This is a genomic window from Reichenbachiella carrageenanivorans (assembly GCF_025639805.1).
GTDB classification, from domain to species: domain Bacteria; phylum Bacteroidota; class Bacteroidia; order Cytophagales; family Cyclobacteriaceae; genus Reichenbachiella; species Reichenbachiella carrageenanivorans.
Map to the genome: position 1 here is coordinate 4,057,646 of NZ_CP106735.1, position 57,671 is coordinate 4,115,316.

Here is a 57,671-nt window from a genome sequence, read left to right on the forward strand (position 1 = left end):
CCATCCAGCAAAATAGCGATGGGGTGAATTGTGGATCAATTCAACTCACCGATGTCGTAGACATCACGATCGTTGGTCCCATTGTGTTCAACGTTCAGCCGACTGATCAAACCCTTTGTAGTGCTACGGACACCGAATTTGTGGCAGCTGTAGAAAACACAGGCGACGGCGGATCACCCGATTTGCAATGGCAAGTAGACACTGGAAGTGGGTATGGAGACATCACCGACGATGCCATCTACACAGGTAGCCAAACCGAGACACTTGTGATAGACAACACAGCAGGACTCGATGGCAACAGCTATCAGCTAGTTGCCTCGATCGATGCTTGTCAGGTCACATCTGCCCCAGCAGTATTAAATATCTCCGCCCTACCTAATGAAACTGGTATGTCAGTCTCTGCGGACGACATCTGTCTGGGTGAAGATGTGTTGGTGACTGTCTCAGGACCAAACATCGCCGATGGCGACTATACACTACATTATCAAGTCAGTCAAGACAATACCATCCCGACCACTACGGTAGCTGTCACTTTCACGGGCAACGTAGCCAGCTTCACCATAGCAGGAGCAGACTTACCCAATCCAGGCGACATTTCTATCTTCATCAGCGAAATTGATTTCACCACGGGCCAATCATGCGGTGTGAGCTTACTGATTGAAACAAACGTCATCATCTATCCTCTACCAGATGCTACTGCCCTAGGACTGACGATGGAGAGTGTATGCCTTGGCAATGACCCTACCGTGAATATCGATGGAAGCCTAATCACAGGCGAATATATATTCACCTATGACTTGAATGGTGACAATACAGCAACTGGTGTCAATTCTAGTGCCGTAGCCATCGTAAATGGTGTAGGCTCATTTGGTATTGCTGGCGGTACACTACTGAGCGGCACGACTACACTCACCATCACAGACATCGCCTTTACTACCGATGAATTGTGTGCGATCGGTGAGGTCAACACCTCCACCACATTCGATATCATAGATGCACCCGACAAGACTACCCCTACTTTTGATCCTACACCACTTTATGTATGCGAAGGTGATGCTGGAGAAATCACCATGCATGATTCAGAGCTAGGTGTCAAATATCAATTGAGAGACGGTACGACCAATATTGGACTTCCTATACCAGGCAATGATGGCGACATCGTATTCAGTGTATCTCCTACTGCAGACGTGACCTACAACGTAGTAGCCACTTCTACAAAAGTAAGCGGTACCTGTAATGGTGTCACCTTAGACAACGCACCGAGTGCCGTAGTGATACTCACTCCGGCTTCCACACTCGCCGTCACCAGCGATATAGACAAAACCTGCTACGGTGAGCCAGCTACCATCTCGGTGGCCAACACCCAAGTGGGCGTGACCTATCAGCTACAAGTGAATGGTACGGATGTACCAGGTTTTACCTTCGCAGGTACAGGTAGCGACGAATCTTTTGCTGGCACACCATCCAAGTCTGGCACCTACACCGTCTCAGCTACTCCTACTCAATCCAACAGCGACGGAGCTACTTGTCCGAGTGTAGGGCTATTTGACGTAGTGACCATCGAGGTAGAAGGACCTATCGAGATTACTAAGCAGCCAGAAAGCATCACCCTTTGTACTAGCGAAACTACCAATACTTTCTCTGCAGACGTAGTGAATAATGGAGCAGGGGGCACACCGTCGTTCCAATGGCAATCGAGCCCAGACAATGTCACTTACAGTGACCTCTCTAACGATGCCGTATATGCCAATACCAACACAGAGACCTTATCGATATTGGACAATACTGGACTCAGCGGCACGTATTACCAATTGGAAATCACCACCTCAGAGTGTTCTCTGGTATCAGACGCAGCTTTGCTAACACTGACCAGTATTCCTGACGTGACGGATTTGATCATCAGCACAGACAATATCTGTATCGGAAGTGACCTGCTCGTGTCTATAGCTGGCAACTTAGTAGACGCTACTTATCTGATGACGTATACCGTGACAGGTAGCAATTTGGTATCCCCTACGCAAAAAATCGTCACCATCAACTCTGGCGACGGCTCGGGCAGCTTCAGCATAGCATCGGATAAATTCACCAATACAGGTGCGGGCGTAGTGTCGATCACCAAAATCGACTATACCGGAGGTGAGCACTGCAGCGTACTCAATGTATTCGCCAACAGCTCCTTTGAAGTAGAACCAGTTCCTGACGTAGGCGGCGTGGATGTCAGCATTCCAGATATCTGTCTTGGCGCTGACGCTAATATCACGGTCAACGGAAGTCTTACCGATGGTGTATATCAGTTCGTTTATGATCTGTCTGGAGACAATGTGGCTACAGACCAAACCGAAGATCTCATCGTATCTGCAGGTACTGGTACTGCCATTATCCCGGCGGCACAGTTGACCAATGCAGGCACTACTACAGTTGTATTCAAAGACATTTATTACAATACAGGTGAAAAATGCAACACGATCATTACCAGCATGTATGCGCAAGATTTTGCAGTAGTAGCAGATCCTACTTTGACTACCGAAACACTAAACGATCCTACCATATGTGTGGGTGAAGCCCTAAGCATCGAATTGAGCAACTATCAAACAGGTGTGGATTATTACATCACTCGAAATAGCGACGATGTACAAGTCAGTGAGATACGCAATGCCTCAGACGACATGGGTGGTTTATTGGTATTTGCGATATCACCTACGCCTACGGTTTCTACTACTTACAACCTGGTTGGCTATGCCAATACCACTGGTGAAACTTGCACCCCAGTAGAACTAACCACTACTGATGCGACTGTAGTACCAATACCTGACACTGGACTGACAGTAGACGCCTCTGACAACGATATTTGCGAAAGCGAAGGCGTGACAATCACAGTCAATGGTACAGATCCTGAGGTGATTTACCAACTGCAGGCAGACAAGGTGAATGTACCTGGTGCTACCATTCAGGAGGCTACACCTGGCAACTATGATTTCCCAGAGCAATTCCCTACGAGCACCACTACCTATAGAGTGACTGCGACACCATTCGTAGGAGGAGCAGCCACTTGCGATACACAACTGCTTGCCGATACCGAAGAAGTAACAGTTGACGGCCCGATCACCATCAACACGCAGCCGATTGATGTAGTCGCTTGTACAGGTGAGACAGTCGCATTTACTTCAAATATTTCCGTTCCTTCTGGCTCTATAGCCTACCAGTGGCAAGAAAACGATGGTGGTACTTTCCAAGACGTGAGTGACGATGCCTTTTATAGCGGAGCCACTACACCTACTTTGACCATCTCAAATATCAGTGCACAAAACGGATACAAATACAGACTGTCGATTACCACGGCAGCATGTAGTGCTGTACTGACTGATGAAGCGACACTACAGATTACACCTACTCCACCAAATCCTGTAGATTTTGCACCATTCACAATCGCCGATGTCTGCGAAGGCACCGATGCCACGGTAGATTTTGGCAGCAACTTGACTGAAGGGTCTTATCAATTCACTTACAGTCTAACCAACAATACCAATCAAGACGTAATAGTAGCTGTGGATGGCAGTGGAAATGGTCAATTCATCATCTCCAACACCTTGCTTACTGACATCACCAACTATACTGTCACGGTACTCAATGTCGGGGCAAGCGTTGGTACCTGTGAGCAGACCAACATCAACACGCCAGTTACCAACTCTTTCGATGTGTTGGCAATCCCAGTAACAAGCAACTTGCAGGTCACCATAGACAATATCTGCAACTACACCACCGATGCTACGGTAGCTATCACAGGTGAACTTGAGGCAGGCATCTATGACATCACCTACGATTTGGCTGGAGCCAATATAGCTACAGATCAAATAGCCAACGACGTAAGCATCAACGCTTCAGGCGAGGGCACCTTCCTGATCTCATCAGGCGACCTTCCCAATACAGGCAATACAATCGTGACCCTCACGGAGGTAGCACAAAGCGATGGCAGTTGTCCAGTCATTGGTTTGGATGTTTCTGATAACTTCCATCGAACACCCGCGCCAAACACGACCAATCAAGTACTGTCTCAGCCTGTATTCTGTGAAGGTGAAAACTTCGACATCACCATGACCAACAGTCAGTTGCAGGTAAACTACCAATTGAGAGATGCTGCCGTATCCAATGTAGGTGCACTGGTACCAGGTACAGGTGGCAAAATCACATTTGCAGGTGTCACTACTGGAGCAGGCGTCTATACTGTAGAGGCGATCCCTAACCCTGTAGCTACTGTTACACCCGTTTGTACTTCTTCTATACTTACCGCCACCAGTACAGCAACCGAAATACCTGCGCCTGACAACAGTTTGGTAGTAACCACTGATGATGCAGACAATATCGTTTGCGACGGCGACGCAGTCCTACTCACTGTAGAGTCTTCCCAAGCAGAGATATGGTACGATTTGTACGACAATACCAATCCTGAAGATCCTCAGTTGATTGGAGGTTTGCTAGGTACTAATGGTAACATCACTGCCACAGTCACTCCTACTACCGATCCTACGATCTACTTGATCCAAGCCACTCCAAATGTACTCAACTCCAATGGTGTACAATGTACCACGCTAGACTTGACAACGGAGCCTTCGATCCAGGTACGTGGCCCACTAACGATCAACAATCAACCTGCAGACTACATCGTGTGTGGTGAAACCGCTGAGTTCAGCATCGACGTGGACAACACAGGCTTTGGTACAGTTACCTATCAGTGGTACAGGCTAGATGATGCCGACTTGATGACGCCTATCTTGCTTTCAGACGCTGGCGACTTCAACAATACCACCACCGCAACATTGAATATCATCACCAATGCCTCTACTTATAGCGCAGATCAGTTCTATGTAGAAATGCAGATTGATGGTGAGTGTCCTCAAAACTCTGAAACGGCTACCTTATCCGCCACCTCATTGCCAGTTACAACTGGTATGACTGCTACGGTAGCAGACATCTGTTTGGGCAGCCGCGCGACGGTCAACCTCACCAGTTCTTTGGTAGCAGGCAGCTACAACTTCACCTACAACCTAGGTGGTGCCAACAGCGCAACAGATCAAGTGGCCACCAACATCGTAATCAATGCGACTGGCACAGGTCTATTTAGAATCCCTGAGGCTAGCCTTGCACTAGATGGCACTACAGCGATCACGATCACAGCCGTGAGCTATGCTGGCGGAGCAGGTTGTGTATCTTCTGGTCTATCAGTCCTCGACTTATTCGATGTAGAGCCGCTTCCTGAAACCAGCACCTTAGCTGTGACAGTAGAAAACACATGCTTGAAAGAAGATGCCACAGCTACTATCGCTAGCAACCTCATCGATGGTGCTTACACGATCTCTTATACACTCAGCGGAGCGAATACAGGCAACTACGACGTAGTAGCAAACCTTACCAATAGTGACGGGTCTGGTAGTTTCACCATTCCGAAAATTAGAGTAAGCCAAGCGGGTACAACTACCCTCACAGTGACTGACATCCAATTCAACAATGGACAAGCCTGTAGCACCAGTGGTACACTATCTACAGATGATTTCGACATGGAAGCGCTACCCAACGTATCTGCCATGACATTGGCTGTAGCCAATGTCTGTGAAAGCGAAGATGCTACCGTAATGCTGAATAGCAGCCTAGACATGGGAGATTATACCATGAGCTATATCTTGTATGGATCTAATGCTTACGCTAATACTGAAGTCGTGAGTATTGACGCAAGTGGAAATGGAACAATCATCATCCCTACAGCCGAACTGACTACAGCTGGGGACATGACCATTTCCATACAAAGCATTGCTACTACACAAGGCAACCTTTGCTCTCAGTCTGGATTAGCCATCAATGCCAACTTCACTGTAGAAGACCTGCCAAACACCGCAGGACTCACCCTCTTAATCGATGATACTTGCCAAGGAGAATCCACTACGGTGATCCTTACAAGCAACTTGGTAGATGGAGACTACGAGCTGACCTACCGTCTGTTTGGAGCCAATTCGACTATTGTCAAAACTATCGTAGCGAAGGTAGTATCGGGCAATGGCAACATCAGCTTTACACTACCGGGCACTTGGCTACCCCATGCAGGACTGACCAATATTGGTATCTCAGCCATCGAATTTACTGACGGACAGCAGTGCAGCGTGAGCGAAGACTTCCAAGGCAGCTTCAATGTAGAAGCCTTGCCTGCTACAGATGATCTGACGCTTGCAGCAGACAATACTTGCCTAGGCGACCCTACACAAGTACAGGGCACAAGTACGAGCTTGGTAGATGATACTTATCTATTGACTTATAATCTGTCTGGTGCCAATGTATCCTCTGATCATACCATAGCCGTAGCAGTGACTAGTGGTGATTTCAATTTTGAAATTCCCGCTTCTCAGCTTACACTCCCTGGCGCTAATGTGATACGGATCACCAACATCGAATTACAATCTGGCTTAAACTGCGGCAGCAGTGCTGCCACAATCTCAGCCGCATTCGACGTGAACGAAGCGCCAGATGTATCTGGTGTCACTTGGACAGTAGAAAGCCCTATGTGTCGAAACAACGCCCCACTACTCACTATAGGAGGACTGGAAGCATCTACCTACTACAGTATTACCTTCGATAAAAATGGTACCGAAACTACTGAAATGATCACAACTGATGGAAGTGGGTCGTCAGACCTGACGACCGACGTATTGATCGCAGATGGTACTTACGAACTGATCAGCGTGAGCTTCGACGACGGAGACACGCAATGTAACAGCAGCCTCACTCGATCAGCTACCTCGGATGTAGGTTGTGCACCTATCAGCCAAGACGCTACCGTGGAGGGCATCGAAGACAACCTGACGGTTTTCTTCAACCATGACTTTTATTTCGAAGACCCTGACAATGACGCCTTGAAAGGAGTGGTGATAACTACCCTACCAAGCAAGGGCTTGCTCTTCTACTCCGGTGTGGTCGTGACTATGGCAGACGTAGTCACCAAGACGACCTACCCACAGCGCAACCTGTTTAGGTACTTTCCGAGCTTCGATGGCAACGGTGCGCCATTCGATAGTTTCACCTTCAAGGTGAGAGATGTATCAGGTGATGTAGACACAGAATACAGTGTAGCGGATTATACGATGTCTATAAACATCATAAGTCAGGAAGATGCACCTACCGTAAGCGATGTCTTGAAAACGACACAAGAAGAAACAACGCTCACTTTTGCTGCATCAGACTTTACGGCTAGCTATTCAGACACAGAAGGTGATCCTTTGCTAGAAATCAAGTTTAATGACTTACCAACAGTAGAAGGTACTTTGAAATTGAACGGATCATCCATCGTTGCTGATCAATCTATCCCATTGGCTCAAGCCAACTTAATCACCTTCGACCCTGCTACCAATATCATTGGCGAAGTCAGGTTCAAATGGTGGGGATCTGATGGCTCTTCATATTCGCAGGAACCTGCCGATGTCATCATCACTGTAGAACCAGTAAACGATGCACCAATTGCCATCGACGATTTCAACAATGTGAATGGCACCAATGCCGTATCGGGCGATGTATCGCTCAATGATTACGACCCTGAAGGCAATGACTTGGCTTTTATGCTAGTGACACCTCCAGAAAATGGTATACTAACATTCAATACCAATGGAACCTATACCTATGTAGCCAATTCAGGATATAATGGCAACGATACCTTTACCTATCAAGTATGTGACCTACCTCCTGCTCCACAAGCGTCATTGTGCGACGAAGGGCTAGTCACCATAGCAGTCACAGCCATTCTACTAGATACAGATCATGACGGTATCCTCGATATCATAGAAGTAGGCCCAGACCCTAGCAATCCTATTGATACGGATGGTGACGGCTCCCCTGACTACAATGACAAGGATGCGGACAATGATGGTATAGCAGATTTCTTCGAATACAAAACAGATAACTTCGGCATCGGTGGTCGGGTGAATGCCCCTGCCAATGTGTTGATTCCGAGGGATTCGGATGGTGATGGCACGCCAGATTACCTAGACTCCGACTCCGACAACGATGGTGCACTGGATATGGAGGAAAGTGGAAATGGACTACCTGTAGGTACCGACTCCGATGGAGATGGCATAGACGATGCTTTTGAGGACCCTAGCGGTAGCTCAAACAATCTGTCTCGAAACCCAAGAGATACAGATGGAGACGGCATTCCTGATTATACTGACGATGACGACGACAATGACAGTATTCTGACCATCAATGAAGATCTAGACAAAAATGGAAGTCCTATCGGGGAAGATACCGATGGAGATGGCATTGAAAACTACAGAGACAATGATGATGATAATGACCTGGTTCTAACCATCAATGAAGACATAGATGGAGATGGCAATCCGCTCGATGACGACACCGATGGAGATGGTATTGTCAACTATCTTGACGATGACGATGATGGAGATACCGTGCTTACACGAGATGAAGACATCAATGTCAACGGGCTACTCGTCCTAGAGACTTATCCTTGGTTCAACGATGATGGCACTTGGGCTGCAGCAGATGGAGACCCTAGAAACGACGATACCGACCTAGATGGCATCCCTAACTACCTAGATGAAGACGATGATGCCGATGGTATACTTACAAAAGATGAAGATGTGAATGGCAACGGAGATCCAAAAGATGACGATGAAGATGGAGACACTAAGCCAAACTACCTTGATAACTCTGACGATGAAGACGGAGATGGACTCCCTGATATCGAGGAATGCAGTCAGGGCGACAGTCCCACTGGATGCGACTGCGATAACGATGGTATTCCAAACTTCATAGATGCCTATGACGATTGTGGTGGTGCGTCGCTCCAGATTCCGAATGTATTCACACCAAATGGAGATGGATCTAACGACACCTGGCGAATACCGCTGATAGACGATCCGCTCTATGCGAACAATACCGTACAGATATTCAATCGCTGGGGTAGTAAAGTATATGAAGCCGACAACTATGAAAATGCCAATGTAGTATTTGATGGAACGGCCAACTCTGGCTTAGTTCCAGGAGGAGAAGAGCTGCCTGATGGCACCTACTTCTACATTGTAACCTTGAAGGATCAAGGGGAAAGTTTATCAGGTTATGTTGTAATTAAGAGATAAGAGGAGAGATGAAAGCATTTAAAAACACGATACAAGCCGCCTTCCTTTTAGCAATAACATTGCTAAGTACCGTCTCTTTGGCACAGCAGCAAGGCATGTTTACCCAGTATATGTTCAACGGTCTGGCGATCAACCCTGCCTATGCAGGCAGCCACGAAACGCTAAGTTTGACAGCTCTCACCCGATATCAATGGGTGGGAATCGATGGAGCTCCCAACACACAATCTTTCTCGGCACATGCGCCGATCAAGAAAGAGCAAATAGCACTTGGGCTACAGCTATTCAATGATGATATTGGTGTGTCCAAAACTTTCAACATGTTTGCCGCCGCAGCTTACCGCATCAACTTCGACAAGACTACTTTATCATTGGGTTTACAGTTGGGCTTTAGTAGTTACAAATCGAACGTATCTACGCTAAATCCAATTTGGGACAACAATGACATTGCGCTAAGCGAAGATGTACGAGAGCCTTTCAAACCCAATATGGGAACTGGAGCATACTACTACGGTGACCGTTTCTACCTGGGGCTGTCTCTGCCTACCCTCTTCAATGCTACCATTAATAGTTTTGAAATAGAAGATACTGGCTTGACATATGAAAGCGGTACTTCCCGACGTCACGTATTTTTGACGGGCGGATATGTATTCGATCTAGGTCACCATTTCAAACTAAAGCCAAGTGGATTGATCAAATACGTAGCAGGTGCGCCCATCCAAATGGACATCAACTTAAACTTACTCATAGACGAAGTGATCTGGGTAGGTACTTCGTATCGTTCAGGAGAAAGTTTGGACTTCTTGCTTGAACTTCAACTGACAAGTAGCCTGCGGTTCGGTTATGCCTACGACTACATACTCAACGACATCAACATGATCAGCTCTGGCTCTCACGAGCTCATGCTCAACTACCGAATCGAATTCAAAAAAGACAGAGTAACCTCACCACGATACTTTTAACCTAAGGGTACATCGCTATTATTATGAAAGAATATATACTTGTTTGTTGCCTAATCATCGCATCGCTCACCGCACAAGGACAATATGCCGATATCAAATACATTGGGAAATCTAGTCTAGCCAAAGGAGATGCAGAAGTGGCCAATGGCTCTTATGCTGCCTCAATCAAATACTATAAAATGGCTACCGAAGAGGAACCCACCAATGCCGATGCACAATTGAAATTAGCCAAAAGCTATTGGAAGATCAATGATATGCTCAATGCAGAAAAAGCACTGGCAGCCTATATCAAACTGCAAGACGAATTTGACCCTGAAATTATACGAGAGTATATAGAAGCGCTGGCGAGCAATAAAAACTATGACAAAATCAAACCTTGGGTAGCAAAGTATCAGGCCAAAGCCAAAGAAAGTGGTATCCGCATAGATCGACTTGATGCCTTCAGCAATGTAGAGCAGTTCAACAAAGACAGCAAGTACTACACCGTCTCTCACCTGACCGTAGCCAACGACTGGTCAGACATGGCACCTACCTACTACAAAGAAGGCTATTTGTTTATCTCCGATCGCCATGAAAAGGTAGTGATTCGGAGCAAAACGAAGAAGACTCAATCGAACTACTTAGACATCTATTACACAAAAAAAAGACCTGACGGTGGCTATATGAAGCCTAACCGGTTACAAAAGAAAATAAATACCAAGTATCATGAAGGGCCACTCTGCACTTATCAAAACAACTCCAAAGTAGTATTGACACGCAACAACCTAAACGATAAAAAGAAAGCGCAACGCAGTCGTACGGACGATCAAAACAAGCTCAACTTATACTTTGCAGAAATTGAAAATGACAACATCAAAAATATCAGCCAGTTTCAATACAACAGCCCAGAATACAACAATGCACACCCTGCCGTAGCCGAAGATGGTTCGTATATGATCTACGCTTCTGATCAGCCTGGAGGACTGGGAGGTGCAGACTTATACATCACCTACGCTACAGCCGATGGCGGCTGGTCTGAACCAGAAAACCTAGGATCAAAAGTAAACACCAAAGGCAGCGAACTATACCCTTCCCTGACGGGTAATGTACTCTATTTCGCATCAAACGGTCAGCCTGGGCTTGGTGGCATGGATGTCTACAAAACGGTACTCACTGGCAAGGAACCTGGTAAGGTGACCAACCTCGGTAGTCCGGTCAATTCAAGTAAAGACGACTTTGGTTTGATTACCAAAACTGGGCGTGAAGGGTACTTCGTCTCTAATAGAAGAAATGAGCTCTATGACGTGATCTATAGCTATACCTATACCAAGAAAACCGACGACAAACTCATTGCTCATGTATACGCGATCGACACTATTTCCAATCAAGTGCTATCCAATACCGCTATCAATGTAGTAGATACCAGAAACAATCAATTTCTAGCTCCCTTCGAAGTGCGTAGCGATACTTTCACTTATGTATTGGATACTGGGGTAGAATATTCGGTGATAGCCGCCAGACAGCAGTATTTTACAAACCAAAAAGTATTCTTCTCAGGTAGTGAAATCAATGACGAATTAGACTGGCCTGTACCATTGGACTCCATGGCTGTTGGCAAATCAATCAGACTCGATGACATCTACTATGATTTCGACAAAGCAACTCTTCGAGATTCTTCGAAATATCAGCTCAATTACCTGATAGTGATGCTACAAGACAACCCAACTATGAAAGCAGAGCTACACTCACATACGGATACTCGAGGTTCTGAAAGCTACAATATGAAACTCTCAAAGAAAAGAGCAAAATCAGTAGTAGACTACATGGTCACGGCTGGCATCAACAAAGATCGTTTGGTTCCTGTGGGTTTTGGAGAATCTAAACCTTTGGTAGACTGCGCCCCAGGTGAATGCACCGAAGAGGACCACCAACTCAACAGAAGAACGGAACTATTAGTCACTGACTTGTAGTCTAGTCTACCCCTTATTAGTTTGTCTTAACGTTTAAAACTAGATCTTATAATTACTACGAGCTGAAATAGTACAACTTGACACAAAAAAGGCGCTCTCAATATTGATTATTGAGAGCGCCTTTTTTTACGCATAAGCTGTTTTAATTATTCAATACCCTGACAGCTCATCGCCCACTCAATGTATTGTTCTTGGTTTTCTTCAAAGCTCTCTGGTTTTGCTTGTGCAAAAAACAGATAGTGCACAGGATTAAACTTGTTTTTGGCCACTACAGCATAGATCATTTCTTCTCCAGCTTGCGCTTCATAAGTATCCCACCAAGCAAAGCCATTTTCATCTTCGCCGTCTACTACTTTTTCCCAGTTTTTTTCAGGAATACCTGTTTCGTTTACAGCAAAGTTCACAATGTTTGCTCTAGTGTACTGCTCTCCAGTAAAAGCATAGGCATTGATTTTAGTCTTGGTTTCACCATTGAAGCCTTCTATTTTTGCATACCCTTCAGTTTCTAATAATTTGAACCCAAAACCTTGAGGAATCGACATGTCAAATTTATAATCCTTAGTATTGATGTTGCTTTGTGCAAAAGCAAACAAAGCATAAAAAACAAGGGCAAGAGATAATACGGTCTTTTTCATAATTTAAGTTTAATTGATTTTCCAGTTAGGTGCTTTACCCAGACAATAAAGCTATTCATTTTTCTTATGGTACAAAAACAATTTTCCCTTTCACTTTTTTCAGTTTAAGCTCGTGCATCGCTTCGGCTACTTTCTCTAATGGGTATTGCTGATACACTTGTGCATGTACCTTTCCTTCTTCCAGCCACTGGACAATAGTCTTAAAATTATCAGCATTCTCCTGTGGCTCGTTCCTAAAAAAACCACCCCAAAACACACCCACAATCGAGCAACCCTTCAGTAAGGGCAAGTTCATCGGGATTTTGGGTATCTCCCCTGCGGCAAAACCAACCACCAGATAGCGACCTTTCCACGCAATAGCACGCAAGGCTGGCTCGGCAAATCGATCGCCCACAGGATCATATATCACATCTACTCCTTTGCCGTTGGTCAATGCCTTGGCCTGTTCCTTTAGATCCTCTTTCGAGTAATTGATCGTCAGATCCGCTCCAATCGATTGACAATAAGCCAATTTCTCATCGGTACTTGCTGCAGCAATTACAGTAGCTCCTAGTGCTTTGCCTATCTGAATAGCTGCCGTACCCACACCGCCAGCGGCTCCCAATACAAGCAGCGTTTCTCCTGTCTGCAACTGCGCTCTATTCACCAGCGCATGATAGGATGTACCAAAGGTCATCATAGTAGCTGCCGCCTGCACAAAATCGATACTATCTGGCAGCGGAAAGACATTGGTGGCTTTTCCTCTCACCTCTTCTGCAAATCCACCCCAACCCGTACCAGCCATTACTCGATCGCCTACTTGAAGGTGGGGCACGCCCTCACCTACAGACTTAATCACTCCTGCCACTTCTCCTCCTGGAGAAAATGGCATCTCGGGCTGAAACTGATATTTACCCTCTATAATCAAGGTATCTGGAAAATTGAGGCCACTGGCCTTTACTGAAATAATCACTTCTCCTATATCGGGAACGAGCGATTCTGTTTCTTTCACCACCAGATTTTCAGGAGGCCCATAAGATTCGCATAATACTGCTTTCATGTTCTGTTTTTTATACCGCCAAAAGGTCTGGCTCTGAGAGATAGATGAGATAGCCATCCACTTGATCGTAGCCCATCTCACCCAGTATGTTTTTATACTCTTGTACTTGTCGCAAATGTCCATCTGCTCGCGCTCCAGTTTTGTAGTCGATCACAATGGCTCGGTTGTCTTTTACGATTACCCGATCTGGTCGTTTCAGTTTGCCATTAGTCAACAATATCGATGACTCATTTTTCACCTGCCAGCTTACATCAAACCATCCTTCTATTTGAGGGATTTCCCATATCTCTCTCAGTTTTAATTTGATATCAACCATTTCTTGATCCGACAAACCGAATTTAATCTGTGCCTTGCTCAGCGCCATAGTAAAATCATTCTTAGACCTAATCAGAGAAAAAATCCAATGAATAATCTGTCCGTAGTTGATCGACTCTACCACGGCTTCTTCCAGAATATGTGCCTGTTGTCGAAGCTTGATCCGATCTGCAGGAGGGGAAAAATCATACGCCGTCAAGGAAACTTCTCCTTCTTGTGGAGAAGGGTATTCAGAATGCGGAGGTAATTTCCCTATCTGCACTGGCACCAATTCCTCTGCTAGCAAAGACCTGTCTTTAGCATACTGATAGAGCAGATCGGCCACACTCGTCATGCTATTACCAAACGGTTTCACAGGTGCCATTACATACAATGCCTCTTCTGCACGCGTCAGAGCCACGTAGAGCAAGTTCAAACTATCCAGATAGACATCCGCTTTTTCTAGGTAGAAATCTTTCGCAAATACGGTCTTTGCCAAATCATTTTTATACCGTACTGGTAGATACGGTACCTGCTCTAGCACTTGCGCCCCATTAGTTTCACACCACAACAATTGCTCATTGGTACCATGATCCAGAGACCACTGGCAAAACGGCACGATCACCACCTTGAATTGCAAGCCCTTAGACTTGTGCACCGTCATCAGGCGAATAGCTTCCTGATCCTCAGACACCTGAATAGAACGTGTATCATGATCACTCCACCAGACCAAAAAATCTGTAAGGCTATCCCTCTCGTACTTTAGATAGTCGAGTATCAAATCCTGAAAAGCAAGCAGATAGGCGTGATCACCCACCTGATTGAAAAGCTGAAAATGATGGATGATAGCTTCCACCATTTGCGACATATTCATTTTAGTTAGTTCGCTTTCCTTCGCTATCAAGTCCGTTGGATTCCAGATAGCATCTGTTCTTTCTCCATATTGCCGGCAAGCATAGTGCAGCTGGGCTTTCGCCAATGGCTGTATGGGGTTGGCTAACCACAGCAGGCTTTGCAGTACCAAATGCACCGCAGGGTTGTTTTTGATAAACAAAGACTCATTAGATATGATGTCGTACTTGTAGCCATCATTTCCTGTCTGAAGCTGATATTCCATCAGACCTTTGGTTATGGTCTTGCCTTGCGGGTTGGTTCGTACCAAGATCGCAATATCATTCAGTTGGTAATTGGCTTTTTGGAGGTACTGAAGATACTTTACGAGTTCATCTATTACATACTGATTCACATCATCTATCTCTTCGTCCTTCTCATAAAAATGGAGTTGTATCAACCCATCTCCAGACTCATCAAAAAGCTGCTGGGCACTACTATCGTAAGCCGCCTGCATATTCAGGCTGGCCTTGATTTCTTCACCTATATGACCTCCTAAATGATTTTCTAATAGCTCTGGTGCACGTAGAAACAAGTCATTGTTAAACTCCACAATGTTCTGCTTACTTCTTCGGTTGGTACTCAAACCCTCGTCTTTGATATGGTTTTCGCCAATGTCTTTACGGATTTGATCCAATAGGATTTTCCAATTACCCCCTCGCCAGCGGTAGATGCTTTGTTTGATATCACCCACTACCATAGAGAAGTTGCCCGCACTCAATGTGTCTTGAATCAATGGCTTGAAATTATTCCACTGCAAGCCACTGGTATCTTGAAATTCATCGATCAGATAGTGCTTGTATCTGGTGCCTACTTTTTCATAGATATAGGGTGCATCGCTGTCGTTGATGATCTCATTGAGGAATACTGGAAAATCAGAAATAAGCAGTAAGTCGTGTTCCTCTCGGTAGTCATTGATCTCATCTGAGATGCGCGACAGCAAGCCAAAAGTGTATATGTATTTAATGACTTGATTGAGCGATTGATACTCTCTACCATTCTCTTCTATATAGACCAGAGCTTGTGCACCAAGTGTCTGAATCCCATCCCCAATGGCTGATTCTACTAAATCCTTAGTCTTGGATGTTTTACTATACCATACATCTTCTTTGATGGCCTTGAGTGTATGGTTATTAGCATCCTTAAACTCACCTTGCGCAATCCCTTCAAAAAAACCACCAACTCCTCTCGCCTTTTGTGTAAAATCATCTTTAGCCAACCCATACCTATCTAGGATAGCTTTGATCTTTCCGCCAATGGCAGCCATGCCTTGCTCTAGAGTCGTTCGTCTATCATTTAGACTTTTGATAAAGTTATTGATGAAGTCTGGTTCACTCAATTGCTCAAAGACTTTGTGTTTATTGAGTACAAGAAACTCATTAAACAGCTCGCCTGACAGGTTTTTTATGTCTTTTCGGGTATCCCAAGACTTGCCTTGATTGATTTGATAAATAGCAAAATCAGTCAACCATTTCACTAAATGAGGATCGTTCGCCATGTCTGCGAGCATTTGATCTATTACCTCTGAAATGACCTTGGACTGATCCAGTTCGATCTTAAAACCAGTCTGAATACCAATCTCCCGAGCAAAAGATCTAACGATCTTCTGAAAGAAAGCATCGATCGTAGTAACAGCGAAAAACGAATAGTTGTGTAAAATACTTTTTAACAAAGCATCTGCTCTTTCGGAAAGTTGTTGTTCATTGATATTCAGTTCAACCATCAAGTCGGCAGACATAGAATTCTGCCCTTTGGCTAACTCTTTCAGTGTACTCTGTATCCGCGACTTCATTTCTTCAGTAGCCTTATTGGTGAAGGTAACGGCCAGCACTGTTTTGAAGTAATCTGGATATTTAAGCGCCAAGCGGATGTAATTATAGGTCAGAATGTAGGTCTTGCCAGACCCAGCCGAGGCGCGATATATACTGAAGTTTTTGATGATGATTAGCTGTTAAAATTGGATTCTAAGAAAGGCAATAAGATCGACGAATGCAATAAAAACCCATCATTACCCAAAGTGATCAACATCTTCTATTGCGTCCCCCCTAGAGGGCAGAAATATCAAAGACCTAGCCACGGCACTTATCTTTCTTTGAGGAACATCCGATCTGCCGCCGGGTAATCACAGGCACAGGGACATTACAATCAAAACTCTTCAAGGTTTATCACGACATTCACCTTGTGAATCTGATTAGTTTTCTGATGTTTCAGTAATAACATTGGAGAGTTTAAGACCATCTCCAACTGTGGCAGCGAAAGTTTAATCCTTTTTCTTTTCTTCTTTGTCTTCCTGTCCTTTCACTAGCTCACCATCTTCCAGTTTTTTGGAAACAGCCAAGTATGGCCCAGTAATAACCTGATCAGATTCTGTAAGGCCTTCTAGAATTTCAATATTATCAAAGTCGCTGATTCCCGTTTTGACCACCCGAAGCTTGGCTACACCATCTTCATTAACGAAAACAACTTCCTTCAAATCCTCCTCACGATTTCTTTTAGAGGCTTTATCATCTGCACTTTCTTCCTCTTCTACCTTAGGTACTCGTGTAGTTACTGCACCTAATGGCACAGATAAAATCCCTCTTTTCGTATTGGTCACGATGTCTACACTGGCAGTCATTCCTGGGCGAAAAGGCACCTTATTGTTGGCTACTAAATCTTGATAGGAGCTATTCAAAATTCTGATTTTTACTTCAAATTCGGTGACTGCATCTGGTGATGCCTTTTCATTGGCAGTATTGGCAATAGCCGTCACCCGCCCTTTAAATTTCTTATCAAGGTAGGAGTAAGCATCTACATCGATTTCTACCTCATTGCCCACGGACACACGCACGATGTCGTTTTCATTGACATCCACACGCACTTCCATATGCCCCAAATCCGCGATACGCATCATCTCTGTACCAGCCATCTGCGAAGTACCCACTACGCGCTCACCTTTTTCTACACCCAACTTCGACACGATGCCTCCCATAGGTGCTGTGATGGTGGTAAACATCAAATTTTCATTGGCCTCTTTCACACTGGCCATCGCACTCTGTACGATGTACTTGGAAGCCTCTACACCTTTCTCTGCGGATTTCAAATCCTGTGCTGCTATTTTAAAGTTGGCTTCTGCCAATTCCATATCTGCATTGGATATCGCTTTAGAATCGTGTAATTTCTTTTGTCGGTTATATTCTAATTCTGAACGATTAAAAGAAGCTTGAGCCGACGCCAATCGAGCTTCAGCATCGGCCAGATTGGCACGTTGCTGGTTGAGCGAAGCACGAGTTCTATCCAAAGCCGATTTAAGGTTATCTGGTTTTAGTTTGATCAATACATCTCCTACAGCTACCGAATCACCTTCTTCTACATTCAATTCGATGATCTCCGCAGACACCTCTGGACTTATCTTCACCTCTACGATCGGCTGAATCATACCCGAAGCACTGACCTGCTCAGTAATGTCTACTTTTTTAGCTTCACCCATTGTGACTTGCATTCTTTCACGCTCACCTATCCAACCATTCTTTTTCCCGATCATTAGGAATACGATCAATACCAATGCACCACCAATCAAGCCATAGATCAGTTTATTGTTGTTGTTTTTCTTAGCCATGAGTTTATAATGTAATGGGTTTACCTAGATAGAAGTCTAGAATTTTTTGTTTAAAAATGAAATCAAATTTAGCTCGAACCAAATCCGATTTGGCCATATACAGGTTGTTATTGGCCACTTGATAATCCACGAAATTGACCGCGCCCAGATTGAACTGATTTTCTATCACTCGAAAAGCCTCTTCGAGTGCTTCCACTTGCTTTTGATTCGCAGTGTGTGTTTTAGAAGCTGCAACCATGTCGTTGTAGGCTGTTTCTATATTTTGACGCAGTTGGTTTCTCACTTCCTGCGAAGCCACCTCTGCCCGGTACTTACTGAGCATGGAGCGTTGCACATCGGCACGAGTTCTCAATTTGTTGAATATCGGGATGGTCAAGTTCAACCCGACGTTTTTTTCCATGTTTTCCTTGAATTGCTCTCCGACAGGGAAACTATCTTCAGTATCTACCACATTGGGCACATTCACATCTGAAACTACCTTTTCGCCAGTACTCGGCAAATAGCCGATGGGTACAGTATCAGGTACAGTACCGTCATATATGTCACGTGGCCTATTTGCAACACTCGAATAGATGGTTTTGAACCCCGCCGAAACTGACAGCGTAGGCGAATATGCGCCCTTAGAGATTTTATAATTCAGCTCTGCCTCTACGATTCTAAGTTCGGCGCTTTCAATCTCTGGCATCACTCCTTCTGAGGTTTTATATATCTCATCGGGCGTCATCAGTGCCGTTTCACTCGGCTGCAGTTCCAACTCAGGAACCTCTATCTCGAAAGGATCACCCGAAGGGATCAAAAGTGATTGTTTGAGATTCAATATGGCTAGATTATAACTATTCTCCGCATTGATCACATTTACCTCATTGCTTGCAGACTGTGCTTGCAAGTCGAGCAGATTGGTGACAGGTAGTGCACCAGCATCTACCATTTTCTTCGTACGATCGAGTTGCTGATTGGTGCTATTCAACTGATATTCGGCATTGGCCAAGAGCTCTTGGTTAAAGATCACATTTAGATACAAAGTGGCCACATTCATCCCCACATCATTTTTAGCTTTTTCGAGGTCTGCCTCTGATGCCGCATAGTTGACTTCCGCTTGCTTGATGCTATTGTGAATCTGCATCCCGTTAAACACAGTCAGATTACTACGTCCGTTGATGTTGGAAGAGTTATTTTTTTGTGTCGTAAAATTGTTGGTCGTAGGATCTATCGATCGTCCCCAGCTGACGCCATAGCTGGCTCCCATATTGAAATCAGGCAATCGTTCCAAGTGTGACTGATTCTTAGTCACTTCGCTCACCTTTAGATCCAACTCACTGCGCTGGATCGTTAGGTTTTTTTCATAAGCAATATTGATACACTCGTCGAGCGAATACTGGTAATCCTGAGCCCATGCTTGGCTGATACTCAAGCTTGCAAAAGCAAGAGCCAGCATCCATTTTGGTCGGTTATTATTCATTATGTTTTACTTATCAATGTCTGGGATATATATGACGTTTTTTATCCATTTCAAATGGCGCAAGTACTGCAAGGTGATTTCATTAAGACCTGAGTCCATCTCTAAAATCTGACAGGCAAGATCATGTTTTCCCTTTCGAGAAACGGTCATGGTCGCGATATTACAATCATCGTGAGCGATCACGCTGGTGATAAAGGTAATACTGCCAGGCACATCATCGGCTTCTATGATGATGGTGTGCAAATTGGCCGAAAAGCCCGCAGTGAATCCATTCACTTCTACTATCTTGACCACTCCACCACCTCTACTCTCACCTACCATATCTATGACTTGGTCTCCTTTTTTCAGTTTCACCTGAATGGTGTTTGGGTGTCTGGTCGAAGCGTTGCCCACCGATTTAAACTTATACTTGAGTCCTGCTTTTTTCGCCTCCTCAAAGGAGGTCTTGATGCGCTTGTCGTCCGTCTTATAATCCAACAAACCTGCTATGATGGCTCGGTCGCTGCCGTGTCCCTCATAGGTTCTGGCGAAGGAATTATAAAAAACAATTTCGGCCTCATCTGGAATACCTCCAAGCAACCTGATGGCTACTCTAGCGATCCTAACTACTCCTGCTGTATGAGAACTAGACGGACCGATCATTACGGGGCCGATCATATCGAATACACTACTTTTTTCCACTTTATTGTTTTGGGTGCATCATCCTAACATACGGTTTAACCCACAACTCATACAATCGAGTGCATGGCTAAATCCTAACATCAGATGATTAGTTGTCTGAATGAAAAATTTATTACGACAAGTTAAAATTTCTATTCAGAAAAATGGAATAGTGAGCCTAAGGATATGAGCTAAATTGCTACTGCTCCCTTGATATGCGGATGTGGGTCGTAGTTTTCCAAAGTAAAATCTTCGAAAGTAAACCCAAATATGTCTCTGATTCCAGGATTGATCTTCATCTGAGGCAAGGGTCGGCATTCGCGGCTCAACTGCAATTCAGCTTGTTCCATATGATTGGAATACAAATGTGCATCGCCCAGTGTGTGCACAAAATCGCCAGGCTCTAGGTCACAAACCTGTGCCACCATCATGGTGAGCAACGCGTATGACGCAATATTGAAAGGCACGCCCAAAAACACATCGGCACTGCGCTGATACAGCTGGCAGCTCAATTTACCATCAGCTACGTAAAACTGAAATAAGGCATGACAGGGAGGCAAGGCCATATTGGAGACTTCGGCCACGTTCCAAGCACTCACGATTAGGCGCCGAGAGTTTGGGTTGTTTTTGATGTCGTGGATCAACTGACTGATCTGATCAATCGTTTCTCCATTAGGTGTAGGCCAGCTTCTCCACTGCACCCCATACACAGGTCCCAGCTCTCCGTTTTCATCAGCCCATTCGTCCCAGATCGATACACCATTGTCTTTCAGGTATTTGATGTTGCTATCCCCTTTCAAAAACCAAAGCAATTCATGGATGATGGATCTGAGGTGTAGTTTTTTGGTTGTTACTACAGGAAATCCTTCAGACAGATCATACCGCATTTGATGACCAAACACACTTTTGGTACCTGTACCTGTACGGTCTCCTTTCTGAACACCCTCGTCCAGAATTCTTTTCATCAAATCGTGATATTGCTTCATGTGGCTTTGATATTATGGGTTCAAACTTGAAGCGATAAAGGTAATTGATACGTTCGAATTGCACCCGCTACTTCGTCAACTTTGCTAAGAAAAAGCAAGTAAGAAAGCAAACGGAAGGTATCGGTCTTTTAATTTATCACTGAGTCTGCTTCGTAGAAATTACTCTTTACGCCCTTGACTCCTGGCACAGCAACAAACAGACTGCCCGCTAGTGGATACTTTGCTTTTTCGTCTGCATTCATATCTACCCTGGCCGAAGTGATCACTAAGGAATCCAAATCGGCTCCCACAAAAGCACAAGAAGTGATATTGTGCGCAGGCACGTTCACTTTGCCAATGAGCGCACCTGTTTGAGGGTTGTACCTGCCTACCATGTTGCCATTCCAAAGCGCAATCCAGAGCATATCCTCTGCGTCTATAGCCATACCATCCGGATAGCCAATCCCCCCTATTTCGATCACAATTCTTTCATTCGAAATTTGCCCAGTTGCTTCGTCGTAGTCGAATGCTTTCACATTTTCATCAGGTGTATTGATGTAGTACATGGTTTTCTTGTCACTAGTCCATACGATACCATTAGAGATCGTCATGCTATCGAGCTGCTGCGTGGCTACCCCATGGTCTATACTATAAAGCGATGCTCTGTAAGCCTTCTGATCCAATCCCATAGACCCAACCCAAAAACGACCAGCAGGATCACACTTTCCATCATTAAATCGGATATTGGCAATCGTATCTTCTGGACTAGCGATAAGCTTCTTCGTTTTCGACATGAAGTCATAGGTATATATACCATCCTGAAGTGCCACTACTGCCTGCCCCAGTGTATTCGGCACGATGGTCCCTATACGCTGTTCTACGCCGTAGGTCTTTTGTTGTTTGGTTTTCACATCAGTAGTAAAAAACTGTTTGCTTTCTATATCGATATGCCAGAATTCACCCGTTTCATGATTCCAGATCGCGCCCTCACCAAGTTCGTTTTCCATTTCTACAAATAGCCCCGCTTCCCATTCGGGAATAGCTGGCTCTGCTGTTGGGCTGGTGCTAGATTCACTTTTTGTTTGACATGCCACTAAGGCATAGCCAAGGCCAAATAGGCAAATGGCATGGTGTAATTTCATTATTAAATATTTTTTTGAAATACGAAGATCTAAAATGCTCGTGTCTATCAAGCGAGGGGTTTGTCACAAATAGGAAGGACAAAGATTACTTTTCCCAAATACTAAAGTCTTTCCCTCTACCTCTACCGATAAGTTCGGACATGTAATAATGCTCAAGGGTATTGATATCTTTCAGTAAAAATTCCTGATCAGATTTGATCTCCACCACTGAAAATTCGAACTGCTCACCATAATTAGTCAGCACATATTTTTTGTTGGTTCGGATATTATCTAGTGCTATACTCATTAGTTAAAATTTCAGTTGGCAATATTACAATATTGTTAAATGTCATGAATTGAATTTAAGAATTATTAGTTTGCATCTAATGATTAGACTCCTAGCATTTGGGCTCTTTTGCCTCATCATCGACCTATCAGCACATGCTCAAAATGGAAATTACGGCATGGGTGCTCGATCTGCAGCTATTGGCGGTTCGTCGATCACTATTGGCGACGAATGGTCGCTCTTCAATAACATAGGTGGGTTGGCCAATTTCGATAAAAAAGCCATTTTCACTTCCTTCAAAAACAAATATGGCATTAGCGAAGTCACCAGTCTAGCACTCGGAGCTACTTACCCTATCGCAGGCGGCACTGCTGGATTGGGCGTATTCAAATTTGGCGACGACCTTTACAATGAGCAACGCGTCAATCTGGGTTTTAGCAACCAGTTTGGCATCGTAAGTCTCGGCTTGAATGTGAGCTACTATCAGCTCAGCATCGAGGGATCTGGCAGTAGAAAGACCATGATGATAGATTTTGGTGGGCGAGCCAAACTTACCGATCAGCTTTACTTTGGTGCTCATGTATCCAACCTCAACCAGGCCAAGCTATCTACCGTCACTGATGAGCGAATTTCTACCATAATGAAAACAGGCTTGAGTTATAGACCCAGCTTAGACCTGATGATCAACGCCGAAGTAGAAAAGATAGTCGATCAGGATGCCGTACTCAAAATAGGGCTCGAATATCAGATCCTAGAGCAACTAAGCTTACGTACTGGATTCCACACACATCCATTCGAAAGTAGTTTTGGTTTGGGTTTTCGTCCGGGTAAACTCAAAGCAGACTATGCCTACAACAACAACCCCGATCTCGGTGGCATTCATGAAATTTCACTCGGATATAGTTTTGGTGAGTGAAGAAACTAGCCTACATAGCTTTGATCTTATACGGCACTACATCAGTAGCCGTAGCACAGCGATTCAACAAGCAAGACATTGATATACAGGAATTTATAGAAGACCTCTATCAAGTACCTGATGAGGACATCAACTACGACGACCTGTATGAGTCGCTGTATCAGCTATACTCCAACCCTATCAACCTTAATGAAACCAACAAAAACGAACTCAACAGCCTTTACCAACTCAACATCGCTCAGATCAACAGTCTCATGGAGTATCTCGACAAAAACGGCCCTATGCTATCTATTTATGAGTTGCAAGTCATAGACGGTTTTGACCGTACTACGATCAACCATCTCATGCCCTTCGTAGAGGTGCGTTCACCAGGAGATCACTCCACCAAAGGACACTTGTTAAAGCGTATCACCACAGAAAAGAATAACTACCTGATCTTACGTACTGAATCGATTATAGAAGATCAAAATGGTTATATCAGAGAGGATTCATCACGCTACCTTGGCTCTCGCCAAAAAATATACGGCCGTTTTCGGTCGAGCCATTCCAAGGATTTTAGTGTGGGTTTGACATTCGAAAAAGATCCTGGCGAACAAATCATCTTTGATCATAATACCAACCAATATGGCTTTGACTACTATTCCTATCACCTGTTTCTTTACGACAAAGGGAATTTTAAGAGTATCGCCGTAGGAGATTATCAAATGCAATTTGGACAAGGGCTGGTACTGGGATCCGGCTTCAATCCTGGCAAGGGGGCTGAAACCATTACGACTGTAAAAAGAGGAAATGCAGGCCTACGCCCCTACACTTCTGCGCTAGAAACCAACTTCATGAGAGGAGCGGCTTTCACTTACACAATCAAAAACCTAGAAATCACTCCATTCTATTCAAGGCTCAAACAAGATGGAATCATCCGATCAGAAGATTTTAATGGAGAATATGAAGAATACATCACCGGCATTCAAGACATTGGCATGCACCGTACCTATTCTGAATTGGCTTCACGCAATGGCATCACCGAAGAAACTGCTGGCATGAACCTGACCTACAACGACTTAAAAAAGAAGAATCTTCAGTTTGGTGCGACCTTTATACACAACAGTTTTTCTGTACCTATCCAAAAGACTCCTAACAACTACAATCAGTTTGAATTCAAAGGCGACAAAAATTATAACATGAGCATATTTGCCAACTACAATTGGCACAATTTTTTGCTTTTCTCAGAGATAGCACGCTCCAAATCAGGCGGCACAGCTATGGTAGGAGGCTTTATGGGTAGTCTCTCCCCCATCGTCTCCATGAGCTTTCTTTATCGAAATTACTCCAAAGATTACCATTCCTTCTATGGGAACTCCTTCGGAGAAGGCTCTAGAAACATCAATGAAATCGGACTGTATTGGGGGCTGAAAGTGACGCCTAGCAAACGAACGTCTTTTGCGGCTTACTATGATAGATTTCAGTTTCCTTGGCTACGTTTTGGGGTCAATGCCCCTTCACAAGGGTACGAATACCTAATCCGAGCAGAATACAGCCCCACTCGTAAAATCAAACTCTATGCACAACTCAGAGAACAGGCCAAAGAGGTGTCTGTGTCTACAGAAGGAGGCAACTTGCATCAACTTAAAAACGGAGTGAAACGCAACTATATAGGCAATTTAGATTTTGCTGCACACGATATATTCCTACTCAAATCGAGAGTACAATTCAGTACTTATGACTTGGCAGGAGAGCAAACGCAAGGCTTAGCAGTCATGCAAGATGTCAATATTAAGATCAATAAATTTACGATTAGCACTCGGTTTGCCATATTCGACACAGAGGACTACGAAAACAGACAATATGTATTTGAAAAGAATCTACTCTATGTCTTTTCAATCAATGCATATGCGTATCAAGGGACACGGAATTATATCATGTTACAGTACAAACCTACCCGAAAACTGACCCTTTGGGCTCGATATGGCCGATTTGACTACCGTCACCAAGATAGCGTGGGTTCGGGAATGGATAAAATAGAGGGAAATACTAAGAGTGATGTGAAATTTCAGATTAGGTATAAATTATAAAAGCCCTGCTTCTCTCAAAACAAGGCTTTTAAACCTTCTTCACGTCTCTCATCATCATCCACACATTTCTCGTACAACTGACAGTTCATTCCTATTCAAAATACCTCCTTTGGCATCGATCATTAAGGCCAATAATTCAGATGGTTTGTCGATCGGAACAATCTCTTCTTGGGCATCAATTTGATTAAACCATTGGAGTACATTTCTTGTGGCTTCTTTTCTAGCAGCTTCTGTGGTCAAGGCATCTTCGATCACCTTCATAGACACTTTTGGATCTTCTATTTTCATGATTAATTTATTTTAATTTCTTATTATATAGTTATACCCAATTATTATTCCAATAGTTTGAATTTAGATCACAAAAAACGTTAAATGGGTGAAATACCTATAGCATTTCTTTGTTGGTCACATCCTTCATATTCGCAACATTCACCCATAAGAATTATCAATCTTTTTCTGTTATTTGAGCGTATAATAGAGGTTTTTGGGTAATTTAACTTTCCCAAATCAGCCTATCAAAAAATGAAAATCATTCACCGAATCCTCAAATTCATTCAAATCGAATCGATCTCTACAGATCAATTCGACAAGGCTATAGGTCTGGCTAAAGAGGATATCCAAATGGAGGTATCTAAGGACGGATCTGTAAGCACAGACGTGCTTGAAAAAATATGTAAGTTATACCCCGAACTCAATCCAATTTGGTTGGTCACAGGCAAAGGTGAAATGCTAATTGATGATTATTATGAAATTGGAAAAGCCATTGAAAATGTAGAATCTCAAGATGGTATCTACAATGTAATCGCGAGCAAAGACGTCGAAATCCAACTACTCAAAGAGCACATCCAAGGACTAAATGAACTGATCAAAGTGAAAAACAAACTTATTGAAGAGTATAGAAATGCATAGCCAATCCTAATTAGCTCCCCCAATCTTCTGATCCATCACTTTTTTCATTTCTTCTTTTTCCTTTTTAAACAGATCCAAAAGATATACCATTTCATTAGGGTTGCGAATCAAATCATAACCCTTTTGAGAAGATTTGTAATTGTATATCTTCCATAACCTCATAGACAATACTCCAGAAACAAAAACAAAGGTCATGATAAATGCCATAAGCCAAGAGGTTTTGGCATACTGCTCTCGCTCAGACTGTTTTTGTTTATAGTTTTGGTACTTGGTCAGAAGCGCTATTTTCATATCCTCATCTTTGAGCCATGCCTGAGTCTCTATCAGTGGTAGCGCCATGTCATTGATCAGCATGGTGTAATACAGCAAGCTATCTGGCTGATTCAATTTTTGGAAGGTTTTTTTCAGCGCCATATTGGTAATGGCCAATTCATTCATCTCCCCTTTTTCACTATTGTACACCAAACTCTTTTTGAAGCAACTCCAAGCTTTTTCGTATTGGCCTTTCTTGTTATAGACCCTACCGAGATTATTGTAGGTCACCCAAAGTTGGTTTTCATTGGTGTTATACTCTAGGGCTTGAGTTAAATAAACTTCTGCTTCTTCAAACTTATCAACTATCAAAAAAGCATTCCCCATATTATTGTATGCCTTCCACATATTATTGGAAGGATTTTGTGACAATGGTGCTAATTCAATTACTTTCTGAAAATGTTCTAAAGCTACTGTATAATTCCCCACTCTTGAGTGTAGGCTACCCATTTCCAAATAATTTTTTATCAAAGAATTATTGTTGTTCAGCTGTTTATTAATCTCTATGGCTTCTAGCAAAAACTCCATCGCTTCATCAAACCTCCCAAGGCTTTTCAAGGACTTCCCAATACCATAATTGTAATATGCCCGATCCTGATAAGTTGCTGCATTGACATGATCTAATGCCATTTGAAAATAAACAAGCCCTTGGTCGTACAATTCTTTTTCATAAAAGATTTGACCGATCTCGTTATACAAGCGAGACTCTATTTTTTCGTCTCCATGCTCTTTGGCTAATTCCAAAGCCATTAAATAATCCTGATATGCCTCTTTGGATTCGTTGTTTAGGTAGTAAATAAAGCCTCTCAGATAATAGGATTTAGCAATCAATATTGACGACCCTAAATCAGGGGCATCTAATAACAAGTCTATTTTTTGCTTTGATGCTTCATACTGTCCTTCACGGTATAAATCAGCCGCTTCATCATACAACGTCTGTGTATTGACTTCGACCGTATCATCACAAGAAATGATGAACATAATTATGAAAATATATTTGAAAAGCTTCAAATTCATAATTCAAAAATAAATAGGTTAGGTTGGTTTAGGAGGTAATACACTAAGAATTTAAAGGTCTTTTATAATGGGCCTGACCCATCATGTCCTCCAGTCCCATCTCCCAGATTTGTTTTTTCTGGCACTACGTTGTCATAAACTTCATCAGCTTGTGCATCTACACAACTAGTAAGTAAAGTACTGGCAAATACTACTGCTAATAATAATGATCCTAATTTTCTCATGGTTGAAATTTTTAAAAGTATAACTGATTAATTTTTCAATTGAGATGAGCCAAAGACCATGGGAAAAATTGAAATAGCGGTTGAAAAAATCCTGATAGGTAGGTTAGAAAAATAGGTTAGGCTGGTATGCTTTGAATTTTTTCTTTCAATATTTCTCTATGGCTCTGGGCTATCTCATATGTATTTACTCAAAATGGAATTAATAATATTTCATAGGTGAGGTAGGTTGCAGTTTAAGCTCCAGTTGCGAATAGCTACTAAAATTTTTACCTGAAAGTAGCATATCCTCGTCGTCTATCTTATAGTACCAGTTCGCCTGAACACTCATGCCGTTTTCTTTAAATTCTCTTAGCTGAGCCATCAAAAGATATAAGCAACGTGCAGAGCCTGTATTAAAATAATCTAGACTGAAATTGACCGATATTGAGTTGCTCCCTTCCACCAAATAGTAGGCCAACATCTTATCTATTTTATCATAAAAATCGACTGGATTTTGAGGGTTTGATACTCCTTTGATTAGCAAAGAGCGGTTGGACATTTCGAGCGCCACAAAGGGCGTAGAAGCAGTCGCTTTAATCACATAATTTCTGAACCTTGACTGATCAAGTGAAACATTGATGTTTTCATTCCCAGAAATTGCAATTACACCGTCCATTACTAAGCTCATTCATTCATCGTTTTAATGATCCTTTTTCATATAACAAACTTTCAAAGCTTATTATAATTCAAAGCTATCACGCATTTTGAATGAGATCAATAGGTACTGATACCCAAATATCGCCTAGGCGAATCACCTAGAAACCAACGAGTTATCCCCTAAATAACAACTAAAGACCGTGTTTGATGGCAAATTTGGTGAGACCGACAGCATTCTTCACTCCTGTCTTTTGCAGCAGATTGCGTCTATGCGCATCTACAGTCCGAATACTTATATGTAGTTCGTCAGCTATTTCGTAATTGGACTTTTCTTCAATAATAAGTTTGAGCACATCTATTTCTCTATTAGTCAAAAAACCAATGGGATTTTCCTTCATTTTCTCCTCTTTGGTTTTAGAAAACTCTGACATGATCACATTGGTAATCTCTCTCCCATGATAAGCCTCACCTTTACTGATAGACTCCAATGCTTCAAGTAGCACTTGTTTTCCAGCATCTTTGGAAATATAACCATTGGCTCCAGCCTTGAGCATGTTTACAATGTGCTGTTCGTCTACATACATACTCATGGCCAATACTTTGGTACTGGGCATTTTTTCTTTGATGGCTTTGGTACAAGCCACTCCATCGAGGTTTGGCATATTGATGTCGATGACTACAATATCTACGTTGTGATCTGCCAGATACTCTAGCGCCTCTACTCCATCTGAAGCCTCAGCAACTACTTGATAATCCTGCGACTCCGTAATAATCGCTTTGATTCCATCTCTCATGATCTTATGATCATCTACTAATAGTATATTGATACTCATGGTTAGACTAATATTTCAATGGTTATGATTGATCCGTTGTTTGACTCAAAATCTATTTTTCCTCCTAAGTAGGCTACTCGGTTGGCCATGTTTTTCAGACCTAAACCAGCGCCATCTCCTGCTTTACTGCTTTGCGAGAAGCCCACTCCGTCGTCTTCTATACTAACATAAACATAATTAGGATGTCTAATCACCTGAACGGTAGCATTTTTAGCTTGGGCATGCTTCAAAATATTATTGATTCCTTCTTGGCAAATCCGGTAAACGTTGGTTTCGAACTCTTCCTCAAACCGCTCGTCTATTCCATTATGGAAAAAACTAAAATTGACCCCTGATGATCGATCTACTTGATTGATCATCGTCTCCAATGCTGGTATCAAACCGTAATCAACTAAGGCTGGAGGCATCAGGTCATGAGAAATAGCCCTGCTCTCCTGAATAGCTCCTGCGATTAAGTCTGATACACTTTTCATTTTCTCTTTAAACGATACTTCTTGATAAAGTTCGGAAAGTGAATCCAACTCTAAACGAGCTACAGACAAGGTCTGCCCTAAACTATCATGAATTTCGGATGCGATACGCTTGCGTTCGCTATCCTTGGCTTTTATCATGGCGCGAATCCTTAATATTTCGGCTCGCTTTTCATTGTGTACATTTTTGATAACGCCCAGTACGCGCTCAGCCCTTCCCTGAACATCACTATGCATCACTCCTTCTATCCTTAGCCAATTGAATCCATGATCTCCATGATCGAATTGAAAATCCAATATGAATTTTTCATTCACTTGTTTATTCATAATCAGTCGATCTTCGAGTTCTACTTGATCTGATGGATGAACCTTGCTTAAAAAAAAATTAAGGCTACTACCCATGTCTTCTTTCTGATAACCAAAGACTTTGGAAATCGCTCCAAACCAACTCATCTGCTGTTTGGCTATAGAATAATCCCAAGTCACCTCATCCAAAGATTCTAAAATGGAGGCATTGAATTCGCTCAACCGATCACGCTCTATAATTACCCGACTTTTCTCCAACTCCACAGACAAACGCTGACCAACCACATGTACAAGTGAAAAATCTTCCGCATTGAATGCACTAAGTTTTTCGATAGGAATAATAATCACGGCAATCACACTCATGTGACTATCCAAACAAGGAAACACATAGTAGTGTGCCTTATTCAAAACCTTGTAGATTGTCAACTCCCGAAATATCTCCGATGAAACAACTGAAGGTTCTTTCATCTCGCTAATGGTCTGAAGCAAATGGGGCTGATCGGTGATTTTATCTCCCAACCGCTGTACTTTTCCTTTAGTCAATAGTCGCTCTATTGTCAAACTATGATCTCCCATACTCAATATCGCCGCACTCTTCGCATGGAGCAAGTCCATAATCAGAGTAAGTGTCTTATCGTAGATGAGATGTATGCTACCGGTCACTTTCGTTAATGAATTTGATGGTCTATATAGTCATTATCAAGAATACGAAAGGAGTATCTAACAAAAAGGCTGGTCATATTGGATTGAAACAATAAATTCAAATTGAGGCAGAAATTAGCAAAAACCAAAGCATTATCTTCATAACCTCAGGTTTTATTTAATCAAAAGTTGCGTGATAAAGGGAGCTAAGTTTCACGAATTTGCTACCATCTATATGCTGATTCTTCTAATTTCGCGGTGTATCAAGTAAACATCGAGCCCTTGGCATTCAACTACAAAAATATTGACCTCCCGATCGTAGCATCCGTCAAAGAGATTCAATCTAACTTTGAAAATCAAAATACACAAATTGTAAATGCACCTCCTGGTGCAGGAAAAAGCACACTTCTTCCCTTAGCTTTTCTAGGGCAACCTTGGCTCAATGGAAAAAAAATACTGATGCTGGAGCCTAGACGACTAGCTGCTCGTACTGTGGCCACCAGAATGGCAGAACTACTAGGCGAAAAAACGGGACAAACCGTCGGGTACCGTATTCGATTTGAAAATAAAGTGTCCGACCAAACTCAAATAGAAGTATTGACTGAAGGGATTCTTACCAGAATGATTCATTCCGACAACTCACTTGAGGGTGTCGGGTTAGTCATATTTGACGAATTTCACGAACGGAGTATTCATGCAGATGTGGCACTGGCACTATGTAGAGAAGCTCAACAAATACTTCGTCCAGACCTTAAGATTCTGATCATGTCTGCCACACTCGACATGCCACAACTCACCAGCCTTCTTCAGTGTCCTGTAGTGAAGAGCGAAGGTCGACAGTATCCTGTAGAGGTCAAATACACTGGGGACACCGATATGATGATGCTCCCTGAACTGACTGCTCGTATAATCATGCAAGCCACCAAAGAAAACGAAGGTGATGCTTTGGTTTTCTTCCCTGGACAAGGTGAAATCCGAAAGTGTGAAGAAATTTTGCGGGGCAAACTCAAAGGGTTCGCTATTCATCCTCTCTACGGCCAATTGCCTCATGGTAAACAAATGGCAGCCATCATGCCCGACAAGAACGGCAAGCGTAAAGTCGTACTAGCTACCTCTATCGCAGAAACCAGTTTGACAATAGAAGGCATCAAAATAGTAGTAGATACTGGCTACGGCCGCACATCTAAATTCGACCCAAAATCTGGCCTCTCAAGGCTTCATACCATACAGATATCCAAAGACTCCGCAGATCAACGTGCAGGACGCGCAGGCAGGTTGAGCGCAGGTGCATGCTATAGGATGTGGTCTAAAGCCACTCAAGACAGGCTGGATCTTCACGGTTCACCCGAGATACTAGAGGTAGACCTGTCCTCCCTCGCTCTGGATCTGGCCAAATGGGGCATTATGGATCCTAACCAACTGACTTGGCTCACTCCGCCACCACCTAGTACGATGAAGCGCGCCATGGACTCACTGCATGAATTACATGCTTTGAATAATGGCAAAATCACTCCGCACGGGGAACAAATGCATTCGCTCCCTTGCCACCCTAGAATCGCACACATGCTCATCGAAGCAAAAGCCCAAGAGTTGTTGCATTTGGCTACAGATATAGCCGCTTTGATAGAAGAACGCGATCCTCTAGGGCCAGAAGCTGGTATCGACATCAACGAACGAATCATTGTCCTACGCAGACTTAGAGACGAAAATAGACTGAGTAGAAAATTTAGTCGCATAGAAAAAATAGCAGATTCATATAGAAAACTTTTCCACCTAAATGAAATAGACAACTCACCAATAGACCCTTACGAAACGGGTCTATTATTGGCACAAGCCTATCCAGAACGTATTGCTTTTGCTCGCCCAGGCAACAACGCCCAATTCAAACTATCGAATGGGAAAATAGCCATGGCAGGCCATAGAGACGATTTAGCACACGAGTCTTGGCTAGCAATAGCGCACTTAGACGACCGAGAAGGCATGGGCAAAATCTTCATGGCCTCGCCTCTCAACCCAAAAGACTTGGCTCCGATGGTAAAAAGCCTTGAAGTAATCAAATGGGACACTAGAGATGGTGGGTTGATTGCCAATAAAGAATTACGAATCGGAAGTATTGTCTTACAATCTGTCCCTCTACCAGACCCAGATATCGAACACCTCGAACAAGCCATCTATGATGCCATCAAGTCTGAGGGGCAACATTTGCTCAACTGGGACGAAGAAGTGACACAATGGCAAAACAGAATACTGAGCCTAAAAAAATGGCACCCACAAGGTCAATGGCCTGATGTGAGTCAAACCTACCTACTAGCAAGTAATGAAGAATGGCTAAAACCCTATCTGAGCCAGATCAAAAGACCCGAAGACCTCAAAAAAATAAATTTGAAAGAAGTGCTGCATCACCACCTGCCATTCGATCAGCAAGCAGAAATGGAAAAACTCGCACCACAGAAAATAGAAGTACCCACAGGGTCACACATCAAGATTCAATACTTTTCTGACGGTGCTCAACCCGTACTAGCCGTACGCCTACAAGAAGTGTTTGGCCTCTTAAAAACCCCAAAAGTAAACGCAGACAAGACACCCCTACTGATGCACTTACTCTCCCCTGGCTTCAAGCCTGTGCAAGTAACGTCTGACTTAAAAAGCTTTTGGAATAATGCCTATTTTGAGGTTAGAAAAGAACTCAAGCGTCGCTACCCCAAACATGCGTGGCCAGAGAATCCGCTTGAGGCTACAGCTGTACGAGGAGTAGATCGATCTAAAAACAAGAAAACCTGACGCATGGTCAGGTTTTCTTGTTTAATATTTAATACGGAGAGATCAGTATTTTGCCATTTCTGGATCTAATTCATCGGCCCAAGCCAAAATCCCTCCTTTGAGATTCAGCAAGTTAGCAAACCCTAGCTTTTCAAGCGCCACAATAGCATCTGCACTGCGCTTGCCGCTTCGACAATGAAGCACCACTTCTACATCAGAGCGAATTTGATTGACATGATCAGTGATTTCACCCAAGGGGATCAATTCCCCTTCCAAATTGGCAATCTCATACTCATAGGCTTCGCGCACATCGATAAGCTGAAAGTCTTTTTTAGTCGCTTTCCATTTACTCAACTCTTCTACGGTGATTTCATTCACCTCATGCTCCTTCTCCTTTTCGTTTAGTCCACAGAAGATTTCATAATCGATCAACTCTGTAACTGCTATGGTATTTTTGTTTTTATGAATCTTCATCGTGCGTGTCTCAAATGTCAGCGCATCAAACAAAAATAACCTGCCCGCCAACGGCTCCCCGATACCACTGATGACTTTCAGTACTTCATTGGCTTGGAGTGTACCGATAATACCTGGTAGCACACCGATCACACCTCCTTCTGCACAACTTGGCACTAAACCTGGAGGCGGTGGTGTTGGAAACAAGTCCCGATAGTGCGGGCCATTTTCACCCTCCTTATTTTTAAAATTAAAAACAGAAACCTGACCTTCGAACCTAAAAATAGAAGCATACACGTTCACTTTATCCAAAATCACACAGGCGTCATTCACCAAATACCTAGTTGGAAAATTGTCTGTGCCATCAGCTACTACATCATAATCTTTCACTATGTCTAAAGCATTCTGCGAAGTCAGCATTTCATTATGAACTGTAAAGTTCACATGAGGATTTAATTTTTCTAATCTTGCTTTAGCGGCTACAGCCTTGGGCTTGCCTACATCATCTACAGTAAATAGCACTTGGCGCTGCAAATTGCTATCGTCTACTACATCGAAATCTAGAATACCAATATTGCCTACTCCTGCTGCCGTTAAATACAGTAGCAAAGGGCTACCCAGTCCACCCGTGCCTACTACGAGAACTTTAGCTTCTTTGAGTTTTCTTTGACCTTCTATGTTGAACTCAGGTATAATCAGATGCCGACTATATCTTTCGAGTTCTTCTTTTGAAAATTTTACTTCTGACATGGCTATCTCTATTTAGTTGATGCCTCCTGCTATCGCAGGAATGATACTAATCACAGTGCTGCTATCTACCTTGGTATTTTCATTGTCCAAAGCATTGATATCCTCATCTCCCACATATATTCTAATGAACTGACGAATCTTTCCTTCTGCGTCAAAAATATGCTTACTCAGGTCAGGGAATTGCTTCGCCAAATCCTCGACAGACTCCTGCACTGTAGATCCATTTGATTCTACAGATGGCTGATTGTTCGTGAATTTTCTAAGCGGTGTTGGTATAATAATATTTGCCATGACTGTATGTTAATTGCTATTTAATAATTCTTCTTCAAATTGATTTTCTTCATTCAGTTGCCAAGAGGCAGTGTTTTCCACCTGATTCTCGTTGACTGAGACAATGATGTACGAAAAAAATGGTACAGCTTGCTTCAGGTCATGCTCCGACGGTATCGCTGGGTGCAGAGGGTGCGAATGAAATACCCCCAATAATTCTACTTGATTCGAAAGGGCGTATCGTTCGGCCTTCATATAATCCAATGGGTTTACTTCAAATCGTCTACGCTGGTCTCCTTCCTTGCTATTTTCTAACGGGCTATACTCTGTAACGTTTTTCGCACCTTCACTAGACTGGCCATAGAAGAAACCTACGCATTCGTTGGGAAAAACAGCCAAAGCATGTCTATGCATTTCAGCCAATACTTCTTCAGATACTTGTATTTGTTTTTTCATTCTCTTTAAAACAAAGACTTGATCACTTCGCTATATTTCTCGGCATTGTCTGGGAAAAGCGTTACTATCACTCCCTCGTCCAATTCATCTGCTAATTGTAAAGATCCTTTCAAGTTGGCAGCTGCGGATGGGCTGATCATCAACCCTTCTTTTTTAGCGGCTAGTTTCAAAGTTTCATAAGCATCGAATGTATCTACATTCATGAATCGATCAGCCAAAGAAGGGTCGTAGATTCCTGGTACCTTGGCTGTCTCCATGTCCTTCCATCCTTCTAGGCCGTGTAGTGCACCGTCTGGCTGCAAGGCGATGGTCGTAATATCACTATTCACCTCTTTCAATCTCTTGCTGATACCCGTAAATGACCCCGTGGTACCCAGACCAGTTACAAAGTGAGTAATTTCACCACTCACCTTCGCCAAAATCTCCTCGCTTGTCGTCTCGTAATGAGCCTTCCAGTTGTTTTCGTTTCCATACTGATCCGCCAAAAAATATTTGTCTGGTTCATTCTGGTATAGCTCCAAAGCTTTCTCCTGTGCTTCGTCTGTAGAACCAAACTTAGAGGTATATACGATAGTAACACCCAAACCTTTCAAAAGCATTTTTCTTTCCCAAGAGGCATTTTCTGGCAAGCAGATCGTGACTGGAATACCGAGCCTTGCTCCGATAGTTGCGTAGGCAATAGCCGTATTGCCGCTAGAAGCATCCAAAAGGATTTTACCATGACCAAGGTCTCCATTCAAAATCGCTTGTTTAATAATATTGTAAGCTGGTCTCGCTTTTACGCTTCCGCCAAATTGCATCCATTCGAGCTTGGCTAATATACGTACCGACTTCTTTGGAGAGACGTGCTGTAGTTCATACAAAGGTGTATTCCCGATGTGGTTGCCCAAGGCTAATACACTTTCAATAATTTCTGATTCTTGACTGATAACCATTGTAGATACTGAGTTTTTTAAACGAAAAAGGCCTTACTCAATGTGAGAAAGGCCCTTTTTATATTTTTATCTTCTGATAATTCTATAAAGTATAACTTTCCCATAAACACCAATTAGGTGCACAACAGCAACAACATGCCATCATCGCGTTTTGAATTGTGTTTATGGTACTTTTTGTCTTCAATTTCCTAAATTTTGAATTCTTCAACGCAAGTTTGTCGCATTAGTTTATGAATTCATAGTTTTTTAGGAAAAAAATTAAGTAAGCGTCAATTATTTAACATTTTAATCCATCAACGACTTACAAAGTAACAAACTTAAAATCGATTGATCACACGCTCGGCAATCTCTTCGCCAATAGCTAATGATGATGTGGCGGCTGGAGATGGTGCATTGCAGACGTTCACAAAATGATCGTCTTCCAATATATGAAAATCGTCCAATAGACCTCCCGAACGATCGCATGCTTGTGCTCTAACTCCTGCTCCTCCAGTTTCCAAATCAGACTCTCGAATATCTGGAATCAGCTTTTGTAGCGCTTTAGTAAAAGCAGCTTTTGAAAATGATCGATACATCTCTCCAAAACCCGTTTTCCAATACTTCATGGCTACTTTCTGAAATCCTGGCCAAGCCAAAGTTTCTAGGAGTTCGGGCAGATTGACATCCGACTTAGTATACCCTTCTCTAGCAAAAGCCAACACCGCATTAGGCCCTGCTTCTATCCCTCCATTCATCATACGAGTGAAATGCACTCCTAGGAATGGGAAATTCGGATCTGGCACGGGATAAATTAGGTTTTTCACCAAATGCTTGCTTGTTTTTTTGAGCTGATAATACTCTCCTCTAAATGGCACAATCTTAAGATCTGGCTTGAGCGGAGTCATCTTAGCTACTTTGTCTGAATAGAGCCCTGCACAGTTTACCACAAGCTTAGCTTTATAGGTATTAGTGTGTGTAATGATTTCGCTAGAAGAGCCTTTAGCTTTTATTTTTTCTACTTTTTGATTGTAATATATCACCACTCCCTCTTCGAGCAACCTGCTCTCAAGTTTCTTACAAACTTCCTTGTAATCGATGATTCCTGTCTGTGGTACATAGATACCTTTCACTCCTGTGACATAGGGCTCGTGCGCTTTGATTTGATCAGGATCGAGCCATTTCAAATTCTTTAATCCATTCTGCTCACCACGTTCATACAAGGTCTCTAGATAAGGAATTTCTTGGTTGTCGGTAGCTACAACGACTTTACCGCAAAGGTCATAATCTACCTCTTCTTTTCTACAAAAGGCGAGCATCAGATCGTAACCCTTGATGCAATTGGTAGCTTTGAGACTACCTGGCTTGTAGTACAGCCCTGAATGAATCACTCCACTATTATTGCCAGTCTGGTGACGGGCAGGACCTGATTCTTTTTCTAATATTGTAATGGTAAGTTTAGGAGCGTGTTGTTTGATTTGCCATGCTGTAGCTAATCCTACTATTCCTCCGCCTATGACAATGATATCCTTCATAATAGCTTGCTAATAAGTGGCGAAAATAGCTAATGAAAGAGTGAAAACTAAATGGACTAGTTTTTTTTGGTGAAATTCAATGAGACAGAATTGATACAATAGCGCTGACCTGTTTCTGTAGGCCCATCGTTAAACACATGTCCGAGGTGCCCTCCGCAGTTGGCACAAGTGATTTCTGTACGCATCATGCCGTGAGATTGATCAAAACTTTCTTTGACAGCCTTCTTATTCAAAGATTGGTCAAAACTAGGCCAACCACACCCTGAATCAAACTTAGCCTTAGAATTAAACAATTCATTTTGACACCCCGCACAGTGGTATATCCCTTCCTCTTTATGATCATTGTACTTGCCTGTGAAGGGTCGTTCAGTCCCCTTTTGTCTCAAGATGTAGTATTCTTCATCCGACAATTTCTCTTTCCATTCTTCTTCTGATCTTTCCATAATTACAAGTTAAGATAAACACCTACTTCATACGAAGGACTAGCAAAAATCAACTTAGCTGAATATACCGCACCATAATTGGCCGATAGGCCTATTTTATCAGTGAGATTGTAAGCGATTTCGTATGTATAACCGACGTACTCTGCATTGTTTGAAAACAAACTAGCTCCGTCTTCAAAATTCGAGTCTCCGTTGCGCAACGAATTGAGCCATCGGAGCTTGTAGACCAAAATCAGCTTTTCTTTTAAAACTGCCCCTAGTTCAAAATTGACACGAATCTCATCTGAATAGCCATTGGTTCTGTTGTTGAATTCGGCTCCTAGACTGGCAAACACATTCACCCCTCCAAAAGTCTTAGCCGTACTTGCAGTCAACCCTACGATTTGGTTGAATTCGCCATCTCCAGTGAGCAGAGGAACTACATTGTCGTCATTGCGATCATAATCACTTTTGCCCAATGGCAAACCAAGCCATATGTGCGCACTAAGTACAATTGGTTTGTCCACGATCAAACCGTACTTTACTCCAATATTCGTATCACCGATAGAATTGACTGCATCACCTTTTATAGTGACCTCCCCTGTGCCTTTAGACACTACTTCATTGTTGAACGAGCGACTAAAAAAGGGAAAATAAATTTGTGCATTCAGCCGATCTGAAATCCCGTATTCTCCGTAAATGCTGGTATTGAAAGTACCCATAGTGACATTAGGATCTACACCTCCCGTGCTGGTATAATGCTGATCGGCTACCACCCACCATTGACTGATTTTGAAATAACCTTTCCCTTTGGCATGCACCCAACCTCCGCCAGCTTCTGCAGCCTGTGTCCCTGATATAAGAACCAAAGCTAGAATGGCCATTTTATGTAATTTCATCATATAAGTTTAGTCTAGGATTTCGCCAACACCTACTTTGACATTGAATGGTTTACAAAAATATAGCAGGTAAGCATAAGTATCTGTGTTTAGATTTTCACCTGTTACTTTATAACTATGTGCACCTGAAAATACGGTAACGGCAGACACTTGCAATGCCTGTGACACGGTATTAGGGTTATTTGAAAGGTAAACATATAGCCCTGGCAAATCAGAGGAAGCGGCATAGTTGCTACCCAACTTAATCTCCACTCCGCCTGCTATGTTTTCGATGGTAAAGTCTCCTCTCAACTGGTAACTACTGGTAGTGGCTATTGTACCCGATTTAGGATCAGAAGGAGCGAGTACGGTTTCGGTGTCAGCAGAGACTAGCAAATTTGCCATTATCTGATCGTTGTCCTTGAGATAAACAGTAATTTGAGTATCTCCCATTGCCACTGCTGTAATGACACCTTGATCATCAATAGTAATTGCGGATGGATTAGAAGTTTCCCACCTGACTTCAGCAGCTTCTATAGCTGCTACGTGATTGAGATACCGATACATGAGGTCATAGGTATCTCCTACTTTCAAACTCATGATAGGGTTTGTGATTTCAAGTTTTTCAGATACAATATCATCTTCGATGTCGGTGCCTATACAACCAAAAACCAGACATCCAACGAGTAGTATCGGTATTTTAAATTTCATAGTATCAAAACAAAACATGAATCAAATAGTTCATTTTAAATGATTGAATCATTCCTGAAAGTGGTGTCGATGAAAAATGTTTGTAGGAGTGACTTTGAATGTAGATTCTCCCTGTATGTTTTTGCATTTCACTTCCAAGTCATCAAAGCCAAACACATATACATTCATCTCTACATTTAAATCTACGCTGTGTGAAAAAGCTTTTTTCAGCAAGCCCCAGTGGCTTTTAAATGCCTCCTTTTCTTTCTTTGTCATCTCTCCTATATCTTCATGAATGGTATTTGTGGAAATGAATGTTTCATCGAGTTCCAACTTCACCTCACCTATTGTGGTATTTGTACGGGCTAGTGCTTGGTCGTAGATGTGCTCAGCTAGTAAAGCATGATTTTTTATTGAAAGTAGGCTTGACTTGATGGAGTCATTCTTGAAATTATCGTATGGAAATTCACGTTCGACCCAGATATCACTGACCTCTAAAACCGAAAACAGAATGGTATCATATACGGCTAAACTGTAGATACTAATCGGCACCAATACCATAGTAAAATTCTGATGCTCGGTAAAATGTTTGACGAAAATATCTACATCTTCACCGATTTGAATATCGCCTTTTTTAAGGTTGATTGCATCGGCGTTGATTTGCCTTTCTTTAGCCAAAAACTGTCTTAAAAATTCCTTAGAGTAAGCTAGATTGTGCACAATACTTTCTACTTGCTCCAAATGGTTTTCTTTAATATAGGCCTCCATGGATTCCCCCACCTCTTCATACTGGTGCTGTGCTATGGCATGAGTAGATAAAAGGACAAAAAGAGTAAATAAGTATTTAAATAATTTGCTGGTCATTGAAAGTTACTATTTTGATGCTTCACAGGCTGTCTTAGCATTTCTATAAACGCGAAGGAAACAGAGTTTGCGAAAATTAACAAATATTAGTAACCAAAGCCAAAGCATCAGACGAATGTAATGCTTTGGAAGCTATATATTTCTTATACAAGACTAAAGCTTGATACCCAGCATACATTTAGAATTATCTCCGCTGAGTTTTTCATTGATATGATTAGCCTGTTCTGCGAGAGGCAGTTTGGAGTAGCCTTTGAGCATTTGCAAAAAGTTTTTGCCTTCTACTGTAGGATCATCTGAAGGGATAATCTGATTGATCATTTCTTTAGAGATCAGATAGAGTGTAGATATGTTTTCAAAAGTTTTTTGTTCTACGCTCCCATCAAAATCATTGAGATCGATACTTTCCGTAGAGCCTTTTACTGACTTTAGTTCCCCGTCGCCTAGCGCACAATAAATGTCTTGATTAGCTCCAGCATATGACACCTTTTTGGCTTTCTGATCAACCGTCACTACTGCAATATCAAATGAGCCTATATCTCCATGAGCACCAAATCTTGTTTTGATTTTCGCAGCAAGTTTCTTAATAATTTCAGCACTTTTCAGCACGCCGTCTTTGTATATCAACTCGGTCAAACTCATATTGATGTATGAATTTAAAGCCATGGCATTCATTTTACACTTAGCACCATTATAAAACGCTGTGATCGCTTTGTCGTTTGAATGACCAAACCAATAACCATGCTGATTAGATTGGTTTTTATCATAGACGACAAAACCATCGCTATAAATATTTACAAGATCATTTTCATTTGGCAGAAAAGAGAACACCAAATCCGCCACGTCTATACCGTCTTTTCCTGTTTTAGCTTTGTCTTGTTTGCTTTTCTTTTCGAGTGCCTTATCAAACTCAACTTTGAGCTGATCTCTGTCCCATGGTTTAACCAAATATTTGTCAAGTCCAAATTCATTCACAGCTCTTATAATGGCTCCTATATCGCTAAACCCAGTCATGATCATACGCACAATACTCGGGTGCTTAGGTACGATCTTCGCCAACAAATCCACGCCTGACATGCGAGGCATTTGCTGATCTGTAATGATTAGATCTACTTTTTTTTCATTGAGAATTTCTAAGGCGTCAAAACCATTCAAAGAGGTGTATACATTGTAATCTCTTTTGAAAGCATGCTGAAAAATCCTAAGATTGACTGGCTCATCGTCCACATACAGAATGCTATATTTTTTGACGGATTCTTTTCTTTGCGGACGTTGTAATACTAATTCCATACTAACCTAATTTCAAGTTTTCCTCTGCTAAAATTTTATCATCCACTTCAAGCTTCTTGGGCAAGTTGATAATAAAAGTGGTTCCCACACCCATTTTACTTTCTACTCGTATTTTACCATGATGCTTTTCTATGATACCATGTGAAATGGACAGCCCTAATCCAGTTCCTTTTCCTATTTCTTTTGTCGTAAAGAAAGGATCAAAAATTTTGGCTTTTACCTCCTCTGGCATACCAGTACCATTGTCGGATATTCTAATCTCAATTGTATCATCACTCAAGTTGATGGTTTGAATTTTAATCTCGCCATTTTCGTCTAATGCGTCTATGGCATTGTTTATTAAATTGACAAAGACTTGATTTAACTGACCTGGAAAACATTGAATTTGAGGCAATGTATCATCCATTTCTTTTACTATCTCTGCTTTGTTTTTGTATTTATTCTTCAAAATCAACAAAGCCGAATCAAAGCTTTCGTTGATATCAGTTTCTTTGACTTCGGCTTCATCATGTCTTGAAAAGCTCCTCAGACCGTTTACGATTTCTGTAATTCTAAGAATTCCATAACGCACATCTTCGAGCAATTCTTGACTAGAGTCCTGAAGTTCTTTGAGCAAATCTTCGTCTTCTTCCATGACGGCAGCATACTTCTTGATTTCCTCCAAAGTATCCAAGGACAATACCTTTTGATAGTTTTCTAGGAAGCTATCCATTTCTCCAAAGTTCTTGGTAAGCGACTGAACGCCACTAGAAACAAAATTAATAGGGTTGTTAATTTCGTGAGCAATTCCTGCAGTCAACAGACCAAGTGACGACATTTTTTCTGCTTGTACCAAATGCACTTGTGTATTCTTTAGATCTAGGTTGGTTTTTTCTAATTGCTCTTTGATCGCTTGCTCCTTTTTGAGCAGTATCTTTAAATTAACGTGTGCTTTTTTCAACTTATTGTTCATGGCCAACATAGCTTCAGAGCTTTTCTTAAGCTGGATATTTCTATTCAGAATGGTCTTTTGCTGCTCAGCTAAGTTTTGGTTTTGCTCACGGATCGTCTTGCTGTTGTTGTATGTCCGGAAGAAGGCTACGGTCAGAATAGCCAAAATCAGCACGGTAGCTCCTATGGCTATAAAATATAGCATACGAGCCTGACGGTCACTTTCTATTTTTTGAGACTGTAGTTCTGTTTGCTGTCTTAAAATTTTACGTTCCTTCTCTAGAAGTTGTAATTCTTTTGCTCGCTCCTCTTCACTTAGCTTTTGAAGTTCTGATGCGATCTGTAGCCTTTCCAATTCAGCTTCTCTGGTGCTGGCTTCATTGGTTTTTTCTGTGATCAATAATTCTTGTTTGGCACGCTCTGCTACAAGTTTCTCTTTTTGTAACTCCTGAGCCTGCAACCTAGCTTGTTGCTCTATAATTTCAATATCCTTTAGTTTTTGCTGTGCCTTCAAGCGCTCTCTTTCCTGAGCTAATTTTCTGTTTTCGGAAGTAGAAATTCTCGCTCTTGCTTCTTGCTCATAGCTTTCTGCTAGGTTTTCTTTAGCTCTAGATAGTTTCGAAGTAATCCGATCTGGATCACCTAGCTGCAGTTTTACGGCCTCATATAGTGTCCTATATTTGGCCTCTTGATCTGTATTCCCTTTTTCTTGATTTACGTCCGCCAGCATCCGATACGTATCTAGCAGGGTGATTCTAATGTTTTTTTCAATACCAATATCCTCGGCTTTTTCGAGGTTATTGGAGGCGGCTCTCAAATCAGCTCGATCAATCGCCAGCTGTGCCATCTGATTATAATTACGACCAATTCCTTCGTAATTGCGCTTTTTTTCATTGGATTCTAGTGCTTTTTCAAAATACTCTAAAGCCCTACTGAAATTCTCGTTGCCTGCATATGCTTTGGCAAGAGTTTCAAGCGAAATGGTATTCTGCCCGTCTATACTCACCGAGATATTGGCAAATTTTAGTGCGTTCTTATCATCACCTGTTTTGATAAATTGTAATGCTAAATTCCGTGTGGTGTTGGCTAGGTTTACATTATCTCCTTTATCCTTAATCCTATCATAGTAGGACAATCCATACTTGGTAGCCTGCTCTGCATGGTTGATTTTGATATTGTCTAAAAAAAGCTGCTTTTGAGCTGTACTGATGTAAGAGTACAAACTTTCATTAATGGCTAGCTTCAACAAGGATTCAAAAGTAGAGATGGATTTGGTAAGCTGATTGGAATTGCTATAGTTGAGACCTAAAGCTTGGATAGCATTTGCTTTTTCTCTCCTCCTCCCTAAGTTTTCAAAATTATCAATGGCACGTTGATAGTAATCGCTTGCCTTGTCGTAAGCCCCCATATCAGAATAAGTATCGGCTAGAGCCAAATTGCCTCGTCCCAAATTCACTTGATCATCTTGGCGTTCTGCTGTGAGGATAATAGATAAAAAAGACGAAACCGCATTTTTATAATCTTTCTTGGTCAGGTAAATCTCCCCAATCACTTCTTTGAATTGAATGATCAGTTCTTGATTGCCTAAGCTTTCTGCCTGATCTAAACCCAACAGTGCATGGCCAATGGCTCCTTCTAGATTCCCCCTTCTTTGATTGTATTTGGTTTTTTCGAGTAGTGAAGCAGCTTCTGTATAGCTGGCTTGCTGCGCATACACAGTCGTGCAGACTGACATGACTAGCATTATTAGTAGAACCGCCGTATTTCTCATAACTATAAACTGCTTCATGATTCTTTTACGAATCAACTTGTAGGATTTTTCAGCACTCAGTTGAATATCAATTTTCTAATATTCTTCCAACCTCCTTTGACTTTACAAGTATGATCTTTTTAATGAAATTTCAAAAAGATTACAGACAATATATAGTCAAATTTCGACCAATTAAAGGAAAACATCTATGAAAAAACTAAGTGACAGCTATTTGTTAAATCTTTAATTATTTACTTCAAAAAAGTAACTTGTATTTTTCCAACATTTAATATTACTCTTAACCAGACATGTCTTATCCCCATTACACTATCATCTGATTTTCATTCCTCAAAAGCCGTATTGAAAGGTTTTTGATTTGTTGCTTATTCGAGTTATGTTTATTGTCTCTAACTAACTATAAACTATGAAACATATCTTAATTCTAACGCTTGTACTCTCTAGTTACAGTTTTTCACTTCAAGCCCAAAATGAGTCTGAAGACATCACCAAAATCATCGATGAACTGACTATAAAGTGGGATAAAGAAGCCGTCAATTTAGAAAAATACGAAGGACTCAAAGAATACTGTCAAAACAGGACATATCGTGTAGAGATGGTCAAACTATTAAACAAAATCCACCATTACGACACTGTGCTGTATCAAACAGTAAAAGCGAAATTCGACTCAGATAGTAATCCTGAGGCGAAAGCTACTCTCAATGACATAGAGCACGTAGAAGAAAAATACACAACCAAAAATTTCTTAGATTTCTTACACATGGAATGCAACAAGTTCAATGACGTGGAGAAAAACTACGGTAAAAAAGGTGGTAATAAATACCTGAAAGAAGTCTCCTCGCTAGAAGACGAAGCAGGCAAATACATAAAAGTAATTACGCAAAGAATAGACCTGATAGATGAGCACATGCATCACCTGACTGGTATCTAAATACTCCAAACAGAGACTAACCAGTCCTAAAAAGCGTTACAGTTTTTAGGGTAAAAAAATAGCATTGGGTTTATACCTGATGCTATTTTTGTTTTACAATCCCTATGAGCACCCTCAATCTAATATGCTTCTTGAACCAAAGAGTAATTTTAAAGTGCAATTAACAAATCAATTCTTTTGGTCTTCTTTCTCTACATTATGTTTTTTGTAACATTATTTTAGGACAAGAAAATTCTTAAACAAGAAAAAGAGGATCAACCCAATGGATCGATCCTCTTTTCTATATTTTCTTTAACCTAAAAAACTACTACTCTTTGATAAACTTCAATTGTAGTGTTTGGGTTTCTAGTTGCATACGCACAAAATAAATCCCGCTACGTAGCGATCGCAAATCAACTTTAATCTCTCGATCCATCTGATTAATTAAAGAAATCATCTCCTGACCTTGAAGGTTCACGATACTGAGTTGTCCAGCTGTCCAAACACTAGGCAAACCAATCGTCAGTTCGTCTCTGGCAGGCACTGGATAGATGCGCACCTCAGCCAATTCATCCCCCAAGCCTAGTATAGATACCTCTACATCCAGTGTAGATGAGGTCGTGCTACAGCCCAAGTCTGACTGCACGGTCACTTTATAAGTTCCGCTTTCGGTAGGCTCGTAGGTGGCTCCTGTAGCTCCGCTGATCTCGGTATCGCCTTCGTACCAGGTATAGCTATAACCTGCCACTTCAGTCACCTTCAGTTCATCCCCCTCTTGGGTCAGATCGGCACTTGGAAGGGGGTTGAAAACCACACTGGTTTCGAACTTACTAGCAGTCGCGATATCCTGACCATCTACACCTTCTACAAATACGGTGGTAGCAGTAGTCGCTTCAAAAGTGCTTCCTCCTGCTTGTAGCAACTGATCGGAGGCATCGTACCAATTGTAATCGAAAGCTCCACTTGCTACTACTGACGAACTGCCCCCCTCACAGCCCGAAGTCTGAGTCAAAGTCACGGCAACATCATAACTCAGCGTTTGCACATCGAGATAGAGAGTATCTCTGGCAAAGCTACCTCCTACATCTGTAGATTTATAAACGACCTTAGACAAACCAACATGGGCTTCATCTGGAGTTCCCGACACTGTACCGTCTACTTCTGTCATCCAATCTGGCAATACTTCTACCGAATAGCTCAGCACGTCCGCCTGATCTATATCCATGAAGTTGCTCGCAGGGAAATCATAGCTAAATGCACTACCAGCATAGATGATACGTCTACCTGCTTTTTGAACTCTGATCGGTGCATCATTTATATTCACAATATCAAAATCGAAAGTAGTACTTATCGCACCTCCTAAATCTGATACTTTAACAGTGATCTGACCAGAACCTACATCCGAGTTGGTCGGCTTGCCGGTAAGTACAGTGCCCGACACCGTGATCCAATCTGGCTTCTGCTCCACTACGTAAGTGAGCGCATCCCCTTCTTTGTCGCTAAACAAAGTGGCAAGATCTACACTATAATCTTCTTCTTGATCCAAATCCGAAAGCGACCCCACTAACTCTGGCAAGTCATTGACTGCTGTAATGTTAAGGTTGAAAGAGAGATCAGATGTATTTGTACCATCAGACACACTGGCTGTCAAGGATACGGCCCCATTCCTATCCGCCTCTGGCGCAATACTCACCAAATAGTAAGTGCCTTTGTCTTCCCATTGGATGTTGGCATCAGCTACCAAAGACTGATTGGCAGAGGTGACAGCAAAACCAGAAAGTGTCTCCTGCTCTGCATCACTCACTTCGATCACCAAATGGCTTAGCACTCCGTCTTCTTTCACTTGCTGTGAAGCAATTGGAGAAATGACTGGCGCATCATTCACCGAGGCGATGTCTACATTTATCGTCTGGAGTACGCCTGGGCCAGTAGTGGTGCCTACCAAAACAAAATCTTCATTGCCGTACACATTGGGTTTACTATGGAGTGTCATGGTATGATTTACATTGTCAAATGTGATATCAAACAGGGTGTTGCCCAATGCAGACCCGCCAATGTCATCACGATCGATATAAGAAGTACCATCAGCGACCTTGAAAGCTGAAGTAATGTCTACGGTATATGTACCAAAATCCTCATCTAACACTATGTCAGCCATGCCTTGATCCACTTCAATATCCGATGCCGCTGGTCTTACATTAAAAAACACACTCTGAGCTATTTGATTTCCAGCTGGATCTTCAATGTAAAATTTGATCGAACTAAAACCCCACTGATCTGCAATAGGCATAACAGTAGCTACTCCATTAGTAAATGAAACGGTTATTTTATCCGACACATCAGTAGAGTAGGTCAGCAAAGAATAATCCGTCTCTGCATCAAAAACATAATCACCCATATTGATCTTATACGCGACCCCATTCTCCACCAACGTCTGACTAGGCATAGTTTTGATAAATACTGGCTCATCATTCACTGCATCAAAAGTGACATTGAAGATCACTGGATTGGACAGAGCGTTTGAAGCTCCAGAGCCATCATCAGCGATGACAGAAACCTCAGCAGTACCATAGGCATTTGGTTTAGGGATTACCTTCAAGGTATTGCCGACAAACTGAAGCGAAGCTAAAGCAGGATCGCTGATCGTACCTTGATAACTAAATATCTGAAAATCACTATCTACATCTGTAGCAGATAAGGCAATATCAATCGACTCATCTTCATCGACTGATTGATCACCAATGGCAGCCAACACTGGCTGATCATTGACGGGCGACACAGTGACCTGTAGCTGCTTCAGTATCAAGTATTTCTCTGAAGTTTCGAGTTCCTCTACCCACACTTTCACCACTGCATTTCCATTGAAATCATCCAAGGCGGTCAAACGGAGTTTGCCTCCTTCGATACTTGCGCCCAAACCTGGATTCAACGACTCTGCTGATAATTTTATTTCGTTATCAGGATCTGAATAGCTAAGTGTTACGTCCTTGGATGTACCTTCATTCAATTGCTGCGCTGGAATGCCTGCCAACTTTGGCACATCGTTTACTTCCTGAATTTGCATAGTAATGCCCCCTGATTCATAGCTATTTCTGACAGGATTGAATACCCTAAAAGCGAAATCATCTGTACCTCCCACATCACTCGTCGAGGTGTACTTGGCTTCCCATATTTTAATATTACCAGAAGACTCTACAAGTTTCACCTCTGACAATACACCTTTACTAGAATTTTTCGTCCATTCCACAGTAGGCATAGTACCAAAGCCTGCAAAATCTACAGCCACCAGCTTCACTATGACCGACTTATTTTCAGGCACGGTCATCTCACTGCCAATCACAAAATAGTCTCCATCTGCACTGGCCAAAACACGACCACCTGCAGCATTGTCTATGATGTATGAATTGAACGACGAGTAGCCATTAGGTGAAGTCACCAATACAGTCACCAGTACCTGATCTTCTGTAAACAAATACTCATTTGCTGTCTGATCTACACTAAATGCATACGAAGCCGACAAGCCATCAATCGTCCATTGAGATGCTTCGATAGATCCTTGTTGTATGTTTACAAATTGAGGTGCCAAGGGATTGGACAGGTTGTAATAATTGACATCTACGCCATAGCTCGCATTGAACACCGTATCTGCGATAGACACTGTAAAGGTATTGCTCGCTTTCGCTAAACTCGTGACTCCATGCGGGGTATCTTCCAATAGAAACTTGAAAGCGACCGTTGCCACATTGGAAGTCTCTGAAGTATTCACTTCAGAGACTTGAAAAGTCAAGGTATCTTCATACACCACATCTGGCAGCAAGCCAGGTATAGGAGTCAAGATCAGCTCATGGGTAGTCACTCCATCTGCTAGCGACAAGGTGCCATATTCGGGCTCTCTTATTACTTCGAAGGTGACTGGGGCACCTTCTGGATCATACCCATCTAGTGTCAGCACCTCTCCTATCTCATGGTAAAACTGAACACTTGGAGATATGGCAATAGGCGCCTCATTGGGCGTGGGCATTTGCAATCCTCCAAATAAGTAGCCAATGGTACCCGTATAGTTGCCTCCTGCTATGCTCGCTCCTTTCACATACTGACCTGCTACTCCAAAAGTGGTGTAGCCGCCATTGGCTCCCCAGCTGGCTCCGAGTGCAGTACCTGATCTGAGTTGCAGGGTGTCTCCAGGCTCAGCCTGTACCACCGCCGCCATCAACAGGCTCAAACTCAATAGATAATATTTTATTGCTTTCATGTTTTTCGTGTTTTAGTTCAACAATCAAACAATCGCTTATCTTGAGACTGTGGCTCCGTTGGCCTCTAGGGCTTGCTTGGCTAGTAGTTTTTCGATCAACTCCATTTTTACCGCTAGCTGTCCCACTTGGGTTAGCTCGGCTTTCAGTTCTGTATTTTCGGTTTTGAGGTGGTCCACCTCGCTGCTTAGTTCTTTCACTGCTTCGATGAGCACGGCTGTCAAAGCGGCATAGTTTACTGACTTATACCCTTCGTCATCGGTTTTCACCAACTGAGGGAATACGACTTCGAGCTCCTGTGCCAATACGCCTACTTGCTCTTCTTTGCTCGTAATGCCTTTTTGCTTTTCCGCCAATTTGTTCCAGCGATAAGTGTAACCGTTCAATTGCTGGGTTTTAGCTAAGGCATTGTCTATCGACTTTACGTTTTTCTTGAAGCGTTGATCAGAGGTAATATTAAGTCCGTTCGGAGACTCAAAAGTCTCTGCCCATACATTTCTTTGAAAAGAAGCATCTCCATTAGATCCATTCAGGACTATCTGTGCAGTAGATCCATTGTACATTTCCAGAATAGCTCCGTTGGCTTGGTCGTGATTCATCACGATACCATTATCATAAGCATTTTGGCCAAAGTTGAGGCCATTAGGGTTGACCGAAAAAGAAGACCCATTCGTGCTATTCAAAGCAACCTCTCCAAATTCTGACCCGTCATTATCATCATGCACTGCATTGATCCATACCAAATCTGGCAACGCTGTACCTCCTTGTCCGTCGTCGGTCTCTACAGATCCTTGCATTTTGAAATAAGGTAATTGTGTACCATTGGTAGCCTCCCAAAACTTAGCACCCATTTCAATATTGGTTTTCCAGTCTTGTGCGAAAAGGCTTAAAGTACCATACTCCTCAGTAGCGTTCATATATACTTTACCACGATTACCTGTTTCTAATGTAAATGAAGCCGAATTTCCATTTGCAATCTGATACGCAGCTCCTGTCTTTTCCCAGTCTGGGTCATCTGCTAGTGGAATTCCCAATTGTTGCCAATAGCTATTAGTCGCATTATTCTTCATCCAAAAGACAGGGTACCTATTGCCATTGGTTTTTACATTTTCATTATACATGAAAAAGTGACTTGCAGTCTCATTAGACATCAACTCGAATGTTTTTTCACCCAAACCATCATAAAGGTCTAATCCTCCATTGTCTTTCGAGCTCAATATTCCTCGCACATCACCATTAGTATTTTTCACCAAAACAGAATCGTATTCACCTTGGGGGCCACTGCTTCCTGTACTTACCAGTTGACCATTGACCATCAATTGGCCGTTCACATTGACATCTCCTTCAAAATAGCCAGCCCAATTTTCAGTGCCATTACCAGCGACACCATATACCCCTACATTTTTACCAGAGCCATACGCTCGACCAGCCACACCTGTATTTTCTACTTCGGTACCAGTACCTGCATTTGAAATGCCATGCACCCCAAAGTTCCATTTACCGCTTGTGCCGTAGTTAGATCCTTCTACTCCTGTATTGTTCCAGTTGTTGCCACTGGCTGTACCCTCTACCCCAAAATTGACAGAACCTTCACCATAGTTATAACCTTCATCACCATTGCCAGAGCCTTGCGCATTACCTTTTAGACCGTAGTTATATTTTCCAGCACCTTGTGCCACACCATATACCCCTCTATGGCTACCTGTACCTGAGCCAGAAGCCGAACCGTACATACCATTTTGTGATTCCGTATTGCCTGCTGATGATGAGGCAAATCCTTCTACCCCCGTATTGTAAGTCGTAGATTGCGCCACGCCTTCTATCGCAGCGGTTTGTCCTGCGCCTGTACCTTCAGCGATCACGGTTAGTGCATTATGCTCGGGAGCATCTTCATTGAAAGTCCTCGTGATACTTGCTGGCATGTGATTGGCCACAATGCCTTCACTGATATAAGGTGCATACAATGGCACAGTAGCCACATCTGTACCTCCTATACTCACCGTCAGTTCTGGCGTAGTACCTACAACAAATAAATCGGCAGGGAAAGCTGTAGTTTCACCAAGCACTACCGAGTATAACCCTTGAACCACCGACACCCCTGTGTGTGTTTCGCTCCAGGCTGGATCATCAATAGTAAAAGTGATATTCACCTCATCAGTAAGTGCTGTACCCTGATCATATAGGGTACCCTGAAATGGGATCAACTGGCTGCTTTGTGCCAGCGCATTCGATATAGATAACACGGCAATACACAACCATGCCGTGCAAGAGTTGTAAATGAACTTCATAATTCTGGTTTTCTTTTCAAGTTTGTATGACTTATGTCAAGGTTCAAAAAGAATTAGAATCACTAAAAAAGTAAATACTCAATAATAGGTATATCTCCTACACCACCTTTGAATAGTTCAATTTAAAATCAATTCAGTCAAACAAAAGGCAGTTGTCACTAAAATAATTCTAATTGTTCAGGAAGCAATCGGAAGCTTTTTCGATGATGAGGCGTGATGCCAAAGTCACGAATGGCTTGCCTGTGTGCTTGGGTGGGATAGCCCGCATTGGACTGCCAGCCATACTGCGGAAACGCCTGATGCAACTCCGTCATCAGTTCGTCTCGATAGGTCTTTGCCAGAACAGACGCTGCCGCTATCGAGTAATACTTTCCATCTCCTTTAATGATTGTTTCATGTGGCAGGTCTTGGTATGCCTTGAAGCGATTTCCATCAATCAAAAGCAATTCTGGTCTGGTCTTTAGCTGATCTACTGCTCGGTGCATCGCCAGAAAGGAAGCATTCAGTATATTGATTTCGTCGATTTCGGTGTGGGACACCACGCCCACCGCCCAAGCGATCGCTTCTGCTTTGATCTCATCTTTGATCACATTTCGCTGTTTGAGGCTGAGTTTTTTGGAGTCGTTGAGCACGGTGTGCGTGTAATCTGGCGGCAGGATTACGGCAGCAGCCACTACAGGCCCTGCCAAGCAGCCTCGCCCAGCTTCGTCGCAACCCGCTTCTACCGTACCTTCTCTAAAAAATGACAACAAAGACATGCGTCAAAAATAGGAATCTTACGGATTAAAATTCATGTTTTCAATGTATTCTGTACCTTCGCATTTCGTTTAATTGAAATGGCAAAAATAGGAACAGACATATTGCATGCTGCAGCACTCCTTCGTGCCGGAAAATTGGTAGGTGTACCTACTGATACGGTATACGGATTGGCTGGCCACGCGCAAAAAACGGAAACTCTCCAGGAGATTTTCCTTGTCAAGAAGCGTCCACAAGACAAACCCCTCATTGCCCAAGTGGATCACCTCGAAAAGGCCACTGGCTTTGTGAAAAACATCCCAAACCATGCACGCATTTTGGCTGAGAAGTATTGGCCAGGTGCATTGACTTTGATTTTTGAGGCCACACCCGAAGTGTCGCCCATCATGCTGTCTAATGGTAAAACCATGGGACTGCGTGTGCCAGATCACGAGATGACCCTAGCACTGCTGCGCCAGCTGGACTTTCCTCTGGCCGTAACTAGCGCCAACCTGAACGGACAACCTAGCCCTACTACGGCAGAAGAGGTAAACGAGCAGTTGGGTGATCAGATCGAATACATCCTCGATGGCGGTACTAGCTTACATGGTCTGGAGTCCACCATCGTGGGATTCGAAAACAAAATGCCCGTGATATTTCGCCAAGGCGCGATATCCGAAAAAGAAATATTGGCCACGCTCAATTTGCAGCTGAGTCATTAGTAAATGAAATATTGAACACTAATAATAAAACGCATGACCCAAACGGAGCTTACCCTATGGACAGCCCCATGATTGCTACAAAATTTATTAGATAATAAACACGAATGACAATGAACACACTAGATCAATTCAATTTCGAAGGCAAAAAAGCCTTGGTCCGAGTGGATTTCAACGTGCCTTTGAATGCCGAATTTGAAATCACTGACGACACTAGAATTAAGGCGGCTACGCCTACTATCAAAAAAATATTATCCGATGGCGGATCAGCTATTTTGATGAGCCACTTGGGTCGTCCGAAAGATGGGCCAGACGAAAAATTCTCTTTGAAATACTTGGTAGCTACCCTGAGCGAAAGATTGGGTACGCAAGTAAAGTTTGCCAAAGACTGCATTGGGCAAGACGCAGTAGACTTGGCAGCTGGCCTACAGCCAGGCGAAGTATTGCTACTCAACAACCTAAGATTCTACAAAGAAGAAACCAAAGGCGACGAGGCATTTGCTGAAAAGCTATCTAAACTAGGCGATGTGTATGTAAACGATGCCTTCGGTACGGCGCACCGTGCGCACGCCTCTACTACTATCGTGGCTAAGTTTTTTACCGACAAGGTATGTGGCTATGTGATGCAAGCGGAGCTAGACAATGCTGAAAAAGTATTGAACAATCCTGACCGACCATTCACAGCGATCATGGGTGGCGCAAAAGTGTCTGACAAAATCATGATCATCGAGAAGTTGCTCGACAAAGTGGACAACTTGATCATCGGCGGCGGTATGTCTTATACTTTCTCTAAAGCCAATGGCGGCAAAATCGGCAACTCACTTTGTGAAGACGACAAAATGCCACTGACCAAAGAATTGGTAGAAAAGGCCAAAGCTAAAGGTGTGAACCTTTACCTCCCTGTGGACAACACGATTGCGGACGATTTCAACAACGACGCCAATACGCAAGTAGTAGGACGTGGTGAGATTCCTGATGGCTGGGAAGGCCTAGACATCGGACCAGAGACTATGGCGCTTTTCAAAGATGTGGTCTCTAAATCTAAAACAGTACTTTGGAATGGCCCAATGGGCGTTTTTGAATTCCCAACATTTGCCAAAGGCACTGAAGCTATCGCTGATGCAGTAGTGACTGCTACTGAAAACAACGGTTTCTCATTGATTGGTGGTGGAGATTCTGCCTCTGCGATCAACAACCTCGGCTATGGCGACAAAGTATCTTATGTATCTACTGGCGGTGGCGCTTTGCTAGAGTACATGGAAGGCAAAGTATTGCCTGGTGTAGCTGCTTTGGAAGCATAAGCTACATTTCATAAAATTTCATTCGAAAAGCCTTTTTGATTCATTTCAAAAAGGCTTTTTTGTGTCTGAATATCTCATATACTCCTAAAAATGGGTCACTCCATATCTGGGGGTGAATTTGAATTCACATTCATTATAACCCATTCTGATCGCCACCATTAAAGCCATGGAGGCTCATCCTTTTTCTAAAACAAAAAGCATAGTTTTTAAATTGGACATCAATTATCAATGTAGTAATCCCCCATCTTCACAGACTGACCCCTAAAAATCCGACGGCAATTCAAAACTCATTTCCTGCTTCGATATGGGATGTACGAAAGTGAGCGCAGCGGCTTGAAGGTACAAGCGCGTAGCGGGCTTGCCATACAGATCGTCGCCCACCATTGGCGTATTGAGTCCGTCTTGATGTGCCGCATGTACTCGCAGCTGATGCGTGCGCCCAGTCATGGGCCAGAGATGCACAAGCGTGCGCCCCGCCGATCGCTCGACCACCTGCCATCGAGTAACGGCCGATTTGCCATGCGTATTGCACACCAGTTGCCTGGGGCGATCTTCGATATCTGGCCTCAGGGGCAATTCGATCACTCCCTCCTCCTCAGCGATCTCGCCTTCGAGCAAGGCCACGTATCTTTTTTTGATCGAGCGATCCAAAAACTGCTCTTGCAGCGCCTTGTGTACGTCTTTGGTCTTAGCCACCAGTAGCAGACCCGACGTAGCCCGATCCAACCGATGCACCAGCAGTGGCCCTGTGGCCTCTGGGTATATACGCGCCATACGAGCCCATACTGAGTCGGCATTGGACTTGCCTGGCACCGACAAAAACTCATGAGGCTTGTTCACCACCAGTAGAAAATCATCTTCATAAACTACTGGCAATTTCTTTTCTTCGGTATTTACCGAAAGCATCGGGCTTTCATCTACCTCCATACCAGCGAGCATGTGCGACAAAATAGGCTCACATTTGCCCTTGCACGACGGGTAGAAGTAGCCATGCTTGCGAATCTCAGAGCTGGGCGATTGCCCCCACCAAAACTCCGCCATCGCCAGCGGCTGAAGCCCATGCCGAAAGGCATACTGCAGCAACTTGGGTGCTGCACAGTCTCCCGCACCCGAAGGAGGTGTTTTAAATACCGTCTGCTCAAAAATATGGCAGACACTGCGGGTTTCTCCTGCGATATTCAAAAACTGATATTGATCAAAAATCTCTTGCTGGAGGTCGTTGGACAGCTGTCGCCTTTTCTCCTTGAGCGCCTTTAGCTTCTGCTCCCATTCTTGGAAGGTCTCAGTATAAACTGCCAGCTTTTGCTTCCACGACCGATTCAGGTCTTTGCTCTGATAGTGCAGGGCCATACTTTCTCTTTTAAGCTGTGCTTCTAGTGCTGCATACTCCTCGGCAGTGGCTGTTTTTTCGGCAGCTGCTCGCTGGGCTTTTCGGTTCTTCTTGGCTTGTTTTTCGGTAGCCTTGCAGGCAGCGATCTCGGCTTCCGACAATGATTGGGCTTTCGCCAAATCCTGCTGAGCCTGTACATAAGCGGCAGACTGCTCACAAGCCTGAATCTCAGCCGTAACGGCTTCGATACGTTTCTCTCCTTGACGGAAAAAGCTATCCACGGCCAAGTAATCTACCACAGGCGGTACAAACCCTGGCCAGTGATGCTGCTCAGCGAGCTTTCCTGAAAAAGCCGACAAAAACCCTATCCTACCATCCGCTCTACGCACCAATAGCACACCAAACATCTTTCCGATATTGACACCCTCTACAAAATGGTCTATCCCAAAATCATGTCGCCAATCGGTCTGCGTGTTGAGTCTGGCTTGCAGCTGCTCCGCTGCCAGTAGACACAGCGGGTGTGGCTCATAAAAAAACGGATACGTAAATCGCTCCGGCAGCGCCATGCCCTCAATAGGCGACTCAAAGTCGGTAAAACAAGAATTGGCTATAGTAGATGGCTCGCTCATGAACGGCAAAGGTAGCGCTAATCGCCACCACCTCCCAGCCCGACTAGCGAGATATTACCCAAGCGATAGTAGATCCACTAACCTATTGTTTGCCAGTGATTATTTAGTTATTCTTGTCGATAGGACTGATTTGAAATCGGTTCTATTAATACATCATTTGGATGTGCCGCAGGAGGTAGGGTATGTTCGAAGGTTAGCTATAATTTTCTTCTTT

General features: G+C 42.9%; 40 protein-coding genes (1 of these 40 cut by a window edge). 10 read left to right on the forward strand and 30 right to left on the reverse strand.

What is annotated here, in order from left to right; all coding sequences use genetic code 11:
* The 3 genes in view from N7E81_RS16455 to N7E81_RS16465 are tightly spaced (at most 23 nt apart) and all read left to right on the forward strand, a layout consistent with a single transcriptional unit that may run on beyond the window.
* Positions 1 to 9,131, forward strand: partial view of a PKD domain-containing protein gene (locus tag N7E81_RS16455; RefSeq protein WP_263050691.1) — the 3' portion only. It extends 6,832 nt beyond the left edge of the window; 9,131 of the gene's 15,963 nt are visible here — the last part of the coding sequence; its start codon lies off the left edge, out of view; the stop codon is at positions 9,129 to 9,131.
* A gap of 8 nt (positions 9,132 to 9,139) precedes the next feature.
* Positions 9,140 to 10,090 carry a PorP/SprF family type IX secretion system membrane protein gene (locus tag N7E81_RS16460; RefSeq protein WP_263050692.1) on the forward strand — a complete coding sequence of 317 codons (951 nt, stop codon included), beginning with the start codon at positions 9,140 to 9,142 and terminating at the stop codon, positions 10,088 to 10,090.
* Positions 10,091 to 10,113: 23 nt separating this feature from the next.
* Positions 10,114 to 12,039 carry an OmpA family protein gene (locus tag N7E81_RS16465; protein WP_263050693.1) on the forward strand — a complete coding sequence of 642 codons (1,926 nt, stop codon included), beginning with the start codon at positions 10,114 to 10,116 and terminating at the stop codon, positions 12,037 to 12,039.
* 146 nt (positions 12,040 to 12,185) lie between these two features.
* Here N7E81_RS16465 and N7E81_RS16470 read toward each other — a convergent pair whose 3' ends face one another.
* From N7E81_RS16470 to N7E81_RS16510, 9 genes are all read right to left on the reverse strand, one after another.
* Positions 12,186 to 12,674, reverse strand: coding sequence for a hypothetical protein (locus N7E81_RS16470; RefSeq protein ID WP_263050694.1), 489 nt, complete (start codon positions 12,672 to 12,674; stop codon positions 12,186 to 12,188).
* Positions 12,675 to 12,738: 64 nt separating this feature from the next.
* On the reverse strand, positions 12,739 to 13,713 hold the full coding sequence (locus N7E81_RS16475) for an NADPH:quinone oxidoreductase family protein (RefSeq protein ID WP_263050695.1): 975 nt from the start codon (positions 13,711 to 13,713) through the stop codon (positions 12,739 to 12,741).
* A gap of 10 nt (positions 13,714 to 13,723) precedes the next feature.
* Positions 13,724 to 16,843: a UvrD-helicase domain-containing protein gene (locus N7E81_RS16480; RefSeq protein WP_317624079.1), complete on the reverse strand. Its 3,120-nt coding sequence runs from the start codon at positions 16,841 to 16,843 to the stop codon at positions 13,724 to 13,726.
* Positions 16,844 to 17,158: 315 nt separating this feature from the next.
* Entirely contained in the window at positions 17,159 to 18,496 is a 1,338-nt protein-coding gene (locus tag N7E81_RS16485; RefSeq protein ID WP_263050696.1) for an efflux RND transporter periplasmic adaptor subunit, read from the reverse strand.
* A 4-nt stretch (positions 18,497 to 18,500) separates the two neighbouring features.
* A complete protein-coding gene (locus N7E81_RS16490; protein WP_263050697.1) occupies positions 18,501 to 19,955 on the reverse strand; it encodes a TolC family protein in 1,455 nt (484 codons plus the stop codon).
* Between the two features lie 6 nt (positions 19,956 to 19,961).
* Complete coding sequence (sdaAB, locus tag N7E81_RS16495) at positions 19,962 to 20,636, reverse strand: L-serine ammonia-lyase, iron-sulfur-dependent subunit beta (protein ID WP_263050698.1); 675 nt, start codon at positions 20,634 to 20,636, stop codon at positions 19,962 to 19,964.
* 170 nt (positions 20,637 to 20,806) lie between these two features.
* Complete coding sequence (locus tag N7E81_RS16500; RefSeq protein ID WP_263050699.1) at positions 20,807 to 21,601, reverse strand: thymidylate synthase; 795 nt, start codon at positions 21,599 to 21,601, stop codon at positions 20,807 to 20,809.
* 128 nt (positions 21,602 to 21,729) lie between these two features.
* Positions 21,730 to 22,722 carry an SMP-30/gluconolactonase/LRE family protein gene (locus tag N7E81_RS16505; RefSeq protein WP_263050700.1) on the reverse strand — a complete coding sequence of 331 codons (993 nt, stop codon included), beginning with the start codon at positions 22,720 to 22,722 and terminating at the stop codon, positions 21,730 to 21,732.
* Between the two features lie 85 nt (positions 22,723 to 22,807).
* Positions 22,808 to 23,008, reverse strand: coding sequence for a hypothetical protein (locus tag N7E81_RS16510; protein ID WP_263050701.1), 201 nt, complete (start codon positions 23,006 to 23,008; stop codon positions 22,808 to 22,810).
* A 79-nt stretch (positions 23,009 to 23,087) separates the two neighbouring features.
* On the opposite strand from N7E81_RS16510, the gene N7E81_RS16515 reads away from it, so the two are divergent.
* Together N7E81_RS16515 and N7E81_RS16520 are read left to right on the forward strand one after the other, a co-directional pair.
* Complete coding sequence (locus N7E81_RS16515; protein WP_263050702.1) at positions 23,088 to 23,903, forward strand: PorV/PorQ family protein; 816 nt, start codon at positions 23,088 to 23,090, stop codon at positions 23,901 to 23,903.
* The gene (locus N7E81_RS16520; protein WP_263050703.1) at positions 23,900 to 25,972 is read left to right on the forward strand and encodes a ComEA family DNA-binding protein; all 2,073 of its coding nucleotides are present in this window, start codon (positions 23,900 to 23,902) and stop codon (positions 25,970 to 25,972) included. The genes N7E81_RS16515 and N7E81_RS16520 overlap by 4 nt, the downstream gene beginning before the upstream one ends.
* Positions 25,973 to 26,026: 54 nt before the next feature.
* On the opposite strand, the gene N7E81_RS16525 is transcribed toward N7E81_RS16520, so the two are convergent.
* A complete protein-coding gene (locus N7E81_RS16525; protein WP_263050704.1) occupies positions 26,027 to 26,260 on the reverse strand; it encodes a hypothetical protein in 234 nt (77 codons plus the stop codon).
* A gap of 234 nt (positions 26,261 to 26,494) precedes the next feature.
* Between N7E81_RS16525 and N7E81_RS16530 the strand changes: the two genes are divergently transcribed.
* Complete coding sequence (locus N7E81_RS16530) at positions 26,495 to 26,881, forward strand: hypothetical protein (protein WP_263050705.1); 387 nt, start codon at positions 26,495 to 26,497, stop codon at positions 26,879 to 26,881.
* 6 nt (positions 26,882 to 26,887) lie between these two features.
* On the opposite strand, the gene N7E81_RS16535 is transcribed toward N7E81_RS16530, so the two are convergent.
* From N7E81_RS16535 to N7E81_RS16555, 5 genes are all read right to left on the reverse strand, one after another.
* On the reverse strand, positions 26,888 to 28,174 hold the full coding sequence (locus N7E81_RS16535) for a tetratricopeptide repeat protein (RefSeq protein WP_263050706.1): 1,287 nt from the start codon (positions 28,172 to 28,174) through the stop codon (positions 26,888 to 26,890).
* Between the two features lie 98 nt (positions 28,175 to 28,272).
* A complete protein-coding gene (locus N7E81_RS16540; protein ID WP_263050707.1) occupies positions 28,273 to 28,434 on the reverse strand; it encodes a hypothetical protein in 162 nt (53 codons plus the stop codon).
* A gap of 199 nt (positions 28,435 to 28,633) precedes the next feature.
* Positions 28,634 to 29,101 (reverse strand): DUF1987 domain-containing protein, encoded by a 468-nt coding sequence (locus tag N7E81_RS16545; protein ID WP_263050708.1) that lies wholly within the window; start codon positions 29,099 to 29,101, stop codon positions 28,634 to 28,636.
* A 160-nt stretch (positions 29,102 to 29,261) separates the two neighbouring features.
* A complete protein-coding gene (locus N7E81_RS16550) occupies positions 29,262 to 29,903 on the reverse strand; it encodes a response regulator (RefSeq protein ID WP_263050709.1) in 642 nt (213 codons plus the stop codon).
* A gap of 2 nt (positions 29,904 to 29,905) precedes the next feature.
* The gene (locus N7E81_RS16555) at positions 29,906 to 31,342 is read right to left on the reverse strand and encodes a histidine kinase (RefSeq protein WP_263050710.1); all 1,437 of its coding nucleotides are present in this window, start codon (positions 31,340 to 31,342) and stop codon (positions 29,906 to 29,908) included.
* 261 nt (positions 31,343 to 31,603) lie between these two features.
* Between N7E81_RS16555 and hrpB the strand changes: the two genes are divergently transcribed.
* Positions 31,604 to 34,102 carry an ATP-dependent helicase HrpB gene (gene hrpB / locus N7E81_RS16560; protein WP_263050711.1) on the forward strand — a complete coding sequence of 833 codons (2,499 nt, stop codon included), beginning with the start codon at positions 31,604 to 31,606 and terminating at the stop codon, positions 34,100 to 34,102.
* 42 nt (positions 34,103 to 34,144) lie between these two features.
* Here the strand turns inward: hrpB and moeB are convergent, their stop codons facing one another.
* The 11 genes from moeB to N7E81_RS16615 all read right to left on the reverse strand — a co-directional run bounded on the left by moeB (position 34,145) and on the right by N7E81_RS16615 (position 45,262).
* On the reverse strand, positions 34,145 to 35,284 hold the full coding sequence (gene moeB, locus N7E81_RS16565) for a molybdopterin-synthase adenylyltransferase MoeB (protein WP_263050712.1): 1,140 nt from the start codon (positions 35,282 to 35,284) through the stop codon (positions 34,145 to 34,147).
* 12 nt (positions 35,285 to 35,296) lie between these two features.
* Positions 35,297 to 35,575, reverse strand: coding sequence for a MoaD/ThiS family protein (locus tag N7E81_RS16570; protein ID WP_263050713.1), 279 nt, complete (start codon positions 35,573 to 35,575; stop codon positions 35,297 to 35,299).
* A 9-nt stretch (positions 35,576 to 35,584) separates the two neighbouring features.
* Positions 35,585 to 36,010, reverse strand: a complete 426-nt coding sequence (locus N7E81_RS16575; RefSeq protein ID WP_263050714.1) for a M67 family metallopeptidase — start codon at positions 36,008 to 36,010, stop codon at positions 35,585 to 35,587.
* A gap of 5 nt (positions 36,011 to 36,015) precedes the next feature.
* Entirely contained in the window at positions 36,016 to 36,945 is a 930-nt protein-coding gene (locus N7E81_RS16580; RefSeq protein WP_263050715.1) for a PLP-dependent cysteine synthase family protein, read from the reverse strand.
* 317 nt (positions 36,946 to 37,262) lie between these two features.
* The gene (gene lhgO / locus N7E81_RS16585; RefSeq protein WP_263050716.1) at positions 37,263 to 38,456 is read right to left on the reverse strand and encodes an L-2-hydroxyglutarate oxidase; all 1,194 of its coding nucleotides are present in this window, start codon (positions 38,454 to 38,456) and stop codon (positions 37,263 to 37,265) included.
* Between the two features lie 56 nt (positions 38,457 to 38,512).
* Positions 38,513 to 38,899 (reverse strand): peptide-methionine (R)-S-oxide reductase MsrB, encoded by a 387-nt coding sequence (gene msrB / locus N7E81_RS16590; RefSeq protein WP_263050717.1) that lies wholly within the window; start codon positions 38,897 to 38,899, stop codon positions 38,513 to 38,515.
* Between the two features lie 2 nt (positions 38,900 to 38,901).
* Complete coding sequence (locus N7E81_RS16595; RefSeq protein ID WP_263050718.1) at positions 38,902 to 39,780, reverse strand: hypothetical protein; 879 nt, start codon at positions 39,778 to 39,780, stop codon at positions 38,902 to 38,904.
* A 6-nt stretch (positions 39,781 to 39,786) separates the two neighbouring features.
* Complete coding sequence (locus N7E81_RS16600) at positions 39,787 to 40,467, reverse strand: Ig-like domain-containing protein (RefSeq protein ID WP_263050719.1); 681 nt, start codon at positions 40,465 to 40,467, stop codon at positions 39,787 to 39,789.
* Between the two features lie 48 nt (positions 40,468 to 40,515).
* The gene (locus N7E81_RS16605; protein WP_263050720.1) at positions 40,516 to 41,310 is read right to left on the reverse strand and encodes a hypothetical protein; all 795 of its coding nucleotides are present in this window, start codon (positions 41,308 to 41,310) and stop codon (positions 40,516 to 40,518) included.
* A gap of 153 nt (positions 41,311 to 41,463) precedes the next feature.
* A complete protein-coding gene (locus tag N7E81_RS16610) occupies positions 41,464 to 42,597 on the reverse strand; it encodes a response regulator (RefSeq protein ID WP_263050721.1) in 1,134 nt (377 codons plus the stop codon).
* Position 42,598: 1 nt separating this feature from the next.
* Positions 42,599 to 45,262, reverse strand: coding sequence for an ATP-binding protein (locus N7E81_RS16615; protein WP_263050722.1), 2,664 nt, complete (start codon positions 45,260 to 45,262; stop codon positions 42,599 to 42,601).
* A 439-nt stretch (positions 45,263 to 45,701) separates the two neighbouring features.
* Here N7E81_RS16615 and N7E81_RS16620 point away from each other — a divergent pair, with 439 nt between their 5' ends.
* On the forward strand, positions 45,702 to 46,226 hold the full coding sequence (locus N7E81_RS16620) for a hypothetical protein (RefSeq protein ID WP_263050723.1): 525 nt from the start codon (positions 45,702 to 45,704) through the stop codon (positions 46,224 to 46,226).
* A gap of 307 nt (positions 46,227 to 46,533) precedes the next feature.
* On the opposite strand, the gene N7E81_RS16625 is transcribed toward N7E81_RS16620, so the two are convergent.
* The 3 genes from N7E81_RS16625 to N7E81_RS16635 all read right to left on the reverse strand — a co-directional run bounded on the left by N7E81_RS16625 (position 46,534) and on the right by N7E81_RS16635 (position 53,501).
* Positions 46,534 to 50,457 carry a tandem-95 repeat protein gene (locus tag N7E81_RS16625; protein ID WP_263050724.1) on the reverse strand — a complete coding sequence of 1,308 codons (3,924 nt, stop codon included), beginning with the start codon at positions 50,455 to 50,457 and terminating at the stop codon, positions 46,534 to 46,536.
* 36 nt (positions 50,458 to 50,493) lie between these two features.
* Positions 50,494 to 52,743: a tail fiber domain-containing protein gene (locus tag N7E81_RS16630; protein WP_263050725.1), complete on the reverse strand. Its 2,250-nt coding sequence runs from the start codon at positions 52,741 to 52,743 to the stop codon at positions 50,494 to 50,496.
* 158 nt (positions 52,744 to 52,901) lie between these two features.
* Positions 52,902 to 53,501: a ribonuclease HII gene (locus N7E81_RS16635; RefSeq protein WP_263050726.1), complete on the reverse strand. Its 600-nt coding sequence runs from the start codon at positions 53,499 to 53,501 to the stop codon at positions 52,902 to 52,904.
* Between the two features lie 78 nt (positions 53,502 to 53,579).
* Between N7E81_RS16635 and N7E81_RS16640 the strand changes: the two genes are divergently transcribed.
* Both N7E81_RS16640 and N7E81_RS16645 read left to right on the forward strand, forming a co-directional pair.
* The gene (locus N7E81_RS16640; protein WP_263050727.1) at positions 53,580 to 54,200 is read left to right on the forward strand and encodes an L-threonylcarbamoyladenylate synthase; all 621 of its coding nucleotides are present in this window, start codon (positions 53,580 to 53,582) and stop codon (positions 54,198 to 54,200) included.
* A 110-nt stretch (positions 54,201 to 54,310) separates the two neighbouring features.
* Complete coding sequence (locus tag N7E81_RS16645) at positions 54,311 to 55,498, forward strand: phosphoglycerate kinase (RefSeq protein ID WP_263050728.1); 1,188 nt, start codon at positions 54,311 to 54,313, stop codon at positions 55,496 to 55,498.
* A gap of 261 nt (positions 55,499 to 55,759) precedes the next feature.
* Here N7E81_RS16645 and N7E81_RS16650 read toward each other — a convergent pair whose 3' ends face one another.
* The gene (locus N7E81_RS16650; protein WP_263050729.1) at positions 55,760 to 57,457 is read right to left on the reverse strand and encodes an RluA family pseudouridine synthase; all 1,698 of its coding nucleotides are present in this window, start codon (positions 57,455 to 57,457) and stop codon (positions 55,760 to 55,762) included.
* Between the last annotated feature and the right edge of the window lie 214 nt (positions 57,458 to 57,671).

What these genes read in the sequence shown, in the direction of transcription:
- N7E81_RS16510 (WP_263050701.1), bottom strand. Translation starts at nt 23,008, where the DNA reads ATGAGTATAGCACTAGATAATATCCGAACCAACAAAAAATATGTGCTG.
- N7E81_RS16580 (WP_263050715.1), bottom strand. Translation starts at nt 36,945, where the DNA reads ATGGTTATCAGTCAAGAATCAGAAATTATTGAAAGTGTATTAGCCTTG.
- moeB (WP_263050712.1), bottom strand. Translation starts at nt 35,284, where the DNA reads ATGTCAGAAGTAAAATTTTCAAAAGAAGAACTCGAAAGATATAGTCGG.
- N7E81_RS16600 (WP_263050719.1), bottom strand. Translation starts at nt 40,467, where the DNA reads ATGAAATTTAAAATACCGATACTACTCGTTGGATGTCTGGTTTTTGGT.
- N7E81_RS16650 (WP_263050729.1), bottom strand. Translation starts at nt 57,457, where the DNA reads ATGAGCGAGCCATCTACTATAGCCAATTCTTGTTTTACCGACTTTGAG.
- N7E81_RS16595 (WP_263050718.1), bottom strand. Translation starts at nt 39,780, where the DNA reads ATGATGAAATTACATAAAATGGCCATTCTAGCTTTGGTTCTTATATCA.
- N7E81_RS16540 (WP_263050707.1), bottom strand. Translation starts at nt 28,434, where the DNA reads ATGAGAAAATTAGGATCATTATTATTAGCAGTAGTATTTGCCAGTACT.
- N7E81_RS16550 (WP_263050709.1), bottom strand. Translation starts at nt 29,903, where the DNA reads ATGAGTATCAATATACTATTAGTAGATGATCATAAGATCATGAGAGAT.
- N7E81_RS16500 (WP_263050699.1), bottom strand. Translation starts at nt 21,601, where the DNA reads ATGAAGCAATATCACGATTTGATGAAAAGAATTCTGGACGAGGGTGTT.
- msrB (WP_263050717.1), bottom strand. Translation starts at nt 38,899, where the DNA reads ATGGAAAGATCAGAAGAAGAATGGAAAGAGAAATTGTCGGATGAAGAA.
- N7E81_RS16525 (WP_263050704.1), bottom strand. Translation starts at nt 26,260, where the DNA reads ATGAAAATAGAAGATCCAAAAGTGTCTATGAAGGTGATCGAAGATGCC.
- N7E81_RS16630 (WP_263050725.1), bottom strand. Translation starts at nt 52,743, where the DNA reads ATGAAGTTCATTTACAACTCTTGCACGGCATGGTTGTGTATTGCCGTG.
- N7E81_RS16640 (WP_263050727.1), top strand. Translation starts at nt 53,580, where the DNA reads ATGGCAAAAATAGGAACAGACATATTGCATGCTGCAGCACTCCTTCGT.
- N7E81_RS16635 (WP_263050726.1), bottom strand. Translation starts at nt 53,501, where the DNA reads ATGTCTTTGTTGTCATTTTTTAGAGAAGGTACGGTAGAAGCGGGTTGC.
- N7E81_RS16460 (WP_263050692.1), top strand. Translation starts at nt 9,140, where the DNA reads ATGAAAGCATTTAAAAACACGATACAAGCCGCCTTCCTTTTAGCAATA.
- N7E81_RS16470 (WP_263050694.1), bottom strand. Translation starts at nt 12,674, where the DNA reads ATGAAAAAGACCGTATTATCTCTTGCCCTTGTTTTTTATGCTTTGTTT.
- N7E81_RS16485 (WP_263050696.1), bottom strand. Translation starts at nt 18,496, where the DNA reads ATGGCTAAGAAAAACAACAACAATAAACTGATCTATGGCTTGATTGGT.
- N7E81_RS16465 (WP_263050693.1), top strand. Translation starts at nt 10,114, where the DNA reads ATGAAAGAATATATACTTGTTTGTTGCCTAATCATCGCATCGCTCACC.
- lhgO (WP_263050716.1), bottom strand. Translation starts at nt 38,456, where the DNA reads ATGAAGGATATCATTGTCATAGGCGGAGGAATAGTAGGATTAGCTACA.
- N7E81_RS16625 (WP_263050724.1), bottom strand. Translation starts at nt 50,457, where the DNA reads ATGAAAGCAATAAAATATTATCTATTGAGTTTGAGCCTGTTGATGGCG.
- N7E81_RS16620 (WP_263050723.1), top strand. Translation starts at nt 45,702, where the DNA reads ATGAAACATATCTTAATTCTAACGCTTGTACTCTCTAGTTACAGTTTT.
- N7E81_RS16645 (WP_263050728.1), top strand. Translation starts at nt 54,311, where the DNA reads ATGAACACACTAGATCAATTCAATTTCGAAGGCAAAAAAGCCTTGGTC.
- N7E81_RS16475 (WP_263050695.1), bottom strand. Translation starts at nt 13,713, where the DNA reads ATGAAAGCAGTATTATGCGAATCTTATGGGCCTCCTGAAAATCTGGTG.
- N7E81_RS16490 (WP_263050697.1), bottom strand. Translation starts at nt 19,955, where the DNA reads ATGAATAATAACCGACCAAAATGGATGCTGGCTCTTGCTTTTGCAAGC.
- N7E81_RS16535 (WP_263050706.1), bottom strand. Translation starts at nt 28,174, where the DNA reads ATGTTCATCATTTCTTGTGATGATACGGTCGAAGTCAATACACAGACG.
- N7E81_RS16505 (WP_263050700.1), bottom strand. Translation starts at nt 22,722, where the DNA reads ATGAAATTACACCATGCCATTTGCCTATTTGGCCTTGGCTATGCCTTA.
- N7E81_RS16530 (WP_263050705.1), top strand. Translation starts at nt 26,495, where the DNA reads ATGAAAATCATTCACCGAATCCTCAAATTCATTCAAATCGAATCGATC.
- N7E81_RS16570 (WP_263050713.1), bottom strand. Translation starts at nt 35,575, where the DNA reads ATGGCAAATATTATTATACCAACACCGCTTAGAAAATTCACGAACAAT.
- N7E81_RS16575 (WP_263050714.1), bottom strand. Translation starts at nt 36,010, where the DNA reads ATGAAAAAACAAATACAAGTATCTGAAGAAGTATTGGCTGAAATGCAT.
- N7E81_RS16610 (WP_263050721.1), bottom strand. Translation starts at nt 42,597, where the DNA reads ATGGAATTAGTATTACAACGTCCGCAAAGAAAAGAATCCGTCAAAAAA.
- N7E81_RS16605 (WP_263050720.1), bottom strand. Translation starts at nt 41,310, where the DNA reads ATGACCAGCAAATTATTTAAATACTTATTTACTCTTTTTGTCCTTTTA.
- N7E81_RS16545 (WP_263050708.1), bottom strand. Translation starts at nt 29,101, where the DNA reads ATGAGCTTAGTAATGGACGGTGTAATTGCAATTTCTGGGAATGAAAAC.
- N7E81_RS16515 (WP_263050702.1), top strand. Translation starts at nt 23,088, where the DNA reads ATGATTAGACTCCTAGCATTTGGGCTCTTTTGCCTCATCATCGACCTA.
- N7E81_RS16615 (WP_263050722.1), bottom strand. Translation starts at nt 45,262, where the DNA reads ATGTCAGTCTGCACGACTGTGTATGCGCAGCAAGCCAGCTATACAGAA.